Source organism: Actinacidiphila bryophytorum (genome assembly GCF_016916835.1).
GTDB classification, from domain to species: Bacteria; Actinomycetota; Actinomycetes; order Streptomycetales; family Streptomycetaceae; genus Actinacidiphila; species Actinacidiphila bryophytorum.
Map to the genome: position 1 here is coordinate 56,951 of NZ_JAFFIX010000007.1, position 57,671 is coordinate 114,621.

Annotated in this window: 48 protein-coding genes (2 of these 48 running past the window's edge); 15 read left to right on the forward strand and 33 right to left on the reverse strand. The window is 71.6% G+C overall.

The window, feature by feature from the left end:
* Window positions 1–1,567 carry the 3' portion of a 3-hydroxyacyl-CoA dehydrogenase NAD-binding domain-containing protein gene (locus JT723_RS12755; RefSeq protein WP_205044680.1) on the forward strand. Its footprint begins 560 nt before the window's first position, so 1,567 of the gene's 2,127 nt are visible here — the last part of the coding sequence; its start codon lies beyond the left edge, outside the window; its stop codon occupies window positions 1,565–1,567.
* Between the two features lie 67 nt (window positions 1,568–1,634).
* On the opposite strand, the gene JT723_RS12760 is transcribed toward JT723_RS12755, so the two are convergent.
* The 14 genes from JT723_RS12760 to JT723_RS12825 all read right to left on the reverse strand — a co-directional run bounded on the left by JT723_RS12760 (window position 1,635) and on the right by JT723_RS12825 (window position 20,624).
* Window positions 1,635–2,951, reverse strand: a complete 1,317-nt coding sequence (locus JT723_RS12760; protein WP_251513547.1) for an SPFH domain-containing protein — start codon at window positions 2,949–2,951, stop codon at window positions 1,635–1,637.
* The gene (locus JT723_RS12765; protein ID WP_205044681.1) at window positions 2,948–4,204 is read right to left on the reverse strand and encodes a peptidoglycan-binding protein; all 1,257 of its coding nucleotides are present in this window, start codon (window positions 4,202–4,204) and stop codon (window positions 2,948–2,950) included. The genes JT723_RS12760 and JT723_RS12765 overlap by 4 nt, the downstream gene beginning before the upstream one ends.
* A gap of 136 nt (window positions 4,205–4,340) precedes the next feature.
* Window positions 4,341–5,201: a DsbA family protein gene (locus JT723_RS12770; RefSeq protein WP_240165527.1), complete on the reverse strand. Its 861-nt coding sequence runs from the start codon at window positions 5,199–5,201 to the stop codon at window positions 4,341–4,343.
* Between the two features lie 125 nt (window positions 5,202–5,326).
* Window positions 5,327–7,279 (reverse strand): 1-deoxy-D-xylulose-5-phosphate synthase, encoded by a 1,953-nt coding sequence (dxs, locus tag JT723_RS12775; protein ID WP_205044682.1) that lies wholly within the window; start codon window positions 7,277–7,279, stop codon window positions 5,327–5,329.
* Between the two features lie 232 nt (window positions 7,280–7,511).
* Window positions 7,512–8,777, reverse strand: a complete 1,266-nt coding sequence (locus JT723_RS12780; protein WP_205044864.1) for a sugar ABC transporter permease — start codon at window positions 8,775–8,777, stop codon at window positions 7,512–7,514.
* A 14-nt stretch (window positions 8,778–8,791) separates the two neighbouring features.
* Window positions 8,792–9,580, reverse strand: coding sequence for an ATP-binding cassette domain-containing protein (locus JT723_RS12785; protein WP_033177091.1), 789 nt, complete (start codon window positions 9,578–9,580; stop codon window positions 8,792–8,794).
* Window positions 9,581–9,826: 246 nt separating this feature from the next.
* Window positions 9,827–10,924 carry a sugar ABC transporter substrate-binding protein gene (locus JT723_RS12790; RefSeq protein ID WP_205044683.1) on the reverse strand — a complete coding sequence of 366 codons (1,098 nt, stop codon included), beginning with the start codon at window positions 10,922–10,924 and terminating at the stop codon, window positions 9,827–9,829.
* Window positions 10,925–11,063: 139 nt separating this feature from the next.
* Entirely contained in the window at window positions 11,064–12,266 is a 1,203-nt protein-coding gene (locus JT723_RS12795) for an ROK family transcriptional regulator (protein ID WP_205044684.1), read from the reverse strand.
* A 284-nt stretch (window positions 12,267–12,550) separates the two neighbouring features.
* The gene (locus JT723_RS12800; protein WP_205044685.1) at window positions 12,551–13,477 is read right to left on the reverse strand and encodes a carbohydrate ABC transporter permease; all 927 of its coding nucleotides are present in this window, start codon (window positions 13,475–13,477) and stop codon (window positions 12,551–12,553) included.
* Between the two features lie 10 nt (window positions 13,478–13,487).
* Window positions 13,488–14,408, reverse strand: coding sequence for a carbohydrate ABC transporter permease (locus tag JT723_RS12805; RefSeq protein WP_205044686.1), 921 nt, complete (start codon window positions 14,406–14,408; stop codon window positions 13,488–13,490).
* 42 nt (window positions 14,409–14,450) lie between these two features.
* The gene (gene ngcE, locus JT723_RS12810) at window positions 14,451–15,875 is read right to left on the reverse strand and encodes an N-acetylglucosamine/diacetylchitobiose ABC transporter substrate-binding protein (protein WP_205044687.1); all 1,425 of its coding nucleotides are present in this window, start codon (window positions 15,873–15,875) and stop codon (window positions 14,451–14,453) included.
* A gap of 414 nt (window positions 15,876–16,289) precedes the next feature.
* Window positions 16,290–19,004: an aconitate hydratase AcnA gene (acnA, locus tag JT723_RS12815; RefSeq protein ID WP_307794048.1), complete on the reverse strand. Its 2,715-nt coding sequence runs from the start codon at window positions 19,002–19,004 to the stop codon at window positions 16,290–16,292.
* A 254-nt stretch (window positions 19,005–19,258) separates the two neighbouring features.
* Window positions 19,259–20,167, reverse strand: a complete 909-nt coding sequence (locus JT723_RS12820) for a hypothetical protein (protein ID WP_205044689.1) — start codon at window positions 20,165–20,167, stop codon at window positions 19,259–19,261.
* Between the two features lie 10 nt (window positions 20,168–20,177).
* On the reverse strand, window positions 20,178–20,624 hold the full coding sequence (locus JT723_RS12825) for a hypothetical protein (protein ID WP_205044690.1): 447 nt from the start codon (window positions 20,622–20,624) through the stop codon (window positions 20,178–20,180).
* A 240-nt stretch (window positions 20,625–20,864) separates the two neighbouring features.
* Between JT723_RS12825 and JT723_RS12830 the strand changes: the two genes are divergently transcribed.
* The 3 genes from JT723_RS12830 (at window position 20,865) to JT723_RS12840 (ending at window position 24,607) form a co-directional block, all read left to right on the forward strand.
* Window positions 20,865–21,680 carry a class I SAM-dependent methyltransferase gene (locus JT723_RS12830; RefSeq protein ID WP_205044691.1) on the forward strand — a complete coding sequence of 272 codons (816 nt, stop codon included), beginning with the start codon at window positions 20,865–20,867 and terminating at the stop codon, window positions 21,678–21,680.
* Window positions 21,677–22,879, forward strand: coding sequence for a hypothetical protein (locus tag JT723_RS12835; protein WP_205044692.1), 1,203 nt, complete (start codon window positions 21,677–21,679; stop codon window positions 22,877–22,879). The genes JT723_RS12830 and JT723_RS12835 overlap by 4 nt, the downstream gene beginning before the upstream one ends.
* A 198-nt stretch (window positions 22,880–23,077) precedes the next feature.
* The gene (locus JT723_RS12840) at window positions 23,078–24,607 is read left to right on the forward strand and encodes a helix-turn-helix domain-containing protein (protein ID WP_205044693.1); all 1,530 of its coding nucleotides are present in this window, start codon (window positions 23,078–23,080) and stop codon (window positions 24,605–24,607) included.
* Here the strand turns inward: JT723_RS12840 and JT723_RS12845 are convergent.
* On the reverse strand, window positions 24,541–26,073 hold the full coding sequence (locus JT723_RS12845; RefSeq protein ID WP_251513550.1) for an SGNH/GDSL hydrolase family protein: 1,533 nt from the start codon (window positions 26,071–26,073) through the stop codon (window positions 24,541–24,543). The genes JT723_RS12840 and JT723_RS12845 overlap by 67 nt on opposite strands.
* 427 nt (window positions 26,074–26,500) lie before the next feature.
* Here JT723_RS12845 and JT723_RS12850 point away from each other — a divergent pair, with 427 nt between their 5' ends.
* The 4 genes from JT723_RS12850 to JT723_RS12865 all read left to right on the forward strand — a co-directional run bounded on the left by JT723_RS12850 (window position 26,501) and on the right by JT723_RS12865 (window position 30,123).
* Entirely contained in the window at window positions 26,501–26,869 is a 369-nt protein-coding gene (locus JT723_RS12850; RefSeq protein WP_205044695.1) for a YrdB family protein, read from the forward strand.
* Between the two features lie 180 nt (window positions 26,870–27,049).
* Window positions 27,050–27,874: a DUF1206 domain-containing protein gene (locus JT723_RS12855; protein WP_205044865.1), complete on the forward strand. Its 825-nt coding sequence runs from the start codon at window positions 27,050–27,052 to the stop codon at window positions 27,872–27,874.
* Between the two features lie 190 nt (window positions 27,875–28,064).
* Window positions 28,065–29,117, forward strand: coding sequence for a family 2 encapsulin nanocompartment cargo protein terpene cyclase (locus JT723_RS12860; RefSeq protein WP_205044696.1), 1,053 nt, complete (start codon window positions 28,065–28,067; stop codon window positions 29,115–29,117).
* 133 nt (window positions 29,118–29,250) lie between these two features.
* Window positions 29,251–30,123: a geranyl diphosphate 2-C-methyltransferase gene (locus JT723_RS12865; RefSeq protein WP_205044697.1), complete on the forward strand. Its 873-nt coding sequence runs from the start codon at window positions 29,251–29,253 to the stop codon at window positions 30,121–30,123.
* Between the two features lie 57 nt (window positions 30,124–30,180).
* Here JT723_RS12865 and argF read toward each other — a convergent pair whose 3' ends face one another.
* The 9 genes from argF to JT723_RS12910 all read right to left on the reverse strand — a co-directional run bounded on the left by argF (window position 30,181) and on the right by JT723_RS12910 (window position 41,373).
* On the reverse strand, window positions 30,181–31,194 hold the full coding sequence (gene argF, locus JT723_RS12870) for an ornithine carbamoyltransferase (protein ID WP_205044698.1): 1,014 nt from the start codon (window positions 31,192–31,194) through the stop codon (window positions 30,181–30,183).
* 139 nt (window positions 31,195–31,333) lie between these two features.
* The gene (locus tag JT723_RS12875) at window positions 31,334–32,557 is read right to left on the reverse strand and encodes an arginine deiminase (RefSeq protein ID WP_205044699.1); all 1,224 of its coding nucleotides are present in this window, start codon (window positions 32,555–32,557) and stop codon (window positions 31,334–31,336) included.
* A 224-nt stretch (window positions 32,558–32,781) separates the two neighbouring features.
* A complete protein-coding gene (locus JT723_RS12880) occupies window positions 32,782–35,355 on the reverse strand; it encodes a polynucleotide kinase-phosphatase (protein ID WP_205044700.1) in 2,574 nt (857 codons plus the stop codon).
* Complete coding sequence (locus JT723_RS12885; RefSeq protein ID WP_205044701.1) at window positions 35,352–36,848, reverse strand: 3' terminal RNA ribose 2'-O-methyltransferase Hen1; 1,497 nt, start codon at window positions 36,846–36,848, stop codon at window positions 35,352–35,354. Before JT723_RS12885 ends, JT723_RS12880 begins: the two co-directional genes overlap by 4 nt.
* Window positions 36,849–36,995: 147 nt before the next feature.
* Entirely contained in the window at window positions 36,996–37,937 is a 942-nt protein-coding gene (mmuM, locus tag JT723_RS12890; protein ID WP_205044702.1) for a homocysteine S-methyltransferase, read from the reverse strand.
* A 9-nt stretch (window positions 37,938–37,946) separates the two neighbouring features.
* A complete protein-coding gene (locus tag JT723_RS12895; protein WP_205044703.1) occupies window positions 37,947–38,867 on the reverse strand; it encodes an LLM class F420-dependent oxidoreductase in 921 nt (306 codons plus the stop codon).
* A gap of 33 nt (window positions 38,868–38,900) precedes the next feature.
* A complete protein-coding gene (locus JT723_RS12900; protein WP_205044704.1) occupies window positions 38,901–39,377 on the reverse strand; it encodes a DUF6099 family protein in 477 nt (158 codons plus the stop codon).
* Between the two features lie 145 nt (window positions 39,378–39,522).
* Entirely contained in the window at window positions 39,523–39,915 is a 393-nt protein-coding gene (locus JT723_RS12905) for a nucleotide pyrophosphohydrolase (protein WP_205044705.1), read from the reverse strand.
* Between the two features lie 114 nt (window positions 39,916–40,029).
* Window positions 40,030–41,373 (reverse strand): AAA family ATPase, encoded by a 1,344-nt coding sequence (locus JT723_RS12910; RefSeq protein WP_240165529.1) that lies wholly within the window; start codon window positions 41,371–41,373, stop codon window positions 40,030–40,032.
* A gap of 191 nt (window positions 41,374–41,564) precedes the next feature.
* Between JT723_RS12910 and JT723_RS12915 the strand changes: the two genes are divergently transcribed.
* The 5 genes from JT723_RS12915 (at window position 41,565) to dhaK (ending at window position 45,715) form a co-directional block, all read left to right on the forward strand.
* Window positions 41,565–42,116, forward strand: a complete 552-nt coding sequence (locus tag JT723_RS12915) for a DUF1697 domain-containing protein (protein WP_205044706.1) — start codon at window positions 41,565–41,567, stop codon at window positions 42,114–42,116.
* Window positions 42,117–42,220: 104 nt separating this feature from the next.
* The gene (locus JT723_RS12920) at window positions 42,221–43,081 is read left to right on the forward strand and encodes a class II fructose-bisphosphate aldolase (RefSeq protein WP_205044707.1); all 861 of its coding nucleotides are present in this window, start codon (window positions 42,221–42,223) and stop codon (window positions 43,079–43,081) included.
* A gap of 5 nt (window positions 43,082–43,086) precedes the next feature.
* Window positions 43,087–43,944, forward strand: a complete 858-nt coding sequence (locus JT723_RS12925) for an HAD-IA family hydrolase (protein ID WP_205044708.1) — start codon at window positions 43,087–43,089, stop codon at window positions 43,942–43,944.
* Between the two features lie 63 nt (window positions 43,945–44,007).
* On the forward strand, window positions 44,008–44,667 hold the full coding sequence (gene dhaL / locus JT723_RS12930) for a dihydroxyacetone kinase subunit DhaL (RefSeq protein WP_205044709.1): 660 nt from the start codon (window positions 44,008–44,010) through the stop codon (window positions 44,665–44,667).
* A gap of 52 nt (window positions 44,668–44,719) precedes the next feature.
* On the forward strand, window positions 44,720–45,715 hold the full coding sequence (dhaK, locus tag JT723_RS12935) for a dihydroxyacetone kinase subunit DhaK (protein WP_205044710.1): 996 nt from the start codon (window positions 44,720–44,722) through the stop codon (window positions 45,713–45,715).
* A gap of 33 nt (window positions 45,716–45,748) precedes the next feature.
* Here the strand turns inward: dhaK and JT723_RS12940 are convergent, their stop codons facing one another.
* Window positions 45,749–47,077, reverse strand: a complete 1,329-nt coding sequence (locus tag JT723_RS12940) for a class I SAM-dependent RNA methyltransferase (RefSeq protein ID WP_205044711.1) — start codon at window positions 47,075–47,077, stop codon at window positions 45,749–45,751.
* An 86-nt stretch (window positions 47,078–47,163) separates the two neighbouring features.
* On the reverse strand, window positions 47,164–49,209 hold the full coding sequence (locus JT723_RS12945) for an APC family permease (RefSeq protein WP_205044712.1): 2,046 nt from the start codon (window positions 49,207–49,209) through the stop codon (window positions 47,164–47,166).
* 202 nt (window positions 49,210–49,411) lie between these two features.
* Here JT723_RS12945 and JT723_RS12950 point away from each other — a divergent pair, with 202 nt between their 5' ends.
* The gene (locus JT723_RS12950; RefSeq protein WP_205044713.1) at window positions 49,412–50,080 is read left to right on the forward strand and encodes a potassium channel family protein; all 669 of its coding nucleotides are present in this window, start codon (window positions 49,412–49,414) and stop codon (window positions 50,078–50,080) included.
* Window positions 50,077–50,751, forward strand: coding sequence for a potassium channel family protein (locus JT723_RS12955; RefSeq protein ID WP_205044714.1), 675 nt, complete (start codon window positions 50,077–50,079; stop codon window positions 50,749–50,751). Before JT723_RS12950 ends, JT723_RS12955 begins: the two co-directional genes overlap by 4 nt.
* 27 nt (window positions 50,752–50,778) lie before the next feature.
* Here the strand turns inward: JT723_RS12955 and JT723_RS12960 are convergent, their stop codons facing one another.
* The 7 genes from JT723_RS12960 to JT723_RS12990 all read right to left on the reverse strand — a co-directional run.
* A complete protein-coding gene (locus tag JT723_RS12960) occupies window positions 50,779–51,561 on the reverse strand; it encodes a DUF3159 domain-containing protein (RefSeq protein ID WP_205044715.1) in 783 nt (260 codons plus the stop codon).
* A gap of 3 nt (window positions 51,562–51,564) precedes the next feature.
* Window positions 51,565–51,963: an OB-fold nucleic acid binding domain-containing protein gene (locus tag JT723_RS12965; RefSeq protein WP_205044716.1), complete on the reverse strand. Its 399-nt coding sequence runs from the start codon at window positions 51,961–51,963 to the stop codon at window positions 51,565–51,567.
* A gap of 24 nt (window positions 51,964–51,987) precedes the next feature.
* Window positions 51,988–52,671: a response regulator gene (locus tag JT723_RS12970; RefSeq protein WP_205044866.1), complete on the reverse strand. Its 684-nt coding sequence runs from the start codon at window positions 52,669–52,671 to the stop codon at window positions 51,988–51,990.
* 62 nt (window positions 52,672–52,733) lie between these two features.
* The gene (locus JT723_RS12975) at window positions 52,734–55,274 is read right to left on the reverse strand and encodes a DUF4118 domain-containing protein (RefSeq protein ID WP_205044717.1); all 2,541 of its coding nucleotides are present in this window, start codon (window positions 55,272–55,274) and stop codon (window positions 52,734–52,736) included.
* Window positions 55,275–55,440: 166 nt separating this feature from the next.
* Window positions 55,441–56,163, reverse strand: a complete 723-nt coding sequence (locus JT723_RS12980; RefSeq protein ID WP_205044718.1) for an ABC transporter ATP-binding protein — start codon at window positions 56,161–56,163, stop codon at window positions 55,441–55,443.
* Between the two features lie 25 nt (window positions 56,164–56,188).
* On the reverse strand, window positions 56,189–57,187 hold the full coding sequence (locus JT723_RS12985; protein ID WP_205044719.1) for an ABC transporter ATP-binding protein: 999 nt from the start codon (window positions 57,185–57,187) through the stop codon (window positions 56,189–56,191).
* Window positions 57,188–57,237: 50 nt separating this feature from the next.
* A protein-coding gene (locus JT723_RS12990) for an FtsX-like permease family protein (protein WP_205044720.1) crosses the window boundary here: on the reverse strand, window positions 57,238–57,671 show its 3' end. 2,386 nt of this gene lie beyond the right edge of the window; 434 of the gene's 2,820 nt are visible here — the last part of the coding sequence; the start codon falls outside the window, past its right edge — the gene reads right to left on this strand; its stop codon occupies window positions 57,238–57,240.

Consider the following 57,671-nt stretch of genomic DNA (forward strand, 5'->3'; position numbering starts at 1 on the left):
GGTCACCGTGATCATCGAGAACTCGCTCAACCAGAACCGCCAGCTCAAGGGCGCCCAGGTCTTCGAGCTGGGCATCGCCGACGCGCTCTTCGAGGCGGCGGACTTCCTGGAGCAGTCGCTTGCCTGGACCGCCTCCGTGCTGACCGGCGAGATCGAGGTGGCCCGCCCCGAGGTGGACCGCGGCGAGGCCTGGGACCGGGCGGTCGAGCGCGGGCGCTTCATCGCCGACGGAAAGGTGCACGGCGCGGCCCCCGCCGCCTACCGGGCGCTGGACATCATCGCGGCGGCCAAGGACGGCGACCTGCGGCGCGGCTTCGACGCCGAGGACGCGGCGCTCGCCGACCTGATCATGGGCGGCGAGCTGCGCAGCGGCATCTACGCCTTCAACCTGGTGCAGCGGCGCGCCAAGCGCCCGGTCGGCGCCCCGGACAAGGCGCTGGCCAGGCCCGTGGCCAAGGTCGGCGTGGTCGGCGCGGGGCTGATGGCCTCGCAGCTGGCGCTGCTGTTCGTGCGCCGCCTCGAAGTGCCGGTGGTGCTCACCGACATCGACCAGGAGCGGATCGACAAGGGCGTGGGCTACGTCCACGGCGAGATCGACAAGCTGCTGGCCAAGGGCAGGCTCGGCCAGGACGCGGCGAACCGCTACAAGGCCCTGGTGACCGGGCACCTCGACAAGGCCACGGCCTTCGGTGACGCGGACTTCGTCATCGAGGCGGTCTTCGAGGAGATGGGCGTCAAGCAGCAGGTCTTCGCGGAGCTGGAGGCGGTGGTGCGCCCGGACGCGATCCTGGCCACGAACACCTCCTCGCTGTCGGTGAGCGAGATGGCCGCCAAGCTCGACCACCCCGAGCGGGTGGTGGGCTTCCACTTCTTCAACCCGGTCGCGATCCTGCCGCTGCTGGAGATCGTCCGCGGCGAGGACACCGACGACGCGTCCCTGGCCACGGCCTTCGCGGTCGCCAAGAAGCTGCGCAAGACCGCGGTGCTGGTCAAGGACGCGCCGGCCTTCGTCGTCAACCGGATCCTGACCCGCTTCATGGGCGAGATCCAGAACGTCATCGACGAGGGCACCCCGGTCGCGGTCGCCGAGAAGGCCATCGAGCCGCTGGGCCTGCCGATGTCGCCGCTGGTGCTGCTCGAACTGGTCGGCCCCGCGATCGGCCTGCACGTCTCGCAGACCCTGCACGGCGCCTTCCCCGACCGCTTCACGGTCTCGGAGAACCTGGCCGCCGTCGTCAAGGCCGGCAAGCGCGGCTTCTACGTCTACGACTCCGGCCGCCCGGAGCTGGACCCGGAGGTCGCGGCGCTGCTCAAGCAGGGCGACAAGGTGCTGACCGAGGCTCAGGTGCGCGAGCGGGTCCTGGACGCGGTGGCGCAGGAGATCGGGCTGATGCTGGCCGAGGGCGTGGTCGCCGAGGCGCAGGACATCGACCTGTGCCTGATCACCGGTGCGGGCTGGCCCTTCCACCTGGGCGGCATCACGCCGTACCTGGACCGCGAGGGCGTCTCGCAGCGGGTGAACGGCAAGCCCTTCCTCGCCCCGGGCGTCGCGAGCGTCCCGGCCTGACACGGGCGCACAGCGCGAGGGGGGCGGGGCCTTGGCGGCCCCGCCCCCCTCGTGGGTCCCGGCGGGGTCAGCCGCCGGGGCGGGCCGCAGGGGCGGGGGTGGCCAGCAGGGCCACCGTCAGGTCGCGGACCAGCGACTTGCGTTCGTAGTCGTCCAGCTCCACCAGGCCGCGTTCGGTGATCCCGCGCAGGGTGTCGCCGACCGCGGTCAGCACGTCGTCCAGCACCGCCTTGCGCTGCCTGGCGTCCAGCGAGGCGATCCGCGCCCGGCGCATGGCCGCGGCGACCTCGGGGGCGTAGTCCAGCCTGACCGGGGTCACCGAGAAGACCTCCACGCCCGCCTCCTGCATCGCGGCGGCCACCATGCGGCCCAGCTCGTCGGCGAGCCGGTCGCTGTCCCGCAGCGTCACCGCGTCGCCGCGGAAGTCGTCCAGCGGGTGCCGGGACAGGGCGCGGGCGACGGCCGCCTCCACCTCCTCGCGCAGCAGCCGGGTGCAGTCGTCCACCGCGAAGGCGGCCCGTGCGGTCTCCCTGATCCGCCACACCAGCAGCACGGTGATCTGCACGGGGGTGCCGTACGCGTCGGCGGCGTCGATGGGGCGGCTGCGCCAGTGCCGCAGCGAGACGTCCATCCGCCGCCTGCGCAGCAGCGGGCTGATCCACAGCAGCCCGGTGCGGCGGACCGTGCCGCGGTAGCCGCCGCTCCTGGTGAGCACCCAGACCCGGCCCGGGCGCCCGCGGGCCAGGCCGCAGGCGGCGAGGGCGGCGACCGCGCCGATCAGGACCAGGCCGCTCCACAGGCCGCTGCCGCGCTCGGCGTCCCGCGGCGGGTCGGGCAGCAGGCCGCCGGTCGGCGGCAGCGGCAGCAGCCCGGCCCGCCACAGCAGCCAGCCCGCGGCCGCGACGGCGGCCAGCAGCGCGGTGCCCGCCGTCCAGCCGGGCAGGCACGGGCCCGGCCGCTCGGCCGGCGAGTCACCGGCGGACTTGACCCGCGGCATGAGCAGCGTCTGCTCGGCCACCGGCCCTCCCTGCCCGGGCACGTCCCCTGCCCGGGGCGAGCCGGGCAGGTCGGAGCCGGTGCGGCCGGGGCCGCCGGGATCAGGGTGCCCTGCGGACGAGGCCGACGGCATGCGGACCGTGGGATCCGCGGCGCCGGGGCGCCCGGGGCCGCCGGGCTGCTCCGGGCCTCCCGGGCGCCCTCCTGCCGACGGCATGCGGACGGTGGGATCCGCGGCGCCGGAGTCGCCGGGGCCGGAGTCGCCGGGGCCGGGGTGGTCCGTGGTCGAGGACGAGGACGAGGGCAGGGACAGGGTGGGGGCCGGTGGCTCAGGGGCCGCCCCGGGGCCGGGGGGCTCGGGGCGGGCGGCGGTGTCGGGGTGAGTCACGAGAACAGTCGCCTCCACGTCTCGGGGCCTGGGTATCCGTCGGCGCTGCGGCCCGACCAGCCCTGGGCGCGCTGGAAGGCCTCGACCTTGCGGCGGTCGGCCTCGTGCCAGTTGCGGCTGGGGCGGTAGCCGGCGCCGAAGCCCTTGGCGACGAGCCGGCGGCCGAGGGCCAGGACGCTGTCGTTGCTGCTGCCGGGCCGGAAGGCACCGGCACCCGGGTACCGCGGTACCGCGGCCGTCGCCGGCCCCGTGGCGGCGCGGGGCGGGCCGCCGGGGATGTCGTGGCCCTTGTGCTGGACGAGGTACGCCCAGGTGGTCGGCCCCGGCAGGCCGTCCGCAGCGGCGCCGGTCCAGCCCTGTGCCCGCTGGAAGGCGGCGGTGGCGGCGCGGTCCGCCGAACCCCACACAGGCCCCGGGCCGACCCGGTAGTAGGCGCCGGCGCCGCGGCCGACCAGCAGGGTGCCCAGCCGGGTCACGGCGGGTCCTGAGCGGCCGGTGCCGAATGACGCCCTGCCCGGGTAGCCGGTGGCGGTGGCCGTACCGGCGCCCGTGGAGGCCGCGGCGGGGGTGCCGGCCAGGTACCGGTAGCGGTAGGGGACGTACTTGGCCGAGTCCTCCCAGTACGCGTACGGCGTCGTCCTGGCCCTGGCGCCCGGCGCGGTCTGCTCGTAGGCGGTGTAGCGGGTGTGCGCGGTGTTCGCCCAGCCGGCGAAGATCAGCGCGTGCGAGCCCTTCCGCGGGTCGGCGGTGTTGTGGAAGAGCAGCATGTCGCCGGGCTGCAGCTGGCTGCGGGTGATGCGGACCGCGTAGTCGGCCAGGTCGCCGGTCCAGGCGCTGACGCCGAGCCCCCAGGCCATGGACACGAAGCCCGAGCAGTCCTGCCGGTAGCCGTCCTTCCAGTGCGCGGTCATGCTGTACGGCACCGCGGCCGTGACCCAGGTCCTGGCCCGCTGCAGGATCTGGCTGCGGGTCAGCCGCAGCGGGGTGGCCGCGGCGGCCGGTGCGGCCATGGCGCCGCGGCCCGTGGCGTAGCCGGTGACCCCGGCGGGTTGGGGTGCGGCGGCGACGGCGGCAGCGGTGCCGCCGAGCGCGGTGCCCGCTGCGGCGGCCACGACGAGCACCCTGGTCGCCCCGGTGCTGGTGGTGGCGCCGCAGGTGTCGCGGGCCATGGAGTCGGCGAGGCGCTGCCGTGCGCAGCCCTCGCAGCCGCACGCGGGCGGCGGCTCGACGTCGTCGAACAGCGGTATCGACATGCGCACCACTCCTCCGTGATCGGGCGTCACCTTTCCTTATTACCCGATTTACCCGGAAAGTTGACGAACCGGGACAGATCGGCAGGAGAAGGGTGAACCACCCGACCGCGGGGAGCGGCGGAGGGCCGAAGGAGCGTCAGCCGGCCAGCGCGGGGGTGTTCGTGGGGGCCGTGCGCAGCGTGACGACCCGCTTGGCCTCCTTGAGGATCTGCGAGCGCAGCTTCGCCGGGGTCAGCGAGGTGTGCACGTCCTTGACCACGGTGCCGTTGATCTCCACGACGGGAACGTCGCCGTAGCCGGCGGCGGCGAAGTCCTGCTGCGACTTGTCGACCCAGCCCTCGTGGTCGAGCTGCTCGATGCACGGGTCGAAGCTGGCGGTCTTGATCTTGCCGGCCTTGGCGGCCAGCTTCTTCATCAGCTTCTCGCTGGCCAGCCCGTCGTCCTTGGGGTCGGTGGGCTGGTTCTTCCACACCTGGTCGACGAAGTCGGTGAAGCGGCTCTGGTCCTGCGCGCAGGCCGCCGCGTTGGCCGCGACCAGCGCGCCGGTCCCGCCGTAGCTCTTGTCGGACGCGGTCACCAGGCGGTACTGGAACTGCACCTGACCGGTGGCCAGCAGCTGCTTGAAGACCGCTCCGTACTCCTCCTGGAAGGCCTTGGAGTCGGGGCTGCGCAGGTCCTCGTAGACGGTGACGGTCACCGGGGCCGAGGGCTTGACCGGGATGGCGAGCTTGGGGCCTGCCGCGGTGGGGCTGGGCGAGGCGCCGTCCGTCGGGGCGGCCGTGGGCCGCTGGGCCGCGGCGACCGCGCCGGTGGGCTCGGAGACCTTGGTGTCCTTCTTGCCGCGCACATGCGCGCCGATCACCGCGGACACACCGAAGACCACGACCATCGCCATCACGCCGATCGCATAAGGGCGCATCCGGTCCAGCAGGGTCTTCCGCTTCTTCTTCGGGGCCGCCGAACCGCCCGGAGTGTCGGGTCCCTTGGACTCCGTCATTGCTACGCCACCTCGATCATCCGCACTGCTCTCGCGCATTTCTACCATCGGTCCCGGGAGCCCTGTTAACGGGGCTCCCGGGCCGCGGCGGCAGGGCGCGCGACAGGGCGGTGCGAGGCCGCGGATCAGTCCTTGGCCAGGCCCGCGGCGGTGCCCGCACCGTCGCCCGCTGCGGCGTCCGCCGCCTCGTCGGCGAAGCGGCCGTCGATGGTGGCGACCACCCCGGTGACCTGGCGGGCGATGTCCGGCGCCGTCAGGCCGATGGCGGCCATGACGTCGCCGCGCGAGCCGTGCGCGAGGAAGCGCGGCGGGATGCCGAAGTCGCGCAGCGGCACGTCCACCTCGGCGTCGCGCAGCGCCTGCGCAACGGCCGAGCCGACACCGCCGACCCTGCCGTTGTCCTCGACGGTGACGACCAGCCGGTGCCGTGCGGCCAGGCCCGGCAGCTCGGCGTCGACCGGCTTGACCCAGCGCGGGTCGACCACGGTGCTGGTGATGCCCTGGGCGTCGAGCAGGGCCGCGACCTCCAGGCACATCGGGGCCAGTGCGCCCACCGAGACCAGCAGCACGTCGGGCTGCCCGTCGCCGGCCGGCTCGCGCAGCACGTCCATGCCGCCGATCCGCCCGACGGCTGCGACGGCGGGGCCGACGGCGCCCTTGGAGTAGCGGACCACGGTGGGGGCGTCCTCGACCGCCACGGCCTCCCGCAGCTGCGCCCTGACCTGGTCGGCGTCGCGCGGTGCGGCGATCCGCAGGCCCGGGACGACCTGCAGGATCGACATGTCCCACATGCCGTTGTGCGAGGCGCCGTCGCTGCCGGTCACGCCGGCCCGGTCCAGCACGAAGGTGACACCGCACCTGTGCAGGGCGACGTCCATCAGCACCTGGTCGAAGGCGCGGTTGAGGAAGGTGGCGTAGACGGCGAAGACCGGGTGCAGGCCGCCGGTGGCCAGGCCCGCAGCCGACACGGCGCCGTGCTGCTCGGCGATGCCGACGTCGTAGACCCGGTCGGGGAAGGCGGCGGCGAACTTGGTCAGGCCCACCGGGTGCAGCATCGCGGCGGTGATGGCCACGATGTCGGGGCGCTCCTTGCCCAGCTCCAGCATCTCGTCGCCGAAGACCGAGGTCCAGTCCGCACCGGCCGCCGCGATGGGCAGCCCGGTGTCGGGGTGGATCGGGCCGATGCCGTGGAAGCGGTCGGTCTCGTCGCGCTCTGCCGGGGTGTAGCCGCGGCCCTTCTCGGTGATGCAGTGCACGATGACCGGGCCGCCGAAGCGCCGGGCGCGCTGCAGCGCGGACTCCACGGCCTCGATGTCGTGGCCGTCGATCGGGCCGACGTACTTCAGGCCCAGATCCTCGAACATGCCCTGCGGGGTGATGAAGTCCTTGAGGCCCTTCTTGGCGCCGTGCAGCGTCTCGTACAGCGGCCGGCCGATGAGCGGGGTGCGCTCCAGCACCTCCTTGGTGCGGGCCAGGAACTGCTCGTAGCCGTCGGTGGTGCGCAGGGTGGCCAGGTGGTTGGCCAGGCCGCCGATGGTCGGCGAGTACGACCACTCGTTGTCGTTGACCACGATGACCAGCGGGCGGTCCTTGGCGGCGGCGATGTTGTTCAGCGCCTCCCAGGCCATGCCGCCGGTGAGGGCGCCGTCGCCGATGACGGCCACGACGTGGTCGTCGCGGCCCAGCAGCTCGTTGGCCTTGGCCAGGCCGTCGGCCCAGCCGAGCACGGTGGAGGCGTGGCTGTTCTCGATCACGTCGTGCTCGGACTCGGCGCGCGAGGGGTAGCCGGACAGGCCGCCGGTGCTCTTGAGCCTGCCGAAGTCCTGGCGGCCGGTCAGCAGTTTGTGCACGTAGGCCTGGTGGCCGGTGTCGAACAGGATGCGGTCGGCGGGCGAGTGGAAGACCCGGTGCAGCGCGATCGTCAGCTCCACCACCCCGAGGTTGGGTCCGAGGTGTCCGCCGGTCTTGGAGACCGCCTCGACGAGGAAGGAGCGGATCTCGGCGGCCAGCTGCACGAGCTGCTGCTGGTCGAGCCGGTCGAGGTCGCGGGGTCCGTTGATACGGGTCAGCACTGCCACCCGTTCCTCCTCTGCCTGTCGCTCCCGGCCGATCTGGCCTTGGAAGAGTCTAATGTTCCGGTTACCGGCGCGTCGGCCGCCCCGTGCGATGTCGGTCACGGCGCTGCCGTCCCTCTTCCCGTGTGCCCGCGCACGCCAAACCGCCGGGCGGTCCTGGGAGCCAGGTCCGCCCGGCGGTGCGGGAGGTGCGGTACGGGTGCGCGGCGATGGCCCGCCGCGCCCCGCGGGGGTGTTACGCCCGGCCCGAGGACCGCTGGGTGCGGCGGGACACGGAGTCGACCACGACGGCGGCGAGCAGCACTGCGCCGGTGATCATGTACTGGATCGACTGGTCCATGTTCAGCAGGTCGAGACCGGTCTGGATGGACTGGATGACGAGCATGCCGAGCAGCGCGGACCAGACGTTGCCGCGACCGCCGAACAGGCTCGTACCGCCGATGACGGCGGCGGCGATGGCGAGCATCAGCAGGTTGCCCGTACCGGCCTGGAGGGTCGCGGTGTAGGTCTGGCCGGCCAGGAACAGGCCGCCGATGGCCGCGAAGCCGCCGGAGATGGCGAAGACCACGATGCGGATCATGGCCACGTTGATACCGGCGCGGCGGGCCGCCTCGATGCTGCCGCCGACCGCGAAGACCTTGCGGCCGAAGGTGGTGCGGCGCAGCACGAAGTCGCAGATCACCAGGGTGGCCAGGAAGATCACCAGCGCGTTGGGCACACCGGCGGACTTGTTGAGCACATACGCGGCCACGTAGGCGACGACGGCCAGCGCGATCGTGCGCACCAGGATCTCGCTGGTGGGCCGGTAGGGCACACCGGCGGCACGGCGGCGGGTCTGGTCGATCAGCGAGCCGATCAGCAGGGCGGCGACACCCAGGGTGGCCAGGATGTAGGCGCCGGCGATGCTCTGGTTCATGAAGAAGGAGCGCTGGCCCAGGACGTGCAGCAGGCCCTTGTCCTGGATCGTGAGGCTTCCGGTGCCGCGCAGCAGCCACTGCATCAGACCGGTCCAGCCGAGGAAGCCGGCCAGGGTCACCACGAAGGCGGGCACGCCGATCTTGGCGAAGAAGAAGCCGTGGACGGCACCGATGGCGATACCGGTCAGGACGGTCAGCACGACCGCGACCCAGGCGTTGACGCCGTGGGTGACGCTGAGGCTGGCGAAGACCGCGGCGGCCAGACCGCTGACCGAGGCGACCGACAGGTCGATCTCACCGAGCAGCAGCACGAAGACCAGGCCGACGGCGAGCATGCCGGTGCCGGCCATGAAGTAGCAGATGTTGACCATGTTCGCGGAGCTGAGGAACAGGCTGTCCTTCAGCTGGAAGATGGTCCAGATGATGATCAGCGCGACGATGACCGGGAGCGAGCCCAGCTCGCCGCCCTTCATCTTGCGCTTGAACTCGGTGAGGTAGCCCTTGAAGCCCTCCTCACGGACGAGCAGCCGGGGGTCCAGCGGGGCCACGGCCGGCGGCGGCACCTCGTCGAGCGGCTGGTGCATCGTCGTCTTGTCGCTCACTGGGTCGCCTCCGCGTTGCGCGCCAGCCGGCGGGTCACGGCGTTGTCCGTGGCTCCGGTGATCGCAGCGATGATCTGTTCGTTGGTGGTGCCCTTGACCGGGAAGGCACCGTTGTTCTTGCCGAGGCGCAGCACGTGGACGGTGTCCGCGACCGCGGTGACGTCGGCCATGTTGTGGCTGATCAGGATCACGCCGAGGCGGCGCTCGCGCAGCCGCTCGACCAGGTCCAGGACCTGCGCGGTCTGCTCGACGCCCAGGGCGGCGGTCGGCTCGTCGAGGATGACGACCTTGGGCTCGCCGATCAGTGCGCGGGCGATGGCCACCACCTGGCGCTGGCCACCGGAGAGGCTGGCGATCGGGATTCTGACACTGGGAATGCGGATCGACAGAGTGTTCAGAAGTTCGCGGGAGCGCTTTTCCATCGTGACCTCGTCGAGGCTGCCGTAGCGCAGCAGCTCCCGGCCGAGGTACAGGTTACCGACCACATCGAGGTTGTCGCACAGCGCGAGGTCCTGGTAAACGGTGGCGATACCGAGACCCTGGGCGTCCTGCGGCCGGTTGATGTGCACCGACCGGCCTTCCCACTCGATGACGCCCTCGTCCACGGGGTGAACGCCCGCGATGGTCTTGACCAGGGTCGACTTGCCGGCTCCGTTGTCACCCACGAGGGCGACGACTTCTCCGGCGTGGACCTCCAGCTCGACATCGGTGAGGGCCTGGACCGCACCGAATCGCTTGGAGACTCCGCGCAACGCCAGCACGGGCGTAGCGGACACGTGAACCATCTCCTTCGCCGCCTGACCGGCGGGGATGCCGCATGCTGAACTGAACAGCCGCGGAGGGAGTGCTAAAAGCACAGGATTACAAAGTGAACGGGGAGAGGGTAGTACCCCCGCCCCGAATGGTGCTCCCGCAAGCGTTTCCGTCCGGCGCCCTGCCCCTAGCGGGGTGTTTTGTCGGGGCGGGGCGCCGGACAGGCCTGCGGGGTGCGGTGCGGAGCCGGGGGTCCGGTCCTCACCGCGGGGTCCGGACTAGTTGATTCCGGCTGCGGTGCACGCCGCGGCGAAGTCCGCGGTGCAGATCTGGTCCTTGGTGTACAGACCGTCCTTGACGACCGTGGAGGCGATGTTCGCCTTGGTCACGGAGAAGGCGGGCAGCAGCTTCGCGGGGATCTCGGCGCCGCCGTTCTGCTTGGCGGTGGTGTCGGCGACGGACTTGAAGTCCTTGCCGTTCACCAGGTCGACCGCGATCTCGGCGGTGGCGTCGGCCTCCGGCTTGTACGGCTTGTAGATGGTGCTGGTCTGGGTGCCGGCGAGGATCCGCTGCAGACCCGCCAGCTCCGCGTCCTGACCGGTCAGCGGCGGGTTGATCCCGGCGCCCTTCAGGGAGGTCGCGATACCGCCGGCCATGCCGTCGTTGGCCGAGTAGACACCGGCGATGTTCGCCTTGCCCAGCTGGGTGATGGCCGCGGACATCTTCTGCGCCGCGACGGTGTCCTTCCACAGGCCGGACTGCTCGTAGGCGATCTTGACCTTGCCGTCCAGCACCTTGTGGGCGCCGGCCTTGAACATGGCGGCGTTCGGGTCGGCCGGGTCACCGTTGATCATGACAACGTTGGCGGACGGCGTGGCCTTCGGCCCCATCGCGTCGAGCAGCGCCTGGCCCTGCAGCTCACCGATCTTCTCGTTGTCGTAGCTGACGTACGCGGAGATCGGACCCTCGGCGAGGCGGTCGTAGGCGACGACCTTGATGCCCTTGTCGACTGCGGCCTGGACGGAGGACTTGATGCCGGTCGAGTCCTGCGCGTCCAGGATCAGCACCTTGACGCCCTTGGCGATCATGCTGCTGACCTGCTGCGCCTGCTTGGCCGGGTCACCGGCTGCGTTGTCGTACTGCACGTTGCAGTCCGCGCACAGCTCCTTGATCTTGGCCTCGATCAGCGGCTTGTCGAACTTCTCGTACCGGGTGGTCGCGTTCTCCGGCAGCAGCAGGCCGATGGACTTGTTCTTGCTGTCGCTGCTGCTGCTGCTGGAGCCCTTGTCGTCACCCGCCTTACCACAGGCGGCCATGGTGAGCGCGATCGAAACAGCGGCCGTTCCGATGACGATTCGACGCGTCATTGCGTTCATGTGAGGTTGCCTCCCTGACAGGGCCGCAACACCGCGGCCGAGGTGCTCGTGAGTCAACTCCGGCTGACACCCTGTCGTCAAGAAGTAAACACTTAACGAGATGGCAACGGCGCGTTTCGTTAGCTGTGTGAACGCTCAGTTATGCCGAAAAGGCCGGTGTGTCAACCGGGTGGTTCCCATCCAAAAGGGTCGAATCGCCCATCTCGCTCAAGACTAGGGCAAGCGCCCCCAGAACCTCGGCCCGCGCCCCCAGCGCACCGGGCACCACGGACAGCCGCTGGGCCGCGCTGGGGATCGCGTACCGGGACACCGACTCCCTTATCGGGCCGAGCACCAGCTCCCCCGCCTCCGCCAGGTCGCCGCCCAGCACGATACGGCTGGGGTTGAGCAGGTTGCACAGGCTGGCCACGCCCATCCCTATGTGCCGCCCCACGTCGCCGGTCACCCGGCGGCAGCCGGGGTCGCCCTCGCGGGCCAGCTGCACCATGCGCGGTACGGTCAGCCCGTCGCCGTGGCTGCCGCGCAGCAGCTCGAGCACGTAGCGGGCCGCGGTGAAGGTCTCCAGGCAGCCGCGGTTGCCGCAGCGGCAGACCGGCCCCGACTCGTCCAGCGTGATGTGGCCGATCTCGCCCGCGGTGCCGCCCGGGCCGCGGTAGATCCGGCCGTCGATCACCAGGCCGGCGCCGACGCCGCTGGCCACCTTGATGTAGGCCAGGTCCTTGACCCCGCGGCCGCCGCCCCAGACCAGCTCGCCGAGAGCGCCGAGGTTGGCGTCGTTGTCCACCTGGACCGGGACGCCGAGCCGGTCGGACATCTCCTGGCGCGGGTTGATCCCGCTCCACCCCGGCAGGATCGCGGTCGAGCCGAGCGCCCCCGACTCCACGTCGATCGGCCCCGGCACTCCGAGCCCGACGCCGAGCACCTTGTCCGCGCTGATCCCGGTGGACTCCACGAGCCGGGCCACCAGCTGCTCGGCCCGGTCGAAGCCCTGCGAGGCCGAGGCGTCCACGTCGATCGGCTCCGACTGCTCGGCCAGCACCTGGTGGGCCAGGTTGCCGACCGCGACCCGCAGGTGGGAGTGGCCGAAGTCGACCCCTACCACGATGCCGGCGTCCCCGGACAGCGCCACGCTGCGCGCCCGCCGACCTCCCGAGGAGGTCGGCGTGACCTGCACCGTTCCGTTGTCCCGCAGCTCGCGTACGATATTGGACACGGTCGCTGCCGACAGACCGGTGCTGCGCGCGATCTCCGCCTGGGTGAGCGATCCGGCCAGTCGCACGGCCCGCACCACGCGTTCCAGATTGGCCCGGTGCAGCGACGACTGCGATCCCGGTGTCTCCACGACATCCACTCCTGCCCGGCAGGCGGCCCGTGTCCGTCTGCCCGCACGGGACGGGGCCGAATCTGATGCCGGAAGCAGCACACCAGCGAGACCCCGTCGTCTACAACATGTGAACTCTAAGTTGAGTGTTTGGGGTGATGTCCCGTCAAGGGGGAGAACCACACCGTTATGCGATTCGGCCCGGCGAACGCCGAGCAGCGGCTCCGCTGGGAGCGGAGCCGCCGGGCGCCTGACGGTCCCCTGCGGGGCCGCGACGGGTGGTCGTGGGGTGTGTCGGGGTCGCCCTACTTCAGCGCCCCCGCGGTGAGTCCTGCCTGCACCTGGCGCTGGAAGACGATGTAGACGGCCAGCACCGGGAGCATGGCGATCGACAGGCCCGCGAAGAGCCCGCCCCAGTCCCCCTGGTAGCCCTGCTGCACGGCCAGGTCGGCCAGGCCCTGGGTGAGCACCCACTTGCTGGTGTCGCCCTGGTTCAGCACCAGCGGCAGCAGGTACTGGTTCCACTGCCCCAGCACGTTGAAGATCCCGATGCTGATGATGCCCGGCTTGGCCATCGGCACCATGATCTGGAAGAAGGTCCTGGTGTGCGAGGCGCCGTCCACCAGTGCCGCCTCCGCGACCGAGGTCGGCAGGGTGCGGAAGAAGGACGTCATGAAGAAGACGGTGAAGGGCAGCGAGTAGGCGATGTAGACCAGGATCAGCCCGGGCAGCGTGTTGATGATGCCGAGGTTGGTGGTCACGAAGAACAGCGGCACCAGCACCATGACGACGGGGAAGGCCATGCCCGCCACGAAGCACAGGTAGATCAGCCGGTTGCCGGGGAATTCGAAGCGGGCCAGCACGTAGGCGGCCATCGAGCCGAACAGCATGGTGCCGAAGGTCGAGAAGCCCACCACGATGATCGTGTTGATGAAGTACCGGCCCATGTTCGCCTTGGACCAGGCGTGCGACCAGTTGTCGAAATGGAAGTGGGTCGGCAGCGACAGCGGGTGGCTGAGGATGTCGCCCGAGCTCTTGAAGGAGCTCCACAGCGCCCACAGCAGCGGCAGGCCCACCATCAGCGCCCACACCACGAGGAAGACGTGGCTGAAGGCGTTCAGCACCAGTCCCTCGCTGCGCCGCCACTTCCAGCCGGTCGTGTCGGAGGCCGGTGTGCCGGACTTGCGGGGCGGGGAACCCGGGGTGGCGTCCTCGATCGTGTCGGTTGTCATCGCGGTACCCCTAGAACTCGAGACGATCGCGGCGCGCCAGCCGCAGTGTCAGTGCGGCGAACACCAGCGTCACGATCAGCATGGCGACACCCATGGCCGCCGCCAGGCCGTACTGGCTGTTGTCCCGGAATGCCGTCTTGAACAGCAGCAGCGGTACGACGTCGGTCTTCTCGTTGGGACCGCCGTCGTTGACCGACATCAGCTGCACGTAGGCGAAGGCGTCCATGGCGATGATGCCCATGTAGACCCAGCCGGTCGCGACGGTGTCGGCCAGCAGCGGCAGCGTGACCCGGAAGAAGGTGGTCGACCGGTTGGCGCCGTCCAGCAGCGAGGCCTCGTAGATCTCGGTGGGGATGGAGGCCATGCCCGCCGAGAAGAGCACCACGTAGAAGCCGACGTTCGCCCAGACCATCACCGCCATGATGCAGGCCAGCGCGAGCTTGGGGTCGCCCAGCCAGGTCTGTCCGCCGATCCCGACACCCTTGAGCAGGACGTTGAGCAGTCCCTCGTCGGGGTCGGGGTTGTAGATCTGCTGCCACAGGATGGCGATCACCGCGACGGACAGGACCTGGGGGAAGAAGAAGATGATTTTGTAGCCGCCGGATCCCCATACGCCGGCGACCGACGCGCTGCCTTTGCGCCGGCCGCCGACGTTGAGCATGAAAGCGAAGAACAGACCGAGTGCCAGCGTCACGACCGGCACGATCAGCAGCAGCAGCACGTTGTGCCACAGCGACTGCCAGAAGAGGTGGTTGTGAATGATCTTCCGGTAGTTCTCGAACCCGATGTAGTGCTTGTCGGGTGTGAGCCCGGTCCAGTCCGTCAGGGAGATCTGGAAGTCCTGCACGAAGGGCGAGATCACAAGGACCCCGTACAGCGCCAGGGGAATCGCCAGAAATCCGATGATGAACCGGTACTTGCCGTGTCGCATGTCGCCGGTCGCTCTCGTCTCAGCCGTCAGGGGGAATACGGATCAGGCGCTGTGCTTGAACTTCGGCACGGACGAGTCCTTCTTCGTGGCGTCCGAGGCCTTCTGCGCGCCCTCGATCCACTTGGCTGCCGTGATGTCCCCGGTGAGGAGCTGGGCGGTCAGGTTGCCGATGGTCTCGTTGTTGAGCTTCTTGTACCAGTCCTGGATGCGGGCGTTGAGCACGTTGCTGCCCGCGGCCTTCAGGGCGGTGTTCGCCGAGGCGAGGCCCGGGGTGAGGGTCAGGCCCTCGGCCGAGTTCGCCACGCAGGTCAGCGACTTGATGGTGTTGGTGAAGTTGTCGGTCTGCTTCTTGGCGAGCATGATCCGCAGCAGCTCCATGCCGCCGGCCGGGTTCTTGCCGTTGGCGGCCACGATGAAGGGCTCGCCCGCGGCGGCGTAGAGGGTGCCGAAGGGCATCTTGTCGCTGTCGCCCGCGCCGACCAGCGGGCCGACCGCCAGGTCGAAGTCCTTGGGCATGGTCGGGGCGGCCTCGTTCTCCACCCACGAGCCGTCGGCCACCAGGGCGGCCTTGCCCTTGGTCCAGTCGGTCTGCATCTGGATGTGGGTCTTGCCCTCGGAGCCGGCCAGGAAGTACTTCTTGGCCGCCAGCTCCTCGTAGTAGGCCAGCACCGTCTTGACCGCGTCGACCTGGAAGGCGCCGTCCTCCAGGTCGTCGATCGCGTTCAGCACCTCCTTGCCGCCGACCTTGCCGATCTGCGCGAGCAGGTCGAAGTGCACGTAGTACGGGTACTTGCCCGGGTAGGTGAACAGCGCGATGCCGGCGGCCTTGGTCTTGGCGCCGAGCGCGATCATCTCGTCGAAGGTCTTGGGGTACGTCCAGCCCTTCTCCTGGAAGAGCTTGTTGGAGTACCAGCTGCCGTACACGGTGAAGGCGTAGTTGAGCGCGTACATCGCCTGCGAGCCGAACTGGCCCTGCTCGACGGTGCCGGCGACCAGGACGTCGCGGACCTTCTTGGACGGGTCGTCGATGGTGGGGGCGTCCAGCAGCGGGGTCAGGTCCAGCAGCTTGCCCTCCTTGGCGAGGGCGGCGGTGTCGAGGTTGTCGGCACCGGAGTTGTCCATGAAGTCCGGCGGGGTGTTGTTGGCGAAGCGCGGCTGCAGCTTCGGGCCGATCCCCTGGGTGCCGGTGTGCTTGACGGTGGTGCCGTAGGTCGTGTTGTACACGGTCTCGGCGGACTTGATGTAGTCGTCGCCGAAGCCGCCCTTGAAGACGAATGCCTCAAGCGGCGCGCCGTTCTTGACGCCGAGCGGGTTGGCCGCCGACTTCGTGCCCGTGGCGACCGGCTTGTTCTTGTCCCCGCCACTGGACGAGGCACATGCCGACAGCAGCGATGCCGACGGAATCGCCACCACGCCGATCGCCATTGCCCGCTTGATTGCATCGCGCCGGTTGAACTCGGATCCCATGCTCAAGTCCTCGCCTTCTCCAGGACTCATGCGGTGCAGCGGAATCCGCCGTCGACCGCTAACAGTTGAAGCTTGAGTGATGCCGTGCATCCAGTGAGGCAGGGAACGATATCCGACGACCGGCGGTGACACTCCGCCGATTGACCCGCCTGACCCCGCGCTCCAGCAGGTTCCCTGGACGCCGACAGGTATAGTCCACTTCTCTCCGAGAGGGCAAGATCAAGAGCGCGTTTGGTCGGCAAGCTTTCCCGAGTTGAGACCTGTCCGAAATGCGGGACGGCAAAACCGCAGGTCAGCGGGTTCCCCGTGCGGCGATGGCGGACGATCGGCGGATTGGCTTGCGCAAAGCGGACGGACCGCGTCCCTCCCGTGGAGGAACGCGGTCCGTGCTACTCGCGAGTTACCTGTGCGCGGCTACTGCCGGATGAGCGACCGGAGTACGTACTGCATGATGCCGCCGTTGCGGTAATAGTCCGCTTCGCCGGGAGTGTCGATACGGACCACGGCGTCGAACTCCACGCCGGTGTCGGTGGTGACCTTCACCGTGCTGGGGGTGCTGCCGTCGTTCAGCGCGGTGACGCCCGAGAAGGAGTACGTCTCCTCGCCGGTGAGGCCCAGGGTGACCGCTGAGGCGCCCTCGGGGTACTGCAGCGGCAGGACGCCCATGCCGATCAGGTTGGAGCGGTGGATGCGCTCGTAGGACTCCGCGATGACCGCCTTGACGCCGAGCAGTGCGGTGCCCTTGGCGGCCCAGTCGCGCGACGACCCCGAGCCGTACTCCTTGCCGGCCAGGACGACCAGCGGGGTGCCCTGCTCGATGTAGTTGCGCGAGGCGTCGTAGATGAACGCGACCGGGCCGTCCGGCTGGGTGAAGTCGCGCGTGAAGCCGCCCTCGGTGCCGGGGGCGATCTGGTTGCGCAGCCGGATGTTGGCGAAGGTGCCGCGGATCATGACCTCGTGGTTGCCGCGGCGCGAACCGTAGCTGTTGAAGTCGCGGCGCTGCACGCCGTGCTCGGTCAGGTACTGGCCGGCCGGGGTGTCGGCCTTGATCGCGCCCGCGGGCGAGATGTGGTCGGTGGTGACCGAGTCGCCGAGCTTGGCCAGCACCCGGGCGCCGCTGATGTCGGTGACCGGCTCCGGCTCCATGCCCATGCCCTCGAAGTACGGGGGCTTGCGGACGTAGGTGGACTGCGGGTCCCACTCGAAGGTGTTGCCGGTCGGGATAGGCAGCGCCTGCCACTGGGCGTCGCCGGCGAAGACGTCGCTGTAGGAGCTGCGGAACATGTCCTCGCCGATCGCGGACGCGACCACGTCGTTGACCTCGGCCTCGGTCGGCCAGATGTCGTCGAGGTGGACCGGCTTGCCGTCCTGGTCGATGCCCAGCGCGTCCTTGGTGATGTCCAGCTTCATCGAGCCCGCGATGGCGTAGGCGACCACCAGCGGCGGCGAGGCCAGGTAGTTCATCTTGACGTCCGGGTTGATCCGGCCCTCGAAGTTGCGGTTGCCCGACAGCACCGCGGCGACCGCCAGGTCGGCCTCGTTGACCGCCTTGGAGACCTCCTCGGGCAGCGGCCCGGAGTTGCCGATGCAGGTGGTGCAGCCGTAGCCGACCAGGTTGAAGCCGAGCTTGTCCAGGTAGGGCGTCAGGCCGGCCTTGTCGAAGTAGTCGGTGACGACCTTCGAACCGGGGGCCAGTGTGGTCTTGACCCAGGGCTTGCGGGTCAGGCCCTTCTCGACCGCCTTCTTGGCCACCAGGGCGGCGGCGACCATCACGTACGGGTTCGAGGTGTTCGTGCAGGAGGTGATGGCGGCCACCGTGACGGCGCCGTGGTCCAGCTCGTAGCTCGTACCGTCCTCGGCGGTCACCAGGGTCGGCTTGGCCGGCACTCCGTTGTGGGTGGCCGGGGAGTCGGACGCCGGGAAGGACTCCTTGCCGGCCTCCTCGTCGTCGGTGACGTAGTTGCGCACGTCGACCGCGAACTGCTCGGCCGCGTTCGCCAGCACGATACGGTCCTGCGGGCGCTTGGGTCCCGCGATGGACGGCACGACCGTGGACAGGTCGAGCTCCAGCTTCTCGGAGTAGTCCGGCTCCGCGGCCGGGTCGAGCCACAGGCCCTGCTCCTTGGCGTACGCCTCGACGAGCGCCACCTGCTGCTCGGAGCGGCCGGTCAGCTTCAGGTAGTTGATGGTCTCGGCATCGATCGGGAAGATCGCGGCGGTCGAGCCGAACTCCGGCGACATGTTGCCGATGGTGGCGCGGTTGGCCAGCGACGTGGCGCCGACGCCCTCGCCGTAGAACTCCACGAACTTGCCGACCACCCCGTGCTGGCGCAGCATCTCGGTGATGGTGAGCACCAGGTCGGTGGCGGTGGTCCCGGTGGGCAGCTCGCCGGTCAGCTTGAAGCCGACCACCCGCGGGATGAGCATGGAGACCGGCTGGCCGAGCATCGCGGCCTCGGCCTCGATGCCGCCGACGCCCCAGCCGAGCACACCGAGGCCGTTGACCATGGTGGTGTGGGAGTCGGTGCCGACGAGGGTGTCGGGGTAGGCCTGGCCGTTCCTGACCATGACCGTGCGGGCCAGGTGCTCGATGTTCACCTGGTGAACGATTCCGGTGCCCGGCGGGACCACCTTGAACTCGTCGAAGGCGGTCTGGCCCCAGCGCAGGAACTGGTAGCGCTCCTTGTTGCGGCCGTACTCCAGCTCGACGTTCTGCGCGAAGGAGTCGGGGGTACCGAAGCGGTCGGCGATCACCGAGTGGTCGATGACCAGCTCGGCGGGCGCCAGCGGGTTGATGCGGGCCGGGTCGCCGCCCAGTTCCTTGACCGCCTCGCGCATGGTGGCCAGGTCGACCACGCACGGCACACCGGTGAAGTCCTGCATGATCACGCGGGCCGGCGTGAACTGGATCTCCTGGCTGGGCTGCGCCTGCGAGTCCCAGCCGCCGACGGCGCGGATGTGCCCGGCGGTGATGTTGGCGCCGTCCTCGGTGCGGAGCAGATTCTCCAGCAGCACCTTGAGGCTGTACGGCAGCCGGGCCGAGCCCTCGACCTTGTCCAGCCGGAAGATCTCGTACGACTCGTCGCCCACCTGCAGTGTGCTGCGGGCGTCGAAGCTGTTCGCCGACACGGCAGTCTCCTTCATGTGTCGTCCTGCGTCCTTGCGCGCGCATCCCCGCGGCGTCGCCGCTGCCAGCGCTGCCGCGGTACGCCTCGGCAGATATCTCGATGTCGAGATAACTCTAGTACATGACGGCGGAAGGTTCATGTGGGGCTGCCGGTGTCGTGCGGCGCCGCCGGCACGGGTGGGTGCCGGCGGCGCGGACAGCGGGAGGGTACCGGGGCCGGGGAACAGCGGGTGCGCGCCGGCGGCGCGGCCGCGGGTCAGTGCAGGACGCGGTCGGCGGCTGCCAGGTGCGCGGCCATCTGCGCCTTCGCCGCGGCCAGGCGGGCGGAGTTCTGCTGCACGGCCTGCTGCTGGTAGCCGTAGTCCACGGCGTACCAGACGCCCACCACGTTGGTGTCCCGGCGGCACTCCTGGTCGGCGACGGCTACCGCGACCTCCTGCGGGGTGGGCAGCCGAGCCCGGCTCCAGGCCGGGTCGCCCGACGCCTTCATCGGGTCGGCGTAGCGGTGCCCCTTGGCCTTCATACAGGCCGACCACTTGGCGAAGACCGCGAGGGTGCGCGGGTCCTGAGTGCCCTTGCCGAGGGTGTCGAACTTCAGCCGGACGACGAAGTCCGGATCGCCGGGATCCCCCGTGCTGCTGCCGGTGAGGGACTGCCGAGCCTGGCCCGCGCAGCCGTTCAGCGCCGCGCCTTCCTGCGCCGGCAGGTGCGTGCCCGCGCTGTCGTCGGCCGCGGGGAAACCGCCTTCCGGGTGGTACCCCCACTTCCGTGCGTGGGACATGCTCTGGAACCCGAAGTAGCCGTCGACCCGGGTCGTGGGGGCGTCCGCGCCCATGCCCGAAGGGTCGGCGCTCTCGGCGGTGACCGGGTAGTCGTAGCCGAGCCTGCCCATGCATCGGGAGACCAGCACCGACTGGGCCTTGTCGATCGCGGCGATCTGCGCGGGGTCGAGGAGGTAGGGGTCGAGCGGCATCGGCCTGTCGTTGGCGTCCACGATGACCGGCACCCCCGAAGGGGTGCCGGCCGCCGTCGCGGGTCCCGCCGCAGGAAGGGCGGCGGGACCCGCGGCGGGCGTGTCGGCCGAGCAGGCGGACAGGGCGGCGAGGCCGCACGCGGCGAGCGTGCCCGCCAGGAGGCTCACGGCGAGCGTGTGGCGCCTGTTCACCTGCTCACCGTCACAGGAACTTGCCGGACGCGTCGTTGTTCTTCAGTTGGGAGTTCAGGTCCGCCGATGTGGCGCCGTGGATGTCCTGGCAGGCGTAGACGCAGCTGTAGCCGCTGTTGTAGTACACGCGGTAGGTCTTGGTCGGGTGCCAGTTGGTCACGTAGGCCGCGTTGTTCTTGACCGAAAGGCCCGCCCCGTCGCTGCCGTAGGCGCTCTTGTAGAAGTACCAGTCCTTGAAGTCGGAGATGTTCGCGGCGGTCTCCATGACCGCCCCGTAGTTGCCGCCGTGGGACGTGGCGTAGTCCGAGCTGTGGTAGTAGAGGCAGACGAAGTTCGTCTCGCACTGGGTCGCGGTGGACGCCGCGGGCGCGGCGGAGGCGACCGGTGCCGCCGCCAGCGCCGTGGCGACCAGGCCCACCGCTGCCGCGCCGACCGAAACCATCGTTCTTGTACGCATTGCGTTTCCCCCCACTGTGTGTGGATGACCGCTTCGGGCAACCCACACGCTAGGCCGGGTACCGGTCGGTGGTCCTTGCTGCTGAGTGGCACGTCCTTGTCGCTGAGTGCTGCCGGGCGCCGGCGAGTGCCGCTGGGGTGGTGGGCCGCACTTGCGCCGGGGCGGTGTGCCGATGGTACGAAGGGGGGTGACGGGACGTCATTTCCGTCAACTTCGGTCCGCTACGGGGGTTTTCGCACCATGCACGGTGGAGTCGCACTCACCGCCTATCTCGTCAACGAATCACGTGCCCGCCGCCCCGACCTGGCCGCGGACCCGCTGGCCGCGGCCTGGATCCCGGACGCCGACCGGGACGGGGTCAGGCAGCTGTGGCAGGGGTACGCCGACGCCGTCTACCCGCACGACGACCTCGTCGTCGCCCTGCGCGGGCGCCTGATCGCCGACGAGCTGGCCCGCGCGCTGGCGGCCGACCCCACGACCGTGCTGGTGGTGTGCGGTGCGGGCTTCTCCTCCTACCCGTGGCTGCAGGACTTCCCCGCCGCCCTTGAGGTGGACCTGCCGGAGATGGCAGAGGCCAAGCGGCAGCGGGCCGCCGAGCTGACCGCGGCCGGCACGCTGCCGCGGCGCGACGTCCGGCACCTGGCGGCGGACCTGGGCAGCGCCGCGGACCGCGAGCGGGTCACGCAGGCGGCGCGCGAGCTGGCCGCCGGGCGCCCGGTGGCCTATGTGGCGGAAGGCCTGGTCTTCTACCTTCCGCCCGAGGACGCGCGGGCGGTGGTGACGCTGGGCGCGGGCTTCGGCGGTACGGCGCTGACCGCGGTGAGCTACTGGCCCGCGGCCGCGTCCGGAAGCCAGGTGCTGGCCGTGCAGCGGGAGTGGTTCCGCAGCCGCTCCGTGCCGCCGGAGGCCTCGTACCTGACCCATGCCGAGCTGGTGGAACTGCTGGGCGGCCCGCTGCTCGACGTCGGCCCCGAGGACCTGCAGCGCCGCTACCTGGGCAAGGTCGAGGTGCCCGAGTCCGAGCTGATCCCCGAGTACGTGGCGGTGGCCGGGTGACCCGCGGCACGCAGGAGGTGCTGCACCTGCAGTGCCGGGCGTACCCGCTGCACCACCGCTCCCCCGGCACCGCGCTGGAACTGGTGGCGGTGCCCGGGCACGGGGAGCTGCAGCCGGTCGCGGGCGGCCTGAAGTCGCTGGCGTACAACCCGGACAGCACCATCGAGATGGACCTGACCGCGCTGATCGCCCGCTCGGTGTCGCTGCCGGGCGCCGAGATCCTGGCCTGCCACGCCAGGATCCTGACCGCGGGCACCGTCCTGGTGGTCTACGCGCTGCGCCACGAGCGGGACCTGCGGGAGCTGTCGCTTCCGGAGCTGGACGCACTGGACTCGCTGGTCAACCGGACGCTGCGGGAGGCCGACTCGGCGGTCCTCACCGCGGTGCTGGCCGCCTCGGTCAGCAGCGGACTGGTGCAGGGCATCGCGCTGCGGCCCGACCTGGCGCTCGGCGGCGGGCGGTCGCCCATCGACCGCCAGTCGGCGCGCTACAACTGCCATTTCGTGACCGACGACCCGCCGTGGGAGACCGACGCCCGGGTGGCGGAGCCGATATCGGGTCCGCACTGCCGGATACTGCTGCCGTACACCTACGCGTGGGACTACGACCCCGCGGCGCCGCTGGACGAGCTGCTGACCATGACCGAGCCCACCGACATCGCGGTCGCCCAGCAGTCGCTGCTGGTCGGTGCACTGATCGCCGGGCGCTGGGTGCTGGCCGACCTGGCGCACGGCCACCCGGAGAGCACCGACGTGCACGCCTTCCGGCGCTTCCTCGACGGCCTGTGGGCCGACTTCCACCACCTCGACGGCTACCGCATCGAGTCGACGCAGACGCACCGGGCCAGCTATCTGTCCGCCCGGCAGGTGATCGGGCTCGACGACACCCAGGAGCGGGCCGACAAGCTGCTGGGCTACGTCAGCAACTCGCTGCTCGCGGCCTCCTCGCAGCGGGCGGAGGCGCTGGACGCCCGGCTCAACCGGGTCGCGGCGGCCCTGACCGTGGTCAGCGCCGCCTCCTTCGGCCTGGACATCGCCGTCTTCGTGCTGCCGCAGGTGTCGCTGGCGACCAAGCTCGGGGTGGTCGTGGGCCTGCTCGGAATGGCCGTGTCCTGCCTGGTCGCGGTGATCATGCCGCGGGTGCGCAGGGCCGCCGCCGAGGAGATTCCCGAGCATCGGACCTGGTCGCCCCCGGTGTGACCGGTGGGGGCAGGGGTGTGTGACTCGTGTGGCGGGGGTTGCGCGACGGGCCTCAGTAGGTACGGTGAGGTCCGTCGGGGTGCGAGCCGCCCGGGGGCGGCACGGCCCGGCGCTGGGGCCATCCGGGTCACGGCGGAACACGCCACGGATGGCGGTACCCGCGTTGCTCCATCTCATATATGAGATAGGGTCAACATCATGACCGACGACTACCTCGTACGTATCGGCAGGCTCATCCGAGACGCCAGGCAGCATCGAGGCTGGACACAGACACATCTCGCGGACGCACTCGGCACCAGCCAGAGCGCGGTGAACCGGATCGAGCGGGGCAACCAGAACATCAGCCTTGAGATGATCGCCAGAATCGGCGAGGCGCTGGACAGCGAGATCGTCTCGCTGGGCTATGCAGGCCCGATGCATCTGCGGGTGGTCGGCGGGCGCCGGCTGTCCGGCGCCATAGACGTCAAGACCAGCAAGAACGCATGCGTGGCCCTGCTGTGCGCGACCCTGCTGAACGCCGGCCGCACCACCCTGCGCCGGGTCGCCAGGATCGAGGAGGTCTACCGCATCCTCGAAGTGCTCGGCAGCATCGGGGTGCGCACCCGGTGGATCAACGACGGCAACGACCTGGAGATCGTGCCGCCCGCCGAGCTGGACCTGGCCGCGATGGACACCGAGGCCGCCCGCCGCACCCGCAGCGTGATCATGTTCCTCGGCCCGCTGCTGCACCGCACCGACCGCTTCAGGATCCCCTACGCCGGCGGCTGCGACCTCGGCACCCGTACGGTCCAGCCGCACATGAACGCGCTGCGGCACTTCGGCCTCGACGTCACCGCCACCGACGGCTCCTACCACGCCGAGGTGACCGGCGGTATCGCCCCGAACCGCCCCATCGTGCTGACCGAGCGCGGCGACACGGTGACCGAGAACGCCCTGCTGGCCGCCGCCCGCTACGAGGGCGTCACCGTCATCCGCAACGCCAGCTCCAACTACATGGTCCAGGACCTGTGCTTCTTCCTGGAAGAGCTGGGCGTCAGGGTCGAGGGCATCGGCACCACCACGCTGACCGTGCACGGTGTCGCGCACATCGACAAGGACGTCGACTACGCGCCCTCCGAGGACCCGGTCGAGGCGATGAGCCTGCTGGCCGCGGCCGTGGTCACCGAGTCCGAGCTGACCATCCGCCGGGCGCCGGTGGAGTTCCTGGAGATCGAGCTCGCGGTGCTGGAGGAGATGGGCCTGGACTTCGAGGTGACCCCGGAGTACCGCGCCGACAACGGCAGGACCCGCCTGGTCGACCTCACCGTCCGGCCCTCCAAGCTGCGCTCGCCGATCGACAAGATCCACCCGATGCCCTTCCCGGGCCTCAACATCGACAACGTGCCCTTCTTCGCGGCCATCGCCGCCACCGCACAGGGCTCGACGCTCATCCACGACTGGGTCTACGACAACCGGGCGATCTACCTCACCGAGCTGACCCGGCTCGGCGCGGCCGTCAAACTCCTCGACCCGCACCGCATCATGGTCGAGGGCCCGACCCGCTGGCGCGCCTCGGAGATGATGTGCCCGCCCGCGCTGCGCCCCGCGGTCGTCGTCCTGCTGGCCATGATGGCCGCCGAGGGCACCTCGGTGCTGCGCAACGTCTACGTCATCAACCGCGGCTACGAGGACCTGGCGGAGCGGCTGAACACGATCGGCGCGCAGATCGAGATCTTCCGCGACATCTGAACCCGCCTCACGCGCGGCCGCACTCCGCCCGACCCCGCCTGCCTCAGCGGGCCAGGACAGAGTGCGGCGGCATCTCCGGGACTTCTCCGGGACCCTGGCCCTGCGGAGAGCTGCGGGGTGGGGGGTTGGGTGGAGCCGGGTTGTCGGAGTCGGGTCAGTGCCTGCTGGTCGGCCAGGGCGATGGCGAGTTCGCCGGCGGCCGTCGGGTGAAGCGGAGCCTTGTCGGCGGAGTTCTGCACGAAGGGCTCCTTGCTGCACAGGCGGTGACCGTCGAAGCGGGGGTGGACGCTGGTGAAGTGGAAGGCGTCGGTCCCGTTCTCCAGGACGGTGTTGAGTTCGGCGAGCCGGGAGCGCAGTACCTCGGCCTTGGCTGGGGTGATGCCGTCCTTGGCCAGGCACGTGGTGTCGGGGCCGAAGGGTTCGTAGTAGTCGTTGACGAGGACGTCGGGGTGGTGGGGCAGGGCGGACAGCTGCTGGAGCATGTCGAGGTAGTTCTGGGTGAAGGAGGCGAGCTGCTCGGTGAAGTACGCGGTGGACGCCTTGTCGTCGCAGACGGGTGCCTTGGCGCACAGTCCGGTCAGTACGGCCCAGTTCAGGTCGTTGGCGCCGATGCTGACGATGACGGCGGACGCGCCGGTGGCCCGCTGGGCGACGGCGAGCTGCGGCGGGAGCACGTCGTCGCCGCGGGTCTGGACGCCGAGGATGCCGTCGGTGACCGTGGCTCCCTGGCAGGCCAGGTTCAGCACGTTCCAGTCGTTGACGGCTGCGAGGTCGGCGGCGTACGAGTCCGCGCTGCGACCGCATGTCCTGTCCGCGGGAGTCGGGTGGTTCACCAGGGGGTTGCCGATGCCCGCGGCGGTGGAGTCGCCCAGCACGACGAGCTGAACACCGGTCAGGGCCGGGCCTTTGGCTGCCGGCACGGGTTGGGCGGGGGTGCGTCCCACGAGGTCGTCCAAGGTGGTGACCTGCCGGAGCACCCGGGGCGTGCCGGAGGCCAGCAGATAGATGCCCACGGCGTTGACCGCGCACACCGACGCCACCGCGGCGGCTGTCATGGATACCGTGGTCCGGCGCGGAGCGCGGCGGATGCCGGCGACGGCCACCGCGATGGCCGCGGCCCACCCGGCCGCGATCAGTGATTCCCACAGGCAGTACCGCAGCCACCCCGATGCCAGGTGCCGGCTCAGGACGGGCACCAGCTGTCCACGCTCACGAGCGGAGTCATCGGCCTGGGAGCCGAGATCGATGTGGGAGAGCTTCAAGCGGGGACGGATCGGCCCGTTGAAGTGTGGCCGGGTGGCGATGGCCTCACCGAACAGGTCCAGCTCGCCCGGCCCCGACAGACTCGTGCCCGGCTGGGCCGCGCCCACCTGGACGGTCTGGCCCGCGGCCGACACCGACTGCATCGGGGTCAGCTGAACCGCCAGCCAGATCGACGCGGCGCTGACCACGACCAGGACTGCCACGCTCCCCAGAGCCTTCCCCGCTCGACGCAGCCGCCTGTCGACCTGCTCTCTGTCCAGCACGTTCCGGGCACCTCCATGGTCGCCACCTCCACCGGTGACCTCGACTGACGCCGCGCTCCTACCCATGCTGCCGCCTCGTAGCCGACCATTTGTGCTCCTGTGCGGCATGTGCGGCCCCCACCCGTACGCCTGCGGCCGGACGCAGCCAGGCCCTGGATGTCGCCGGCATCCGCCGGGCCCGCTACAGTGCCCTGCCCAAGGTCCGTCTCCAGCGGCCTTCTGCCCGACCGCGACCACCGTCACCCGCCTCAGCCACCACCCCACCGCATGACTGTCCTCTCGCACTGAACTGCACAAGGCCCCCCCGGTCGACGGGGCAGCGCTCTTCCCATGACGGCCCCGCGCTCGTGACCAAGGACGACATCCGATGACGCTCCCTACCCCCCTGCATGTGATCAACGAGGGGCTGGCGTTCCTCCTGGAAGTGGCGGCCCTCGCCGTCCTCGCCTGGTGGGGGTGGCAGACCGTGGAGACCACCGCTGTGCGCCTCCTCCTTGCTGTTGCCGCTCCCACGGTGGCGGCCGTCCTGTGGGGCTTGTTCGCCGCCCCGAAAGCCCGGATACCGGTGCACTTGGCGGGCGTCCTGACCGTGAAGGTGCTGGTCTTCGGTGCCGCAGCAGCTGCCCTTTACGCCATGGACCGGCACGGATGGGCGACCGTCTTCGCCGTCGTGGTCGCGGCCAATACTGTCCTTGCGACCCTGGACCGGCGCGCTTCGATGCGGCAGGCAGCCTGACCGATCCACCCGACGGCCGGTTCCTGCACCGGATCTCCCCGCGCCCGGCAGCCGCATGTGCGTGCGATCGCGCGGCGGGGGAAGGCTGCCTTTCGGTCCGGAACGCCTGACAGCGGTCCACCACCTGTGGGGGCGGCCAGCGCTCCCACCCACACCCACGGCACGGTCAGCGAGGCGGCGATGTCGGTACGGACGAATTGGAGACGGCCCAGGTCCCGGATGGCACGGACTCAGGTACGGGACGTCCTGCGGCCCGCGGGCCGGGCAGGTTTCACCTCCCGTGGTGTGATCTACCTGCTGGTCGGCTACCTCGCCCTGCGCATCGCCTTCGGGGACGGCGGCGACCAGGCGGACCGCCAGGGAGCCCTGCGGCAGATAGGCCGGCAGCCTTTCGGCACCGCACTGTTGTGGCTGCTCGCCGCGGGACTGGCCGGCATGGCCCTGTGGCGCGGCGCCCAAGGTCTGCTCGGCCAGGGCGAGGACGGTGCGGGCAGGCGTCTGGCGGCGAGTGCCCGTGCGGTCTTCTACCTCGTGCTGTGCTGGGGTACCGCCGCGTTCGCGGCCGGGTCGGGCGGTCAGGGCGGCAGCGACCAGAAGTCCAGGGACGTGACGGCCACGGTGCTCAGGCAGCCGGGCGGTCGGTGGATCGCCGGAGCCGCGGGTGCGGCCCTGTGCGCCGCGGGCGCGGTGATCGCGTTCCGTGCGCTGCGGCGCAGGTTCCTGGAGAAGCTGGAGACCGCCCGGATGAGCCGCCGGACGAGGACGGCGGTGACCGGCGCGGGCGCAGGCGGCGGGGCGGCCCGCGGTGTCGTCTACGCGGGCGCGGGCGTCTTCGTGATCACCGCGGCGGTCCGGTTCGACCCGCGCAGCTCCAAGGGCGTGGACGACACCCTGCGGTCCTTCGCGCACACCCCGGCCGGCCCCTGGCTGCTGGTGGCGACGGCGGCCGGGCTGATCCTCTTCGGGCTGTTCTCGTTCGCCTCGGCGCGCTGGCGGCGGCTGTGACGCGGGGGGCGCGCGGGGGATTTCACGCCGGGTGCGTGCCTCATGCGGAGGTTTGCGGCGGTCCGCGCGCGAAGCGCCCCCCTGCGCGCCATACCGGGACGCAACGCCCGCTGGTTGGCTGGTTGTGCGGCCGGGCCGCCTCTCCACGGCGACCGGGCCGCGCACCTGTGTCCATCCGCCGGGAGGCAACGTGTCACCACCGGAGGCCACCACCGGCCCAGCGCGCCGGCTGCCCGGGCCGCCGACCCTCACCCGCCCGCGGCGCGGCGGGGCGATCCCCGGGCTGAGATACCGGCCCGCCGTCCCCGCGGACCCCGCCAAGGTCCAGGAGGTCGACCGCAGGCTGGAGGCCTGGGCGCGCGAGCTGGACCTCTTCCCGCCCGCGTGGAAGGGGGACTTCGCCGGCTTCCAGTTCGGCCGGGCCGTGGTGCTGCAGCACCCGCGGGCCGTCGACCTGGACCGCCTCACCCTGGCCGGGGAGCTGCTGCTCGCCGAGAACCTGGTCGACAGCTGCTACTGCGAGGAGGACGAGGGCAGGGGCGGCTCGCACCGCGGGCTCGGCGGCCCGCTGATCATCTCCCAGTCCGCGATCGACCCCTTCCACAGCACACCGGAGCTGGAAGCCGAGTGGCAGCGGGGCGTGCAGGCCGACGGGCCGCTGCGCTCCTACCACTGGGCCATGAAGGACTACACGACCTTCGCCACCCCCAGCCAGTGCGACCGCTTCGTCCACGACATCGCCCGCCTCCACCTGGGCTACCTCGCCGAGGCTGCCTGGGCCGAGACCCGCCATGTGCCCAGGGTGTGGGAGTACCTGGTCATGCGGCAGTTCAACAACTTCCGCCCGTGCCTGTCGATCGTGGACGCGGTCGACGGCTACGAGCTGCCCGAGTTCGTCTACGCCCGCCCCGAGATCCAGCGGATCACGGCGCTGGCCTGCAACGCGACCACCATCGTCAACGACCTCTACTCGTTCGCCAAGGAGATGGCGAGCGACCCCGACCACCTCAACCTGCCGCAGGTGGTGGCCGCCAACGAGGGAGAGGGCCTCAAGGCCGCCTACCTCAGGAGCGTCGACATCCACAACGAGGTCATGGCGGCCTTCGAGGAGGAGGCCGCGGCGCTGTCGGCGACCTCGCTCGTCGTCGAGCGCTACGCCCTCGGGCTGTCCGACTGGCTGGCCGGCAACCACGAGTGGCACGCCACCAACAGCCACCGTTACCACCTGCCCGACTACTGGTGAGCCACCCGCCGCAGCGCGCTGAAGCACAGCTCTGCGCAGCACGTCTCTGCACGGCACAGCTCCACCCGGCACAACTCGCAGCACCACAGCACCACAGCACCAGCACACGCACCAGCACCATGAGGAGCCACCGTTGGCCATCCCCCAGTCCGGCGCCACTGCATCGCTGCCCGCCCAGTCCACGTACCAGTCCCGCGTCGCGGACTACTGGAACGCCGAGAAGAACCCGGTCAACCTCGAACTCGGCGGGATCGACGACCTCTACCACCACCACTACGGCGTCGGGGACGTCAAGTGGTCCGTACTCGACGAGGCCGATCCCGCACGGCGGGCAGAACGGGTCACCGCGGAACTGCACCGGCTGGAGCAGGCCCAGGCCGAACTGCTGGCCTCGCACCTCGGACCGCTCACCCCGGCGGACCGGGTCTTCGACGCCGGGTGCGGCCGCGGCGGCGGCAGCGTGGTGGCGCACCAGCGCTACGGATGCCACGCCGACGGTGTGACGCTGTCCACCACACAGGCCGACTTCGCCAACGGCCAGGCCCGCGCGCGCGGTATCGACGGCAAGGTCCGCTACCACCACCGCAACATGCTGGACACCGGCTTCAGCACCGGCTCGTACGCGGCTTCCTGGAACAACGAGTCGACCATGTACGTCGAGCTCGACCTGCTCTTCGCCGAGCACTCCCGGCTGCTGCGCCGCGGCGGCCGCTATGTGACGATCACCGGCTGCTACAACGACACCTACGGGCAGGCCTCCCGGGAGGTGTCGCTCATCAACGCCCACTACATCTGCGACATCCACCCGCGGTCGGCGTACTTCCGCGCCATGGCACGCCACCGCCTCGTCCCGGTCCACGTGGAGGACCTCACGCAGGCGACCATCCCGTACTGGGAGCTGCGCAAGACCGCGGAGCACCTGGTCACGGGGATCGAGGACACCTTCCTGACCGCATACAAGAACGGCAGTTTCCAGTACCTGATGATCGTGGCCGACCGGGTCTGACCCGGTTCTGAGCACGGGTGCGGTACCGGGCGGCCGGCCCGGTACCGCACCCGCGCGTCATGCCAGAGTGGCGACCAGCACGGCCTTGATGGTGTGCATACGGTTCTCCGCCTGGTCGAAGACCACCGAGTGCTCCGACTCGAAGACCTCGTCGGTGACCTCCAGTTCGGTCAGCCCGTACTGCTCGTGGATCAGCCGGCCGACCTCCGTGCCCAGGTCGTGGTAGGCGGGCAGGCAGTGCAGGAACTTCACGTCCGGCTTGCCGGTGGCCCGCAGCACGTCCATCGTGACCGCGTACGGCGCGAGCGCTGCGATCCGCTCGGCCCACACCTCCTTGGGCTCGCCCATCGAGACCCACACGTCGGTCACGACGAAGTCGCAGTCCAGGACGCCTTCCGCGATGTCCTCGGTGAGCAGGATCGTGGCGCAGGTGACCTCGGCGAGCTTCCTGGCGCGGGCGACGACGTCGTCGCTGGGCCAGTACGCGCGCGGTGCGACGATCCGCACGTCGAGGCCCAGCAGCGCGCCGGTGATCAGGTAGGAGTTGCCCATGTTGAACCGGGCGTCGCCGAGGTAGGCGAAGACCACACCGCCGGGCGCCAGGTCCGCGACGCCGCCGCCGCTGTGCTCGACCATCGTGAGCACGTCGGCGAGCATCTGGGTCGGGTGCCAGTCGTCGGTGAGCCCGTTGTAGACCGGCACACCGGCGTGCAGGGCCAGGTCCTCCACCGCGGTCTGGCTGGCGCCGCGGTATTCGATGGCGTCGAACATCCGGCCCAGCACCCGGGCGGTGTCCTTGACCGACTCCTTGTGCCCGATCTGCGAGCCCGCCGGGTCCAGATACGTGGTCGCGGCGCCCTGGTCGGCCGCCGCGACCTCGAAGGAGCAGCGGGTCCTGGTGGAGGTCTTCTCGAAGATCAGGGCGATGTTGCGGCCGCGCAGCCGCGGTTCCTCGGTGCCGGCCCGCTTGGCGGCCTTGAGGTCGGCGGCCAGCTCCACCAGGCCGAGGAACTCCTCGGGCGTGAAGTCCAGCTCCTTGACGAAGTGGCGGCCCTTGAGATCGACGGCCATGCGGGGACTCCTCGGTCGGTGGTTCATCGGCACCGTGGAAGTCTATACGAAGATAGGCATTCTTATACAGCCCCTTCTTGTGCTCCCGCTGCGCCGCCGCAGCTCCCCCTCCCTTCGGGATTCCCGGCACCGGTGCAGCTCACACCGCGTCCCGCACGATCGGGCAGCTCATGCAGCGCGGGCCGCCGCGCCCCCGGCCCAGCTCGCTGCCCGGGATCTCGATCACCTCGATACCGCGCTTGCGCAGGAAGGTGTTGGTCGTCGCGTTCCGCTCGTAGGCCACGACCACACCGGGCTCCACCGCCAGCACGTTGCAGCCGTCGTCCCACTGCTCCCGCTCGGCCGCGTGCACGTCCTGCGTCGCGGTCAGCACCTTCACCGAGTCCAGGCCCAGCGCCGCCGCGATGGCCCGGTGCATGTGCTCGGGCGCGTGGTCGGTGACCTTCAGCTCGCCGTCCTCGGCGCCCGGCTCGATCGTGTACGACGGCAGCATGCCCAGGCCCGCGTACTGCGTGAAGGTGTCGCCGTCCACCATTGTCATCACCGTGTCCAGGTGCATGAAGGCCCGGCGCTTGGGCATGTCCAGCGCCACGATGGTCCGCGCGGAGCCCGCCGCGAACATCCCGCGGGCCAGCATCTCCACCGCCTGCGGTGTGGTCCGCTCGCTCATCCCGATCAGCACCGCGCCCGCGCCGATCACCAGCACGTCGCCGCCCTCGATCGTGGAGGGGTAGGCGCTCTGGCCCTCCGACCAGATGTGGAAGCCGCCGTCCGCGAACAGCGGGTGGTGCCGGTAGATCGCCTCGAAGTGCACGGTCTCGCGCTGCCGGGCAGGCCAGCGCATCGCGTTGATGCTGACCCCGTCGTAGACCCACGCGGAGGTGTCCCGTGTGAAGATGTGGTTCGGCAGCGGTGCCAGCAGGAAGTCGTCCAGGTCCATGGCGTGGAAGCGGACCGAGACCGGCTCGGCGAAGCGGTCGAGGAACTCCCGCTTGGTCATCCCGCCGACCAGTGCCTCGGTCAGCTCCGCCGCGGGGAGGCGGTCGAAGGCCTCGCGCAGCGGCCCGGTGGCCAGCGGGCCGTACTCCTTCTCGTCGAAGACCCGGTCCAGGACCAGTGCCTTCGCGGCGGGCGACTCCAGCGACTCGGTGAGCAGGTCGCCGAACAGGTGCACCTCGACCCCGCGGTCGCGGAGCACGTCGGCGAACCCGTCGTGCTCCGCGCGCGCCCTGCGCACCCACAGGACGTCGTCGAAGAGCAGGGCGTCCTTGTTCGTGGGGGTGAGCCGTTTCAGCTCCAGGTCGGGCCGGTGCAGTATGACGCGGCGCAGCCGCCCCGTCTCGGAGTCCACGTGAAATCCCATACCCGCCAGTATTGCGTCTGCGACCCCCACACCCCCTGAGGTGATTGCCACTTGCCGTGGTTGCCTTCCTCCCGCTCCTCGGGCCGGGCGCGCAGTTCCCCGCTTCCCTTCAGAAACGGTCACCCTCTGGGCAGAGGGCAAGCCATCAGGGGCGCGGGGAACTGCGCGACGAGCCACCCACCGGGGGAAGGTCCCGGGACAGGTCCGGGTGGCAGGGCCGGAGGCTACAGGCGGGGGTCGACCGGTTCCGACTCCAGGGCCAGGACCGCGAAGACGGCTTCGTGGACCCGCCACAGCGGCTCCCCCGCGGCGAGGCGGTCCAGCGCTTCGAGGCCGAGGGCGTATTCGCGCAGGGCCAGCGACCGCTTGTGGCCCAGTGCGCGCTGCCGCAGCCGGGCCAGGTGCTCGGGGCGGGTGTACTCGGCGCCGTAGATGATGCGCAGGTACTCCCGGCCCCGGCACTTGACGCCGGGCTGGACGAGGCCGCCCTTGGCGTCGCGGGCCAGTGCCGTGAGCGGCTTGACGACCATGCCCTCGCCGCCGGCCGCGGTCAGGTCGAGCCACCAGTCCGTGCCGGCCGCGACCGACGCCTCGTCCGCGGTGTCGACGACCAGCCGGCGGGTGGTGCGCAGCAGCCCGGAGCCGTCGGCCTCGACCAGCCGGTCGACGAGTGCGAGCTGCCGGTCCTGCGGCAGCTCGCCGGCGAGGTTGCGGCCGCGGACGGCGAGCAGCTGGAAGGGCGCGAGGCGGACGCCGTCGAGGCCGTCGGTGGTCCAGCAGTAGCGCCGGTAGGCCTCGGTGAAGGCCTGCGCGTCCGCGGCCCGCTCCCGCTGCCTGGCCAGCAGCGGCCCGACGTCCGCGCCGCGGCCTGCCGCCGCTTCCAGCGCGGCCAGAGCCGGCGGGAAGGCGGCACCCGCGGCGGCGCCGACCGCCGCGTACTGCTTGCGCAGCAGCCCGGACGCCTTGAGCGACCACGGCAGCAGCTCCGCGTCGAGCAGCAGCCAGTCGGTGTCCAGCTCCTCCCACAGACCCGCGGCGGTCACCGCGGCACGCACCCGGCCGAGCACCTCCTCGGTCACCGCGCCGTCGTCGAAGAAGGGGCGCCCGGTGCGGGTGTGCAGCGTCCCGGTCACCCCGGAGCCCGCGCCGAACCGCTCGGCGGCGGCCGCCTCGTCGCGGCACACCAGGGCGACCGCCCTGGAGCCCATGTGCTTCTCCTCGCACACCACCTGCCGCACCCCGTCGGCGCGGTAGGAGGCGAACGCCTCCGCCGGGTGTTCGAGGTAGCCGTCCTCGGCGGAGGTGGCGCAGGGCGACATGGTCGGCGGCAGATAGCCCAGCAGCTGCGGGTCGACGGCGAAGCGGCTCATCACCTCGAGCGCCGCCGCCGCGTTCTGCTCGCGCACCGCGAGCCGTCCCATCAGGGACGTCTCGACGATCCTGCGCCCGGCGACGTCCTCCAGGTCCAGCGGTCGGCCCTCGCGTCCACCGGGTGCCGCCGACACCAGCGGACGGACCGGCTCGTACCAGACCTTCTCGGCCGGCACGTCCACGATCTCGCGCTCCGGCCAGCGCAGGGCGGTCAGCCGGCCGCCGAAGACGGCACCGGTGTCCAGGCACAGGGTGTTGTTGATCCAGGAGGTGGCGGGAACGGGGGTGTGGCCGTAGACCACGGCGGCGCTGCCGCGGTAGTCCTCGGCCCACGGGTAGCGCACCGGCAGGCCGAACTCGTCGGTCTCGCCGGTGGTGTCGCCGTAGAGCGCGTGCGAGCGGACCCGGCCCGAGGTGCGGCCGTGGTACTTCTCGGGCAGGCCCGCGTGGCAGACCACCAGCCGTCCGCCGTCCAGGACGTAGTAGCTGACCAGGTCGCCAATGAAGGCGGCGGCCCGGCCGCGGAACTCGGGGTCGCGCTCCTCCTCGCGGGCGAACTGCTCGACGGTCTCGGCCAGCCCGTGGGTGAGCTGGACGCGGCGGCCCCTGAGGTGCCGGCTGAGCTTGTTCTCGTGGTTGCCCGACACGCACAGGGCGGTGCCCGCCTCGACCATGCCCATGACGCGGCGCAGCACGCCTGGGCTGTCGGGGCCGCGGTCGACCAGGTCGCCGACGAAGACCGCGGTACGCCCGGCCGGGTGCCGGCCGTCGACGTAGCCCAGCTCGGACAGCAGCGCCTCCAGCTCGGAGCTGCAGCCGTGCACGTCGCCGACGATGTCGAACGGCCCGGTCAGGTGCCGCAGGTCGTTGTAGCGGCGCTCGGTGACGATCTCGGCGGCCTCGATCTCCCGGGTGCCGCGCAGGATGTGCACTTTGCGGAAGCCCTCGCGCTCCAGACCGCGCAGCGAGCGGCGCAGCTCGCGCTGGTGCCGCTGGATCACGTGCCGGGGCAGCGCCGCCCGGTCGGGGCGTGCCGCATTGCGCTCGGCGCACACCTGCTCGGGCACGTCCAGCACGATGGCGATCGGCAGCACGTCGTGCTCCCTGGCCAGGTTCACCAGCTGCCTGCGGCTCTCCTGCTGCACGCTGGTGGCGTCCACGACGGTGCGCCGGCCGGCCGCGAGCCGCTTGCCCGCGATGTAGTGCAGCACGTCGAAGGCGTCGCCGGTCGCGCTCTGGTCGTTCTCGTCGTCGCTGACCAGGCCGCGGCAGAAGTCGGAGGAGATCACCTCGGTGGGTGCGAAGTGCCGGGCGGCGAAGGTGGACTTGCCCGAGCCGGTGGCGCCGATCAGCACCACGAGGGACAGGTCGGTGACGGCGAGTCGGCGGGGCGCAGCGGTGCTGCCGTCACGGTCGTCGTCGGTCATGCCGCGTCCTCCTTCGTGGTGGTGGTGTCGGATGGTTGGCCGTCGGACCCGGTGCCGGCGGTGAAGTGCGCGAGCTGGGTCGGCGGGCCGACCTCCGGGTCGTCCGGGCCGACCGGCCGGAAGTCCACGGTGTAGCCGTAGCGGCCCGCGACCGCTTGCGCCCACTCGCGGAACTCCGCCCTGGTCCACTCGAACCGGTGGTCGGCGTGCCGGCGGTGGCCGGCCGGCAGCGTCTCCCAGCGCACGTTGAACTCGACGTTCGGCGTCGTCACGATCACCGTCCGGGGGCGGGCGGCGCCGAAGACGGCGTGTTCGAGCGCGGGCAGCCGCGGCGGGTCAAGGTGCTCGACGACCTCGCTGAGCACCGCCGCGTCATAGCCCTTGAGCCGCTTGTCGGTGTAGGCGAGCGAACCCTGGAGCAGGGTCAGGCGGGCGGACTGCCGCTCGCCCATCCGGTCCAGGTGCAGCCGGCGGGCCGCGATCTCCAAGGCGCGCACCGAGACGTCGACGCCGACGACCTCGGTGAAGCGCGGCTCCTTGAGCAGCGCGGCCACCAACTGGCCCTGCCCGCACCCCAGGTCGAGCACCCGCGCGGCGCCTGCCGCGCGCAGCCCGGCCAGGATCGCCTCCCGGCGCTGCACCGCGAGCGGCGTCGGACGCTCCTGCTCCCCCTCCGGCTGCTCGGCCTCGACTGCGTTGTCGAACTCCTCGACCTCCACGTCGTCCGCCGCCGCCAGCCGCACCAGCTCCAGCCGCTCGTTCGCCTCCCGGGTGAGCGACCAGCGACGGGCCAGATAGCGCCGGGTGATCAGCTGCTGCTCGGGGTGCCCGGCGAGCCAGCCGTCACCGAACCGCAGCAGCTTGTCCACCTCGTCGGGCGACACCCAGTAGTGCTTGGCGTCGTCCAGCACGGGCAGCAGCACGTACAGGTGCCGCAGCGCGTCGGACAGCCGCAGCTCGCCCTCCAGCACCAGCCGCACGTACCGCGACGGTCCCCACTCGGGGAAGTACCCGTCCAGCGGCACCTGCTCCGCCGTCACCTGCCAGCCGAGCGGCTCGAACAGCCGGGCCACCAGCGCCGGCCCGCCGCGTGCGGGCAGCGCCGGAACCTCGATCCGCAGCGGCAGCGGCGCCGCGGCCCGCTCGGGCAGCTCGCGGCAGTCACCGCGCATCGCGCTGGAGAACACCGTCCGCAACGCCACCGCCAGCAGCGACGACGCGGCATACGGCCGGTCGTTCACGTACTGCGCCAGCGCCGCGTCGGGCGCCCCGCCCCTGCCCTTGCCGCGCCCGCGCCGCACGAGCGCGGGCGGATCGACGTCGAGCAGCAGCGCCGCCGTGCAGTGCTCCGCGTCCGCCTGGGGATAGAAGACGTGCGCGTCACCGTAGGAGGTGGCGAACACCTGGACCCTGTCCGGGTGCTTGTGCAGCAGATACCCGAGGTCGGTTGCCGGACCCGCGGCGCTGCCTGTGGTGGAGATCGTCAGGAACACCCGTACGAGTATCCCCGCCGCCCCGCCCCCGGCCCACGCCTTTTCCCCGCCCACCGCCCCGGCCCGCACGCCCACCGGCCGGTCACCGCCACCGGCCGCCGGGTCAGCACATGCCGGGCAGCGCGACGCACCCCGCCGGACGGCAGATCACCGCACCCCCGGCAGCGCGGCGCGGATCGCCGTGACCGTGGGCGGGCCGACGCGGCAGCAGCCGCCGATCAGGCGGGCGCCGGACGCGTGCCAGGCGGTCGCGAGCGACGCCAGGGACGGGGAACGGACGCCGCCGCCCTCCCACCGGTGTGCCGCGGCATTCCAGCGCTCACCGCTGTTCGGGTAGGCCACCGCCGGCTTGCCGCAGACCGCCACCGCCAGCTCGACCGCCGCCTGGACGTCCTGCGGCGCACAGCAGTTGACGCCCACCGCCACCACCTCGTCGCGGCCCGCGGCCAGTGCGAAGGCCTCGGCCAGCGGCTGCCCGGCCCGGGTGCGCTCGCCGTCGACGGTGTAGGACAGCCACACCGGCAGCCCCGTGGGCGCCGCCGCCCGCAGCATCGCCTCGGCCTCGTCGACGTCCGGCACCGTCTCCAGGGCCAGGACGTCGGGCGAGGCGGCAGCCACCGCGTCGATCCGCGGCCGGTGGAAGCGCTCCAGCTCCCGCACCGTCAGGCCGTACCGCCCGCGGTATTCGCTGCCGTCGGCCAGCACCGCACCGTACGGCCCCACCGACGCCGCCACCCGCACCCCCGGCCGCTCCGCCGCCGCCCGGCGGGCCAGGTCCACGCTGCGCCGCAGCAGCCCGGCCGCCTCGGCCCGCCCGATGCCGCGGCGGGCGAAGCCCTCGTAACTGGCCTGGTAGGCCGAGGTGATCAGCACATCCGCACCCGCCCGCACATAGGCCCGGTGGGCGGCCTCGATCTGCCCGGGCTCGTCGGCGAGCAGCCGGGCCGTCCACAGCGGGTCGCGCAGGTCGCAGCCCTGGTCGGCGAGCTGGTTGGACAGCCCGCCGTCCAGCACCAGGGTGCCGCCCGCCGCCACCAGCGCCGCCAACTCCCCCGCGGGCGGGAACGGGACGGCGGACGTCGAAGGCATCGGGCGCCCTCAGCCCAGCTGCGGTGCGACCTGGGCGGCGATCAGCTCCAGGTGGTCCAGGTCGCCCAGGTCGAGGGTCTGCAGGTAGAAGCGGGTCGCGCCCTGCTCGGCATAGCGCCCGATCTTCTCCACGACCTCCGCCGGCGATCCGGCCAGCCCGTTCTCCTTCAGCTCCGCGGCCTCGCGGCCGATCGCCGCCGCCCGCCGGGCCACTTCGGCGTCGTCCTTGCCGACACAGACCACCAGCGCGTTCGAGTAGACCATGCTGTCGGACGCCCGGCCCGCCGCCCGCACCGCCTCGCGGACCCGCCCGATCTGCGCGCCGGAGTCCTCGATCGAGGCGAAGGGCACGTTGAACTCGTCGGCGTAGCGCGCTGCCAGTTCCGGGGTGCGCTTGGCGCCCATGCCGCCGATCAGCACCGGGACCTTCGCCTGCGCCGGCTTGGGCAGCGCGGGCGAGTCCTTGAGCTGGTAGAACTCCCCGTCGAAGTCGAAGGTCTTGCCGACCGGGGTCTCCCACAGCCCGGTGATGACCGCCAACTGCTCGGCGAGCCTGGCGATCTTCTCCTTCGGGAAGGGGATGCCGTAGGCGGTGTGCTCGGCCTCGAACCAGCCGGCACCGAGCCCGAACTCGACCCGCCCACCCGACATGGCGTCGACCTGGGCCACCTGGATCGCCAGCACGCCCGGCAGCCGGAAGGTGCCCGCCGACATCAGGGTGCCGAGCTTGATCCTGCTGGTCTCCCGCGCGAGACCGGCCAGCGTGACCCACGCGTCCGTGGGTCCCGGCAGCCCGTCGCCGCCCATCGTCAGATAGTGGTCCGAGCGGAAGAAGGCGTCGAATCCGAGGTCTTCTGTCGCCTTGGCGACCGCGAGCAGCGTGTCGTAGTCGGCCCCCTGCTGGGGCTCGGTGAAGATGCGCAGTTCCATGCCCCCATCCTGCACCGATCACGCTCCGGCCCGTCAATCGCCACATGGCAGTCCTCCCGCTTGCCGCTCCCCCGCCATCCGTTCGCCACGGGCCAGCGCCCGCACCCGGTCCCTGGCCTCGTCCACCGCGTCCAGCGCCTCGATGCAGCTCCAGTACGCCCCCTCGTCCTGCACCGCGCAGACCAGCCCCACCAGCGCGTGGGTGATCTCGCCGAGCAGCACCCGCAGCGCGCGCAGCGTCCCCGCGGGGTCGCGGACCGCGGTCAGCCGGGCCGCCCGCGGCGGCCCCGCTCCCGCCGCCGCGAGCACCGGCCCCGCCCGGCCCCCCGTGCCCGCGGCCCAGCCCCAGCGGCCGGCCCCCGCGTCCTGCGGCGGTGCCTCCGCCGCCAGCAGCCGGTCCACCGCCTCGACCAACTCGCCCGCCTGCCACGCCTCCTCAATGACGTCCTCGGGCTGCGGCGACCCCCGCATCACCCGCTCCGACTCCGCCACCAGCCGTGCCGCGTCCATCTGCGCACCCCCTCGACCCCGGCGGTGGTGACCCCTTCACCACCTGCCGACATCACTCAGAGTGACACATCTTCAGCACGCAGAAAGAGATCGATCTCGACATCTGTGGATAACTTCGCACCTGTGGAAAACCGCGGCGAATCCATCACTCCGCCGCGGAGCTGCCCGCGGAGCCGCCCCCCGGACCCGCTGGACCCGCCGGGCGGCCTCCGGGGCGCGGGAAGCGCTCCTCGTTCCTGTCGATCTTCGCCGCGAGCGCTGCCAGCACGTCGACCTCCAGCACCGCGCAGAACTGCAGCAGATACGCCAGCACGTCGGCGACCTCGTCGCGCACCCGGTGGGCGGACTCCGGGTCCGCCATCACCGCGGACGCCTGCTCGGGGGTGAGCCACTGGAAGATCTCCAGCAGTTCCGCGGCCTCCACGCTCAGGGCGGAGGCCAGGTTCTTGGGGGTGTGGAAGGGCTGCCAGTCACGGGCGGCGGCGAATTCGACCAGGCGGCGCTGGAGCGCGGCCAGGTCCTGTGGTTGTCCGGTCACCCTGACTGGTCTAGCGCATCCCCGCAGCCCGCTCTTGCTGGTGTGTCGGTCTTCCTGCTCCCTTCCTTCGCGGACGGCCTCGTCCCTCAGCCGGCCACTGCGGAAGCCCGGGCGTCAGCCCTCCTCCGCCCGTCCCGCCCCGGCCGCACCGCGCTCCTCTTCCCGCCCCGCGCCGGCCGCACGGTTCTCCTCGGCGGGGGCCGCTCCCGCGGCGCCGGCCGCCGCCCTGCCGCGCTCCTCCTCGCCCGTGTCCTGCGCCGGCACCCGCCGCCCCTCGCCGAGCCGGGCGACCGTCACACCGCCCAGGCCCTCCGCGGACTGCGGGTCCTGGACCGTGCCCAGCAGCCGGATGTGACCGCGGGCGGCGGCCGTCCCGGCGAGCCGCAGCAGTTCCCGCAACTGCCTGCGGTCCAGGCCGAGATCGAGCCCGTCGCCGAGCACGGTGAGCACCTGGCCGGCCGGCAGCAGCTCCGTACTGGTGTCCACGTCCAGCACGCCGGGACCGGTGAGCAGCACCAACGCCAGTGCCAGGAAGCGCAGTTCGCCGTCGCCGAGCCGGTCGACCGGCACCACGCCCAGCGGGCCGCGGTCCACCGCGGCGATCACCGCGTCCAGCGGCATCCGCCCGTCGCCCGGCGGCGGCAGGACGGCGGGCAGCACCGTCAGGCCCTCGACCGGCGGACTGCACACCGCACGCACCGCGTTGACCAGCGCCGCGTGCCGGGTGGCGCACTCGCCCTCGGTCCTGGCGAGCACCGCCGACAGGTTGTCGCAGGAGGTCCGCAACCGCCCGTCGCCGTGCGGTACGGGAGCACGCATCACCTCGGGTCTCGGCGCCACGGGGAAGATCCCGCGCAGCGCCACCACCAGCTGCTCGGCGGCGGCGAGCACCAGCCGCTGCCCGTCGGTGCGCCCGGAGACCCGCAGCGGCAGCAGCGCGCTGGCCAGGACGTTGTCGGGCAGCGGTGCCCGGGTGACCGAGACCTCGCCCGCTGTGTGCCAGGCGGCCTGCACGGTACGCCGGGCCGGGTCACGCAGCGCCGTGGTCAGCAGCGTCTCGCCCGCGCCGGTCAGCCGCTCGCCGACGATCCGCAGCGTCGGCTCGGCCTGCACCGCCACGTCGAGGCGCACGGGTCCCACCGGCCCTGTCACCGTGCAGCCGATGCGGAAGCCGCGGCGCCCCTGCGCGTCGGCCTGTGCGCCCTGCGGCACGCAGGCCGCCGCACCGCCGCGCACCCCCGAGCCGAAGACCTCGGCGAGTTCGGCGCCGCAGGCCAGCCGGCCGAGTGCGGAGAGCCCTTCGAGCACGCTGGACTTGCCGGTGCCGCTGCCGCCGGTGAGCAGGGTGAGCGGGCCGAGCGCGAAGGTCGCGCCGCGGTGTGACTTGAAGGCGGACAGCCGCAGTTCGGTGACGACGGGGCGGTCGTGACCGGCGTCTTTGGGCGCACAGGTGCTCATGGCCGCGAAGGTAGCCAGCGGGCGCGGTGCCGAACCGTTCCGGCGGCCCCGGGGTAATCCGAACGAGGGACATCGCGCATGATCCGCGGAAATCCGGAAATCGCCCGCACCGCCCGCCGCCGCGCCTTCTCTCCGCAGGTGCCGCCCGTCGGCAACGGCGGCTGTCGGTGCCGCCGGTTACGGTGGCAGGCGTGACCACGACCAGCACCACCTACGTCGCACTGCTGCGCGGGATCAACGTCGGAGGCAAGGCCAAGGTGCCGATGCAGACCCTGCGCGAGCTGCTGGCCGCGATCGGCGGCACCGGCGTCCGCACCCACCTGCAGAGCGGCAACGCCCTCTTCACCCACGAGGACACCGACCCGGCCCGGCTGGCGGAGGAGCTGCACCAGGCGCTCGCCGACGAGCTGGGCCTGGACATCACCTGCATGGTGCGCACCGCGGAGGACCTGCGGCGGGTCGTGGCCGCCAACCCCTTCGACATGACCGGGGTCGACGGCTCCCGCTTCCTGGTGGTCTTCCTCACCGCCCCCGTCCCCGCCGGCCGCCTCGCCGCGATCGAGCAGGCCGACCACACACCCGACGAGCTGCGGGCGGGCGAGCGGGAGATCTACGCGCACTTCCCCGACAGCATCCGCAACTCCAAACTCGCCGCCCGCCTCACCGACCGCGGCCTGGGCACCCCCGCCACCAGCCGCAACTGGAACACGGTCACCAAGCTCCTGGAGCTGGCCGACGCCTGACCTCCCGCGCCCCGCGCCGCCGCCCCGCAGGTCACGGCCACGAGTGGCGCCGCACCGCCCCCGGGCGTGCAATGGAAAGGCGGGGGCGGACCTGTGGAGGCGCCGTGGCTGTTGCACCGCTGACCGAGATCCTGGCCGATCCGTTCGAGGAGCGCTACGCCGTACCCGCGATCAACGTCTTCAACGACCTCACCCTGGAAGCGGTGCTTGCGGCAGCCGTGGAGAACCGCTCGCCGCTGATCGTGCAGACCTCGGTGAAGACGGTCAGGTCCATCGGCAGCGACGTGCTGTACGCGATGTGGACGGCGATGACCGCCGGCATCGAGGTGCCGGTCACCCTGCACCTGGACCACTGCCCCGACCGCTCGGTCATCACCGAGTGCCTGCGGCAGGGCTGGAACTCCGTGCTCTTCGACGCCTCCACGATGCCGGTCGAGGACAACATGCGGCAGACCGTCGAGGTCGTCGCCGAGGCCAGGAAGTACGGGGCCGCGGTCGAGGGCGAGATCGAGTCGATCACCGGGGTCGAGGACGACGTCGGCAGCGACACCGCCGCCCAGCAGCAGAGCCTCGACGTCGCCCTGGAGTTCCTGCGCACGACCGGGGTGGACGTCTTCGCGCCGGCGATCGGGAACGCCCACGGGTCGTACAAGAAGGCACCGGTGCTCGACGCCCAGCGGGTCTCCGACATCGTGGCGGCCCATCCGCTGCCCATCGCCCTGCACGGCGGCAGCGGGCTGTCCGACGAGCAGTTCCGCGACCTGATCTCCCGCGGGTGCGCGAAGGTCAACATCTCGACCGCGCTCAAGGAGACGTTCATGAAGTCGAACCTGGCCTTCCTGCGCACGGCCGAGGAGCGGGGGAAGTGGGACCCGCCCTCGCTCTTCAGGTCCGTCCGCCAGGACGTCCTCGACATGACCGGTGCGCTGATGAAGCTGTTCGGCAGCGCCGGCCGGGCGGGCTGAGGCCGATGCCCGCACTGGTCTTCGACTGCGACGGCGTCCTCGCCGACACCGAGCGCTACGGGCACCTGCCCGCCTTCAACAAGACCTTCGAGGAGTTCGGCCTCCCCGTGCAGTGGAGCGACGCCGAATACGCGCAGAAGGTGAAGGTCGGCGGCGGCAAGGAGCGGATGAAGGCGATGCTGACGCCGGAATTCGTCGCCGCGGCCGGGCTGCCCTCGGCGGAAACCGCGCTGGCGGAGCAGGTCGCGGCCTGGCACCGGCGCAAGACCGAGGTCTACACGGGGATCATCCGCAGCGGGGCGATCCCGCCTCGGCCGGGCGTGCGCCGGGTCGCCGAGGCGGCGCACGAGGCCGGCTGGACGCTGGCGGTCGCCTCCACCTCGGCGGAGGCGTCGGTGCGCAGCGTGCTGGACCTCGCCATGGGCGCGGAACTGGCGCCGCGCTTCGCGGTCTTCGCCGGGGACGTGGTCCCGCGGAAAAAGCCGGCCCCTGACATCTACACGCACACCGTGGACGCGCTCGGCGTCGTCCCGGCGGACGCCCTTGCGATCGAGGACAGCCGCAACGGGATGCTCGCCGCCCTCGCGGCCGGCCTGACCTGCGCGGTGACGGTCAGCGCCTACACCGCAGAGGAGGACTTCACCGGGGCCGCCCTGGTGGTCAGCTCGCTCGGCGACCCGCCGCCCGACGCGACGCGGACCGAGGTGCTGAGCGACCCCTTCGGGGTGCGGCCGGGGCCGCAGGTGGACTTCGCCGACCTGTCCGCGCTGCTCGCCAAGGCGGCCCGGACCGCCGAGGCGGTCAGAACCGCAGAGGCCGCAGACGACGCCGGCGCCCGACCGCCCGCTTCCGGCGGCCCCTGAGGCCATGAAGCCATCAGCCCCTGACGTCCCTACGCCCATGACGCCGCGCCCGTGAGGAGTGCCATGCCCACCACCTCGGCATCCGCCGCCGACCTCGCCTTCGTCGTCCGCACCATCGCGCAGACCGCGGTCGACAACGAGGCCGCCTTCGGAGACCTCGACGCCGTCGCGGGGGACGGCGACTTCGGCTACTCCCTCGCCCGCGGCTTCGAGATCGTGCTCGCCGACTGGGACGGCTTCGACCAGAGCGTGCCGTCGGACTTCCTCCGGCAGGTCGCCCTGGTGATCTCCAAGCGGGTCGGCGGCACGTCAGGGCCGCTGTGGGGCACCGCCTTCCTGCGCGCCTCCGGGGCCGTCAGGGACCGGCAGGAGGTGGGCGCCGCCGACGCGGTGGCGATGCTGCGGGCCGCCGCCGAGGGGATCAAGGCGCGCGGCAAGTCCGACCTCGGCGACAAGACCCTGCTGGACGCGCTGATCCCGATGACGGACGCCCTGGAGGCGTGTGTCTCCGCGGGCGACGGGCCGGCGGCCGGCGGGTCGGAGCTGGCGGCCCTTGCTGCCGCCACGGCCCGCAAGGCCGCGGACGGGACGACGCCCATGCAGGCCCGGCGCGGCCGGCAGAGCTACACCGGCGAGCGCAGCATCGGCTCGCCCGACCCGGGCGCGGTGGCGGTCGCGGTCATGGCGGAGCGCGTCGCCGCCGAGTGGGACCCACGCGGCTGACCGCGGCCCGTGGCACCGCATCCCGTACCGACACGACCACGAGGAGCGCGGCATGAAGAAGTTCGTCAACGACCCGAAGGACTACGTCTCGGAGATGCTGGAGGGGCTCGCCCTGGCCAATCCCGACACGCTGACCTATGTCCCCGAGTACAACCTGATCATGCGTGCCGACGCCCCGCAGGACGGCAAGGTCTCCATCGTCCAGGGGTCGGGCTCGGGCCACGAGCCTGCCCATGTGATGAGCGTCGGCAAGGGCATGCTCGACGCCGCCTGCCCCGGCGACGTCTTCTCCGCGCCGCCGACCGACTTCGTCTACGAGACGGTCAAGCGGGTCGCCTCCCCCAAGGGCGTCCTGCTGCTCGTCAACAACTACACCGGTGACCGGATGGCCTTCGAGATGGCCGAGGAGCTGTCGCAGGCCGAGGGGGTCACGGTCCGTACGCTCTTCATCGACGACGACGTGGCCGTACAGGACTCGACCTACACGGTGGGCCGCCGCGGGGTGGCGGGCAACTTCTTCGTGATGAAGGCCGTCGGAGCCGCCGCCGAGCGCGGTGCCGACCTCGACGAGCTGTACCGGATCGGCGAGAACGTCAACGCGGTCACCCGCACCATGGGCATGGCCCTGACAGCCTGCACCCCGCCGGCGAAGGGCTCGCCGCTGTTCGAACTGCCCGACGACTCGGTCGAGATGGGTGTGGGCATCCACGGCGAGCCGGGCCGCAAGCGGGAGAAGCTCCAGCCGGCGGACGCGATGGTCGGCGAACTGGTCAGCGCGGTGGTCGAGGACCTGCCGTTCGTCTCGGGCGACAGCGTCGCCCTGATGGTCAACGGACTGGGCGGCACCCCGATCGGCGAGCTGTACCTCGTCTACGGCCGCGCCCATCGCCAGTTGACGGACATCGGCATCGAGATCAGGCGCTCCTACGTCGGCGAGTACTGCACGTCGCTCGACATGGCGGGCGCGTCCGTCACCCTGGTCCGGCTGGACGACGAGATCTCCGAACTCCTCGCCGAGCCCGCCGAGATCGCGATCCGGGTGTTCTGACGGGCCGGGACGGCCCAGGCGGCCGACGGGGCGTCAGTCGCCCTGCCGCACCGGCGCCAGCACCGCCACGCACTCCACGTGGTGGGTCATCGGGAAGAGGTCGAAGGCGCGCAGGCTGACCGGGCGGTAGCCCTCCTGGGCGAAGTAGTCCAGGTCGCGGGCCAGGGCCGCCGGGTCGCAGGCGACGTAGGCGATGCGGCGGGCGCCGAGCGAGGCGAGGTGGCGGACGGTGGGGCGGCGGGCGCCGACGCGCGGCGGGTCCAGGACGACCAGGTCGACCTCGGTGATGCCGGTACGGGGCAGCACCTGCTCGACCTTGCCGTGCTCGACCCGGACCCGGTCGAGGTCCTGGAGGTTGTGCCGGGCGTCCTGCACGGCGCGCTTGCCCGACTCGATCCCGAGGACCGCGCCGCGTTCGCCGACCCGCTCGGCCAGGGCGCCGGCGAAGAGGCCGACACCGCAGTAGAGGTCGAGCGCCATGTCGCCCTTGCGCGGCATCAGGCCCTGCATGACGGCCTCGACCAGCAGGTCGGCGGCCTTCGGGTGGACCTGCCAGAAGCCGCCGTCGCCGACCCGCCAGGTGCGGCCCGCGGCCCGTTCGCGGACGAAGTCGCGGCCGTGCACGCGGTGGACCGCCTGGTCGCGTTCGCCGATCCTGAGCACCGAGACGGGCCGGTCGAGTTCCACGATGGGCAGCCGGCCGCCGGGCCGCGGGGTCAGCACGACCTGCCGGTCGCTGGACCCGGTGGCGGCGATGGCCTCGACCGCGGCGATCTGCGGCCAGCGGCGGGCCTCCACGCCCAGTTCGCTGACCTCGGGTGCGGCGATCATGCAGTGGTCGACGACCTCGACCTCGTGCGAGCGGTGCCGGCGCAGGCCCGCCCGCCCCTCGTCGTCCACGGCGTACTGCACCCGGGTGCGCCAGGCGGGCACCTCGCCCTTGGCGACCTTGTCGCCCGGGGCCGGTTCCACGGTGCCGTCCCAGCCTGCTTCCTCGGGGGTGAGCCCGGCGAGCCTGGCCAGCTGCTCGGTGACGACCGCGGCCTTGAGGCGGCGCTGCGCGCCGGGCGCTGCGTGCTGCCAGTCGCAGCCGCCGCAGCGGCCGGGTCCCGAGAAGGGGCAGGGCGCCTCGACGCGGTCCTTGGAGGCGGTCAGCACGCGGACGGCGTCGGCCCGCAGGAAGCTCGCGCCGACCTCGCCGTGGGTGACGCGGGCGACGACCCGCTCGCCGGGCAGGGTGTGCCGGACGAAGAGGACCTGGCCCTCGGCGGTACGCGCCAGGCAGTGGCCGCCGTGCACCACCGGGCCGATCTCTACCTCGTACTCCTGGCCGACCAGTGACGGGGCGGGCTCGGTCTGCATGGCGGTGGTGCTCCTGGGCTCTTCTCGGGGTGCGCGACTGCGCGACAGCCCACTCTACGGGTCCCGGGCCGCTGCCGACCGCGCCCTCAGTGCTCGCGCTGGTGCTCGCGCTGCTGCGGGCCGACCGGGCCGCGGCGGATGGAGCCCGGCGCGTTCCAGTCGGCGCGGCGGCGGGCGCGGGCGCGGGCGGCCTCGGAGGACTCCAGCTGGTAGGGCACCGAGGTGACCATCACACCGGGGGTGAACAGCAGCCGGCCCTTGAGCCGCAGCGCGCTCTGGTTGTGCAGCAGGTGCTCGTACCAGTGGCCGACGACGTATTCGGGGATGTAGACGCTGACCACGTCCCGCGGGCTGTTGCGGCGCAGGCCCTTGACGTAGTCGATGATCGGCCTGGTGATCTCGCGGTAGGGCGAGTCGAGGACCTTGAGCGGTACGTCGATGCCGCGCCGCTGCCAGTCGGCCTGCAGGGCCTTGGTGTCGTCGGGGTCGACGTTGATGCTGAGCGCTTCGAGGGTGTCGGAGCGCATCAGCTTGGCGTAGGACAGCGCCCGCAGGGTGGGCTTGTGCACCTTGGAGACCAGCACGATGGAGTGCACGCGGGAGGGGCGTACGTAGTCGGCGCCCGGCTCGTCGTCGGCGGCGATCTCGTCGGAGACCCGGGTGTAGTGGCGGCGGATCGCGGTCATGGTGGCGTAGAAGACGACCATACCGACCACCGCGACCCATGCGCCGTGCGTGAACTTGGTCAGCAGCACGATGACCAGCACCAGGCCGGTGAGGAAGGCGCCGAAGGTGTTGATGGCCCGGGAGCGCACCATGTGGCGGCGCTTGGCCTGGTCGGTCTCGGTGCGCAGGTGCCGGTTCCAGTGCCTGACCATGCCGGTCTGGCTGAGCGTGAAGGAGACGAAGACGCCGACGATGTACAGCTGGATCAGCCGGGTGGAGTCGGCGCCGTAGACGATGACCAGGACGCAGGCGAAGCCGGCCAGCACCACGATGCCGTTGGAGAAGGCCAGCCGGTCGCCGCGGGTGTGCAGCTGGCGCGGCAGATAGCGGTCCTGGGCGAGGATCGAGCCGAGGACGGGGAAGCCGTTGTAGGCGGTGTTGGCGGCCAGGAAGAGCACGAGCGCGGTGACCGCGGCCAGGAAGATGAACGGCACCGAGTTGTGGCCGAAGACCGCCTCGGCGACCTGGGCGATCACCGGGTCCTGGGTGAAGCCGGAGCCGACCGGTGTGCCGTGGTCGAGCAGGTCGGTGGCGGGGTTCTCGGCCATCCGCACATGGGTGTTCATGGCCAGCGCGATGATGCCGCAGAACATGGTGACCGCGAGCAGGCCCATGGCCGCCAGCGTGGTGGCGGCGTTCTTGGACTTGGGTTTCTTGAAGGCCGGCACACCGTTGCTGATCGCCTCGACGCCGGTGAGCGCGGCACATCCCGAGGAGAAGGCGCGCAGCAGCAGGAAGATCAGCGCGAAGCCGCCGATGCCGGAGGACTCGGCATGGATGGTCAGATGCGCGGTCGGCGCGTTCATGTCATGCCCAGTAGCGATCTTGAAGACGCCCCAGGCGATCATGCAGAAGACGCCGAAGACGAAGGCGTAGGTGGGGATCGCGAAGATCGTGCCGGACTCGCGCACCCCGCGCAGGTTCATCAGCATCAGGATGACGATCATGCCGACCGCGCCGAGCACCTTGTGAGTGACGAAGAAGGGCACCGCCGAGCCGAGGTTCTCGATGCCCGACGCCACCGAGACCGCCACCGTGAGCACGTAGTCGACCAGCAGCGCGCTGGCGACGGTGAGCCCGGCCCTCGGCCCCAGGTTGGTGGTCGCGACCTCGTAGTCGCCGCCCCCGGAGGGATAGGCGTGCACGTTCTGCCGGTAGGAGGCGACCACTGTGAACATCAGCACCACGACGGCGACCGCGATCCACGGGCTGAAGTGGTACGCCGACACGCCGGCGATCGACAGGACGAGCAGTACCTCGCCCGGCGCGTACGCCACGGACGACAGCGGGTCGGAGGCGAAGACAGGGAGCGCGAGCCGCTTGGGGAGCAGCGTCTCGCCCAGCTTGTCGCTGCGCAGCGCCCGGCCGATGAGGATCCGTTTCGGCAGGTCGGTCAGTTTGGACACCCCGCGATGTTAAGGGATCGCCCATACGTGCGGGTGCCCCAGTCCCTTATGGAGTGTGGCGAACTTGTGAGGCCGCCGCGACGCAACCTTCTGCCCTGCCATGCGCGTGTGTAGCTTTGGCCGCGGTCTGAGACGCTTGGAACGACCTCTACGACTCAGCACACAGTCTCAGTCGAAAACGTTGACAGCCGGAAGGACGGTCGTGCACGTCGTGATTATGGGATGCGGGCGGGTGGGCTCCACCCTCGCGCACTCCCTCGAACAGCAAGGTCATACGGTCGCGGTGATCGATCAGGACGCCAAGGCGTTCCGCCGGCTCGGCTCCGGCTTCGGCGGGCGACGGGTGACCGGAGTCGGGTTCGACCAGGACACGTTGCGTGAGGCCGGCATCGAGGAGGCGGGCGCTTTCGCGGCCGTCAGCAGCGGCGACAACTCGAACATCATCGCGGCCCGGGTGGCCAGGGAGATGTTCGGCATCGAGAACGTGGCGGCCAGGATCTACGACCCGCGACGCGCCGAGGTCTACCAGCGCCTGGGCATCCCGACCGTGGCGACCGTGCGCTGGACCGCCGACCAGATGCTGCGCCGGCTGCTGCCGTCCGGCGCCGAGCCGCTGTGGCGCGACCCCAGCGGCGGGGTGCAGCTCGCCGAGGTGCACACCTCGCCGGCCTGGATCGGCCACAAGATCAGCACACTGCAGGAGGAGACCGGCGCCCGGGTGGCGTTTCTCACCCGGCTCGGCGAGGCCATGCTGCCCACCGCGCAGACCGTGCTGCAGGAGGGCGACCTCGTCCACGTCATGCTGCGCTCCGACGAGGTCGCCGTCGTCGAGGCGGCCTTCGCCAAGGGACCCGAGGAGGCCCACTCATGAGGGTGGCCATCGCCGGGGCCGGCGCGGTCGGCCGGTCCATCGCGGCCGAGCTGCTGGAGAACGGGCACGAGGTGCTGCTCGTCGACAAGAACCCCACCTCCATCTCGGTGGAGCGGGTGCCGCAGGCCGAGTGGCTGCTGGCCGACGCCTGCGAGATCACCTCGCTGGACGAGGCGGCGCTGCAGCGCTGCAACGTGGTGATCGCCGCGACCGGCGACGACAAGGTCAACCTGGTGGTGTCGCTGCTCGCCAAGACGGAGTACGGCGTGCCGCGGGTCGTCGCCCGGGTGAACAACCCGAAGAACGAGTGGCTGTTCAACGAGTCGTGGGGTGTGGACGTCGCCGTCTCCACCCCGCGGCTGATGTCCGCGCTGGTCGAGGAGGCGGTGAGCGTCGGCGACCTGGTCCGGCTGCTGCGCTTCAGCCAGGGTGACGCGAACCTCGTGGAGTTGACGCTGCCCGAGGAGGCCGCGCTCGTCGGCACCCGGGTCGGTGACGTGGAGTGGCCGCAGGACACCTCGCTGGTCACCATCATCCGCGGTAACCGGGTGCTCACGCCGTCCAAGGACGACGCGCTGGAGGCCGGTGACGAGCTGCTGTTCGTGGCCGCGCCGCACCGCGAGGAGCAGCTGGAGGACCTGCTGTCGCTGCAGGACGGCAGCGGCGCCTGACCCGGCGTGCGCCGGGCAGGCGGGTCGCTACTTGACCGCCTGCTCGGCCTCGGCCGCCGCCTTCTCGGCCTTGGCCCGGTCCTTCTCGGCCTTGCGCTCCTCCTCGGCCGCCTCCATCTCCGCGATCACGTCGATGGGGGCCGGCGCCTTCACCAGGAAGATCCACGTCAGGTACACCGACAGCAGGAACGGCGGGATGCCGAGCGCGACCTTCACCCAGCCCAGCTGCGTGGCATTGCCCCACCAGTACAGCGGGAAGAGGATCGCCGACTTGGCCAGCAGGATCAGGCCCCAGGCCCAGCTGGCCTTGGTGTACGCCCGCAGCCGGCCCGGATTGCGGGTGCGCCAGGAGAGGTTCTCCTTGAACACCGGGCCGAGGATCAGGCCGAGCAGCGGGAAGCCGGCCAGCGCCGAGACCACGTAGGCGACGCCCAGGCCGAGGGTGTAGAGCATGCCGGGCAGGTAGAAGTTCTTGGCATTGCCGGACATCATCGCGAACAGCGCGCCGAAGGCGATGCCGAAGACACCGCTGAAGGCGTGCTTGAGGGTGTCCTTGCGGGCCAGCCGGGCGATGCCGAGCACCACCGAGAGGGCCAGCGCCGCCAGCGCCGAGGACTTGATGTCGTGGTTGACCGTGTAGATCACCACGAAGACCAGGCCGGGCACGGTGGTCTCCACCATGCCGAGGATGCCGCCGAAGGCGTCCAGCAGCGCGGCCTCGGTGGCCGCCCTGACCTCGGCCGCTTCGCCGTCGGTCGACCCCTGCGGGCCGTCCGTGTTCTCGTGGTCCGTGTTGTCGATCGACGCCACCAGCTACTCCTGTCCGACCGGACGCAGTTCGTACTTGGGGTTGAACAGCACCGGACGGCCATGGTTCATGGAGATCCGGCCGGAGGCGATGATCCGTCGGCCGGGCTCGATACCGGTGATGCTGCGGCGGCCGAGCCAGACCACGTCCAGCGCGGCGGACCCGTCGAACAGCTCCGCCTCCAGTGCGGGCACGCCCGCCCGGGGACGCAGCGTGACCGTACGCAGCGTACCGGTGACCGACACTATCTGGCGGTCGGAGCAGTCCTTGATCCGCGTGCAGCCGACGGCCCTGGTCTCCTCCTGCAGCTCCTCGGAGTGCAGTTCCTCCTGGGAGGAGGACAGCCTGTCGAGCATGCGGCGGAAACGGCCCGCGGGGCGGTCTGAACGGGTGGCACCACTCATACGGTCCAGCGTACCGGCCGCACCTCACGCCTCGAAGCGGTAACCCATGCCGGGTTCTGTGATGAAATGCCGCGGCCTCGCCGGGTCGGCCTCCAGCTTCCTGCGCAGCTGCGCCATGTAGACCCGCAGGTAGTTGGTCTCCGTGCCGTACGCGGGCCCCCAGACCTCCTGCAGCAGCTGCTTCTGCGAGACCAGCCGCCCGGGGTTGCGCACCAGCACCTCCAGCAGGTGCCACTCGGTGGGGGTCAGGCGCACGTCGGCGCCTCCGCGGTGGACCTTGCGGGCCGCCAGGTCCACTGTGAAGGTCTCGGTCTCCACCGCGGAGGCGTCGTCGTCGGGGCCGCTCGGCGCGGCGCGGCGCACCGCGGCCCGCAGTCGGGCCAGCAGCTCGTCCATGCCGAAGGGCTTGGTCACGTAGTCGTCGGCGCCCGCGTCCAGTGCGTCGACCTTCTCGTCGGAGGCGTGCCGGGCCGACAGCACGATGATCGGCACCCGGGTCCAGCCGCGCAGCCCGCGGATGACCTCGACGCCGTCCATGTCGGGCAGCCCGAGGTCGAGAACCACCACGTCGGGGTGCCGGGCCGCGGCCACCCGCAGCGCGGCGGCGCCGTCGTGCGCGGCGTCCACCTCGTAGGCCCGTGCCCGCAGGTTGATCACCAGCGCCTTGACGATCTGCGGTTCGTCGTCCACGACCAGCACCCGGTACATCCGCCGCCCTTTCCCGTCCCCTTGCCCGCCGGCGCCCGCCGGCTCGTGCCCCGCCTGCCGGCTCATGTGGTCGCCGTCGCGGGAAGGCCGGGGCGGGCCGGGCGGCCGTCGGCCGCCGCCCGCAGCGTGAGCACCATCGTCAGGCCGCCGCCGGGGGTGTCCTCGGCGACCAGGGTGCCGCCCATGGCCTCGGCGAAGCCGCGGGCGACCGCGAGGCCGAGGCCCACGCCGGTGCCGCGCGGCGCGTCGCCGTAGCGCTGGAAGGGCTCGAAGATCTGCTCCTTGGCGCCCTCGGGGACTCCGGGGCCGCGGTCGGCCACCCGCACCTCGACCCGGTCGCCGAGGGCGCTGGCGGCCACCAGGACCGGTTCGCCGGGCGGGCTGTACTTGACCGCGTTCTCCACCACGTTGGCGACGCTGCGCTCCAGCAGGCCGGGGTCCACCGCGACCATCGGCAGCGACTCGGGGATGTCCAGGGTCACGCTCGGCTCGGGGACGCCGCCCAGCGCCATCGGCACCACCTCGTCGAGGTCCAGTTCGCGGATCAGCGGGTTGACGGTGCCGGTCTGCAGCCGCGACATGTCCAGCAGGTTGCCCACCAGGTGGTCGAGGCGGTCCGCGCCGTCCTCGATGCCGGCCAGCAGCTCGGCCTCGTCCTCCGGCGACCAGGCGACGTCGGCGGACCGCAGCGAGGACACCGACGCCTTGATGCCGGCCAGCGGGGTGCGCAGGTCGTGCGAGACGGCGGCGAGCAGAGCAGTGCGTATCCGGTTGCCCTCGGCCAGCTCGCGCGCCCGGCCCGCCTCGTCGGCGAGCCGCTTGCGGTCGAGGACCACCGCGGCCTGCGCGGCGAAGGCCGACAGCACCCGGCGGTCGGAGGCGGGCAGCACCCGGCCGAGCAGCGCGAGCGAGAGCCGCTCGTTGACGGCCACCTCCACGTCGGCGTCCTCGGGGCGCAGGCAGGGCCGGCTGCCGACGGCGGCGGCGCAAATCCAGGGGGCGTGCTCGCCCTCCCGCTCCAGCAGCACCACCGACTCCATGCCGAAGGTCTCCCTGACCCGCTCCAGGAGGGCGTCGAGCGAGCTCTCGCCGCGCAGCACGCTGCCGGCCAGGTGGGAGAGGATCTCGGCCTCCGCGCGCAGCCGTGCGGCCTGCTGGGTGCGCCGGGCGGCCAGGTCGACCACCGAGGCGACGGCCGCGCCGACCACCACGAAGATCGCTATGGCGACGATGTTCTCCGGCTCGGCGATGGTGAAGGAGTGGGTGGGCCGGGTGAAGTAGTAGTTCAGCAGCAGCGAGCCGACGACGGCGGACGCCAGCGCCGGCAGCAGCCCGCCCACCAGGGCGGCGGCCACCGTGAGCGTCAGGAAGAGCAGCATGTCGGTGGCCTGCCCGGGGCCGGGGTGGAACTGCGTGAGCACCACCGCGAGCAGCACCGGGCCGGCCACGCCTGTCAGCCAGCCCGCCACGGTCCGGGAGCGGCCGAGCTTGGCGCCGCGCGCAGCGGGCAGGCCGCGGCCCTTGGCGGCGTGCTCGTGGGTGACGATGTGGACGTCGATGTCGCCGGACTCGCGGGCGACGGTGGTGCCCACCCCGGGGCCGAAGGCGTACTGCCAGGTCTTGCGGCGGCTGCTGCCCAGCACGATCTGGGTGGCGTCGGCGCCGCGCGCGAAGTCCAGCAGCGCGTCGGGCACGTCGTCGCCGATGACGTGGTGGAAGGAGCCGCCGAGGTCCTCGACCAGGGTGCGCTGGACTGCCAGCTCCTTGGCGGACCCCGACACCGGTCCCTCGCTGCGCACGATGTGCACGGCCAGGATCTCGCTGCCCGAGCCCTTGGCGGCCATACGGGCGGCCCGCCGGATCAGGGTGCGGCCCTCGGGGCCGCCGGTCAGGCCGACCACGATCCGCTCGCGGGCCTTCCACGCGGCCGATATGCGGTGCTCGGCGCGGTATTCGCGCAGGTACTCGTCCACCCGGTCGGCGGTCCACAGCAGGGCCAGCTCGCGCAGCGCGGTGAGATTGCCCGGCCGGAAGTAGTTGGACAGGGCCGCGTCGACCTTGTCGGGGGCGTAGATGTTGCCGTGCGCCATGCGGCGGCGCAGCGCCTGCGGCGACATGTCGACCAGCTCGATCTGGTCGGCGCGTCTGACCACCTCGTCGGGCACGGTCTCGCGCTGCCGTACCCCCGTTATGGACTCGACAACGTCGCCGAGTGACTCCAGGTGCTGGATGTTGACGTTGGACACCACGTCGATACCGGCCTGCAGCAGCTCCTCGACGTCCTGCCAGCGCTTGGCGTTGCGCGAGCCCGGCACGTTGGTGTGCGCCAGCTCGTCGACCAGGGCCACCTCGGGGGCGCGGCGCAGCACCGCGTCGACGTCCATCTCGGTGAAGGCGGTGCCGCGGTAGTCGCAACTGCGCCGCGGCACCTCCTCCAGGCCGTGCATCATGACCTCGGTGCGCGGCCTGCGGTGGTGCTCGACATAGCCGATGACCAGGTCGGTACCGCGCTCCACCCGCCGGTGGGCCTCCGAGAGCATGGCGTAGGTCTTGCCGACGCCGGGGGCGGCCCCCAGGTAGATCCGCAGTGTGCCGCGTGCCATGTCTACGACCTTAGAACGGCCGAAGCGGACACATCGGACGCTGTCGTCCGTCCGGGGACACCTTGACGCCGTCTTGACGCGGAAAACGGCCCCTCCGGGTGGCGGACCGGCACCGGAGGGCGCCGGTCCGGCTGCCGGATACCCGGTCCGGTGCCGGGCTGCCGGCTCAGGTGTCGGAGACGATCGTGCCGTCGCGCAGTTCGAGCACCCGGTCGGCGAGGGCGAGCAGCTGGTTGTCGTGCGTGGCGACCAGCGCGGTCACCCCCTCGCTGCGCACCACGGCCCGCAGCAGCTCCATCACGGCCAGCCCGGTGTCCGCGTCGAGCTGCCCGGTGGGCTCGTCGGCGATGATCAGGTCGGGGCGGTTGGCGAGCGCCCGCGCGATGGCGACCCGCTGCTGCTGGCCGCCGGACAGCTCGCCGGGGCGCTGGGCCGCGTGGTCGGCGAGGCCGACCAGGGCGAGCAGCAGCTCGACGCGCTCCTCGCGCTCGCGCGGCGGCGTCTTGCGCAGCCGCATCGGCACCCCGACGTTCTCCGCGGCGGTGAGGATCGGGATCAGGCCGAAGGACTGGAAGACGAAGCCGATACGGTCCCTGCGCAGCGCCAGCAGGTCGTCGTCGCCGAGGCCTGCCAGGTCGGTGCCGTCCAGCGATATGCGGCCGCCGTCGGGGGTGTCGAGGCCGCCCACCAGGTTGAGCACGGTGGTCTTGCCGGAGCCTGAGCGGCCCTTGAGCGCCACCAGCTCGCCGCGCGGCACCGCGAAGGACACCCCGCGCAGCGCGTGCACGGCGGTCTCGCCGCTGCCGTACGTGCGGTGCAGGTCCTCGACCACCACCATCTCGCCGGTCTTCGGCGAGGTCTCCACCGCCGTGGCGGACTGCTCGGTCATCCGTGCTCCCCCTTCGTGTGCCCGTTCATCCTTCGTCCCCGTCCTGCCCGTCCTGCCCATCCTGCCCCGCGGGGCCGTCCGCGGCGGACGCGGCCTCCTGCCCGGCGCCGCGGTCCGCCCACACCCCGACGTGGTCCGGCTCCGCGGTCAGCCGTACGCGGCGGTGCAGGCCGTAGCGCTCGGTGTACTCGCGCGGCAGCTGCAGCCGCCCGGCCCGGTCGAGTACGGCGTACTCCTCCGCGCCGCCCGGCTCCGAGCCAGCCCCGCCCGCCCCCGGGCGCAGCACCTCGGTCGCGGTGCGGCCGTCGCGTATCCGTACCGTACGCCTGACCTGCTCCGAGACCGCGGGGTCGTGGGTAACGATCAGGACCGTGACGCCCAGTTCCGCGTTCGTGCGGCGCAGCGCGGCGAAGACCTCCTCGCCGCTCGCGGTGTCCAGCTCGCCGGTCGGCTCGTCGGCGAAGAGCACCTGGGGGGTGTTGGCGCCGGCCACGGCGATGGCCACCCGCTGCTGCTGGCCGCCGGACAGCTCGCCGGGGCGGCGGTTGCGGCAGTCGGCGACGCCCAGCAGATCGAGCAGCTCCATCGCGCGGACTGCGCGCCCGGCCCGCGGGACCCGTGCGTAGCCCATCGGCAGTGTCACGTTCTCCAGGGCCGTCAGGTACGGCAGCAGGTTGCGGCCGGTCTGCTGCCAGACGAAGCCGACCGTACGGCGCCGGTAGTCCAGGCGTTCGCGGCGCTTCATGGCGAGCAGGTCGTGCCGGGCGACCCTGGCCCGGCCCGCGGTCGGCAGGTCGAGGCCGGACAGGATGCCCAGCAGGGTGGACTTGCCGGACCCCGACGCGCCGACGACGGCGAGCAGCTCGCCCTGGTCCACGGTCAGGTCGAGGCCTTGCAGCGCCTGCACCTCGACGCCCTCGGTGCGGTAGACCCGCACCAGGTTGTCGCAGACGATCAGGCCCTCGTCCGCCTCGGGTGCGGACTTGGCCATGGCGCGGGCCTGGAGTGCGGCGAGGTCGGTCATACGGTCTCCCCGTGGTGTGCCGGCGGTCCGGTCCTCGTACGGCGGGCTGTTCATACGGAGTCCCCCAGCCGAAGGACCGTGCCCAGGCCGCGGCGCCGCCCCGCCCAGGTCTCGGCGGCGACGGCGGCGGTCACCAGGGCGACGAGGCCGACGCCGAGGCCGGCCGTGAGGGCGTAGTCGGTGTGCAACGCGGGTGCGGCGGGCCCGCCGGTGAACTCGCGCAGGGTCAGCGCGGGTCCCAGGACACTGGGCAGCAGCAGACCGAGCGCCACGCCCCCGGCGGCCGCGGCCAGGGTCATGGGCGTCAGTTCCAGCACGTCGAGAGCCGCGATGCTGCGGGTCGGCAGGCCGAGAGTGCGCAGACGGGAGGCGGTGCGGCCACGGTCACGGGCCGAGAGCAGCAGCTCCAGCAGCAGTGCCATCAGCGCGAACAGCACGGCGAGCGCGGTGGCCGCCGCGTACGTGCGCCGTACTCCGCGCAGCA

Coding starts and splice junctions, on each gene's coding strand:
- JT723_RS12765 (WP_205044681.1), bottom strand. CDS start 4,204: ATGTCGATACCGCTGTTCGACGACGTCGAGCCGCCGCCCGCGTGCGGC.
- JT723_RS12770 (WP_240165527.1), bottom strand. CDS start 5,201: ATGACGGAGTCCAAGGGACCCGACACTCCGGGCGGTTCGGCGGCCCCG.
- JT723_RS12780 (WP_205044864.1), bottom strand. CDS start 8,777: ATGCACCAGCCGCTCGACGAGGTGCCGCCGCCGGCCGTGGCCCCGCTG.
- JT723_RS12785 (WP_033177091.1), bottom strand. CDS start 9,580: ATGGTTCACGTGTCCGCTACGCCCGTGCTGGCGTTGCGCGGAGTCTCC.
- JT723_RS12790 (WP_205044683.1), bottom strand. CDS start 10,924: ATGAACGCAATGACGCGTCGAATCGTCATCGGAACGGCCGCTGTTTCG.
- JT723_RS12800 (WP_205044685.1), bottom strand. CDS start 13,477: ATGACAACCGACACGATCGAGGACGCCACCCCGGGTTCCCCGCCCCGC.
- JT723_RS12805 (WP_205044686.1), bottom strand. CDS start 14,408: ATGCGACACGGCAAGTACCGGTTCATCATCGGATTTCTGGCGATTCCC.
- ngcE (WP_205044687.1), bottom strand. CDS start 15,875: ATGGGATCCGAGTTCAACCGGCGCGATGCAATCAAGCGGGCAATGGCG.
- JT723_RS12825 (WP_205044690.1), bottom strand. CDS start 20,624: ATGCGTACAAGAACGATGGTTTCGGTCGGCGCGGCAGCGGTGGGCCTG.
- JT723_RS12830 (WP_205044691.1), top strand. CDS start 20,865: ATGCACGGTGGAGTCGCACTCACCGCCTATCTCGTCAACGAATCACGT.
- JT723_RS12840 (WP_205044693.1), top strand. CDS start 23,078: ATGACCGACGACTACCTCGTACGTATCGGCAGGCTCATCCGAGACGCC.
- JT723_RS12850 (WP_205044695.1), top strand. CDS start 26,501: ATGACGCTCCCTACCCCCCTGCATGTGATCAACGAGGGGCTGGCGTTC.
- JT723_RS12855 (WP_205044865.1), top strand. CDS start 27,050: ATGTCGGTACGGACGAATTGGAGACGGCCCAGGTCCCGGATGGCACGG.
- argF (WP_205044698.1), bottom strand. CDS start 31,194: ATGGCCGTCGATCTCAAGGGCCGCCACTTCGTCAAGGAGCTGGACTTC.
- JT723_RS12875 (WP_205044699.1), bottom strand. CDS start 32,557: ATGGGATTTCACGTGGACTCCGAGACGGGGCGGCTGCGCCGCGTCATA.
- JT723_RS12880 (WP_205044700.1), bottom strand. CDS start 35,355: ATGACCGACGACGACCGTGACGGCAGCACCGCTGCGCCCCGCCGACTC.
- mmuM (WP_205044702.1), bottom strand. CDS start 37,937: ATGCCTTCGACGTCCGCCGTCCCGTTCCCGCCCGCGGGGGAGTTGGCG.
- JT723_RS12895 (WP_205044703.1), bottom strand. CDS start 38,867: ATGGAACTGCGCATCTTCACCGAGCCCCAGCAGGGGGCCGACTACGAC.
- JT723_RS12900 (WP_205044704.1), bottom strand. CDS start 39,377: ATGGACGCGGCACGGCTGGTGGCGGAGTCGGAGCGGGTGATGCGGGGG.
- JT723_RS12910 (WP_240165529.1), bottom strand. CDS start 41,373: ATGAGCACCTGTGCGCCCAAAGACGCCGGTCACGACCGCCCCGTCGTC.
- JT723_RS12925 (WP_205044708.1), top strand. CDS start 43,087: ATGCCCGCACTGGTCTTCGACTGCGACGGCGTCCTCGCCGACACCGAG.
- dhaL (WP_205044709.1), top strand. CDS start 44,008: ATGCCCACCACCTCGGCATCCGCCGCCGACCTCGCCTTCGTCGTCCGC.
- dhaK (WP_205044710.1), top strand. CDS start 44,720: ATGAAGAAGTTCGTCAACGACCCGAAGGACTACGTCTCGGAGATGCTG.
- JT723_RS12940 (WP_205044711.1), bottom strand. CDS start 47,077: ATGCAGACCGAGCCCGCCCCGTCACTGGTCGGCCAGGAGTACGAGGTA.
- JT723_RS12955 (WP_205044714.1), top strand. CDS start 50,077: ATGAGGGTGGCCATCGCCGGGGCCGGCGCGGTCGGCCGGTCCATCGCG.
- JT723_RS12965 (WP_205044716.1), bottom strand. CDS start 51,963: ATGAGTGGTGCCACCCGTTCAGACCGCCCCGCGGGCCGTTTCCGCCGC.
- JT723_RS12970 (WP_205044866.1), bottom strand. CDS start 52,671: ATGTACCGGGTGCTGGTCGTGGACGACGAACCGCAGATCGTCAAGGCG.
- JT723_RS12975 (WP_205044717.1), bottom strand. CDS start 55,274: ATGGCACGCGGCACACTGCGGATCTACCTGGGGGCCGCCCCCGGCGTC.
- JT723_RS12980 (WP_205044718.1), bottom strand. CDS start 56,163: ATGACCGAGCAGTCCGCCACGGCGGTGGAGACCTCGCCGAAGACCGGC.
- JT723_RS12985 (WP_205044719.1), bottom strand. CDS start 57,187: ATGACCGACCTCGCCGCACTCCAGGCCCGCGCCATGGCCAAGTCCGCA.